This window comes from Pseudoselenomonas ruminantium, assembly GCF_900104055.1.
Taxonomy (GTDB): domain Bacteria; phylum Bacillota; class Negativicutes; order Selenomonadales; family Selenomonadaceae; genus Selenomonas_A; species Selenomonas_A ruminantium_C.
The window spans coordinates 55,427-112,365 of record NZ_FNJQ01000003.1 but is presented as its reverse complement, the minus strand read 5'-3'; the positions used below and the strand labels follow the sequence as shown (position 1 = coordinate 112,365).

At 47.8% G+C, this 56,939-nt stretch carries 61 protein-coding genes, 1 pseudogene and 1 CRISPR repeat array (1 of these 63 cut by a window edge); of the genes and pseudogenes, 45 read left to right on the top strand and 17 right to left on the bottom strand.

What is annotated here, in order from left to right; all coding sequences use genetic code 11:
• The 3 genes in view from pdxR to pdxS are tightly spaced (at most 23 nt apart) and all read right to left on the bottom strand, a layout consistent with a single transcriptional unit that may run on beyond the window.
• A protein-coding gene (gene pdxR, locus BLQ59_RS02355; RefSeq protein ID WP_256324580.1) for a MocR-like pyridoxine biosynthesis transcription factor PdxR crosses the window boundary here: on the bottom strand, positions 1-719 show its 5' portion. It extends 688 nt beyond the left edge of the window; the window shows 719 of its 1,407 coding nt (coding positions 1-719); it begins with the start codon at positions 717-719; the stop codon falls past the left edge of the window.
• A gap of 23 nt (positions 720-742) precedes the next feature.
• Entirely contained in the window at positions 743-1,324 is a 582-nt protein-coding gene (gene pdxT, locus BLQ59_RS02350) for a pyridoxal 5'-phosphate synthase glutaminase subunit PdxT (RefSeq protein ID WP_074571320.1), read from the bottom strand.
• Between the two features lie 13 nt (positions 1,325-1,337).
• Entirely contained in the window at positions 1,338-2,225 is an 888-nt protein-coding gene (gene pdxS / locus BLQ59_RS02345; RefSeq protein ID WP_074571319.1) for a pyridoxal 5'-phosphate synthase lyase subunit PdxS, read from the bottom strand.
• Between the two features lie 208 nt (positions 2,226-2,433).
• Between pdxS and BLQ59_RS02340 the strand changes: the two genes are divergently transcribed.
• Together BLQ59_RS02340 and BLQ59_RS02335 are read left to right on the top strand one after the other, a co-directional pair.
• Positions 2,434-3,192, top strand: coding sequence for a class I SAM-dependent methyltransferase (locus tag BLQ59_RS02340; protein ID WP_081342417.1), 759 nt, complete (start codon positions 2,434-2,436; stop codon positions 3,190-3,192).
• A gap of 40 nt (positions 3,193-3,232) precedes the next feature.
• Positions 3,233-3,406 (top strand): fructosamine kinase family protein, encoded by a 174-nt coding sequence (locus tag BLQ59_RS02335; protein WP_081342412.1) that lies wholly within the window; start codon positions 3,233-3,235, stop codon positions 3,404-3,406.
• A gap of 267 nt (positions 3,407-3,673) precedes the next feature.
• On the opposite strand, the gene BLQ59_RS02330 is transcribed toward BLQ59_RS02335, so the two are convergent.
• The 4 genes from BLQ59_RS02330 to cas2 all read right to left on the bottom strand — a co-directional run bounded on the left by BLQ59_RS02330 (position 3,674) and on the right by cas2 (position 7,944).
• Complete coding sequence (locus tag BLQ59_RS02330) at positions 3,674-4,321, bottom strand: hypothetical protein (protein ID WP_074571317.1); 648 nt, start codon at positions 4,319-4,321, stop codon at positions 3,674-3,676.
• Between the two features lie 621 nt (positions 4,322-4,942).
• Positions 4,943-5,767, bottom strand: a complete 825-nt coding sequence (locus tag BLQ59_RS02325; protein WP_074571316.1) for a viperin family antiviral radical SAM protein — start codon at positions 5,765-5,767, stop codon at positions 4,943-4,945.
• Positions 5,768-5,888: 121 nt separating this feature from the next.
• A complete protein-coding gene (cas1, locus tag BLQ59_RS02320) occupies positions 5,889-6,869 on the bottom strand; it encodes a CRISPR-associated endonuclease Cas1 (RefSeq protein ID WP_074571315.1) in 981 nt (326 codons plus the stop codon).
• Positions 6,870-6,974: 105 nt separating this feature from the next.
• A CRISPR array of direct repeats spans positions 6,975-7,369; the repeat unit is 37 nt; unit sequence GTTACGATACCGCAAGCGGTAGTAGGGTACTGTCGAC.
• Between the two features lie 299 nt (positions 7,370-7,668).
• A complete protein-coding gene (gene cas2 / locus BLQ59_RS02315; RefSeq protein ID WP_074571314.1) occupies positions 7,669-7,944 on the bottom strand; it encodes a CRISPR-associated endonuclease Cas2 in 276 nt (91 codons plus the stop codon).
• 247 nt (positions 7,945-8,191) lie between these two features.
• Here cas2 and BLQ59_RS02310 point away from each other — a divergent pair, with 247 nt between their 5' ends.
• The 28 genes from BLQ59_RS02310 to BLQ59_RS02180 all read left to right on the top strand — a co-directional run bounded on the left by BLQ59_RS02310 (position 8,192) and on the right by BLQ59_RS02180 (position 35,711).
• The gene (locus BLQ59_RS02310) at positions 8,192-9,829 is read left to right on the top strand and encodes a Cas10/Cmr2 second palm domain-containing protein (RefSeq protein ID WP_074571313.1); all 1,638 of its coding nucleotides are present in this window, start codon (positions 8,192-8,194) and stop codon (positions 9,827-9,829) included.
• Positions 9,813-10,667 carry an RAMP superfamily CRISPR-associated protein gene (locus BLQ59_RS02305; RefSeq protein WP_074571312.1) on the top strand — a complete coding sequence of 285 codons (855 nt, stop codon included), beginning with the start codon at positions 9,813-9,815 and terminating at the stop codon, positions 10,665-10,667. Before BLQ59_RS02310 ends, BLQ59_RS02305 begins: the two co-directional genes overlap by 17 nt.
• A 5-nt stretch (positions 10,668-10,672) precedes the next feature.
• Positions 10,673-12,274, top strand: a complete 1,602-nt coding sequence (locus tag BLQ59_RS02300; protein ID WP_218122853.1) for a hypothetical protein — start codon at positions 10,673-10,675, stop codon at positions 12,272-12,274.
• On the top strand, positions 12,264-13,655 hold the full coding sequence (locus BLQ59_RS02295; protein ID WP_074571310.1) for an RAMP superfamily CRISPR-associated protein: 1,392 nt from the start codon (positions 12,264-12,266) through the stop codon (positions 13,653-13,655). Before BLQ59_RS02300 ends, BLQ59_RS02295 begins: the two co-directional genes overlap by 11 nt.
• Positions 13,652-14,233, top strand: a complete 582-nt coding sequence (gene csx19 / locus BLQ59_RS02290; protein WP_074571309.1) for a type III-D CRISPR-associated protein Csx19 — start codon at positions 13,652-13,654, stop codon at positions 14,231-14,233. The genes BLQ59_RS02295 and csx19 overlap by 4 nt, the downstream gene beginning before the upstream one ends.
• Positions 14,234-14,355: 122 nt before the next feature.
• Entirely contained in the window at positions 14,356-15,924 is a 1,569-nt protein-coding gene (locus BLQ59_RS02285; protein ID WP_256324579.1) for a TIGR03986 family type III CRISPR-associated RAMP protein, read from the top strand.
• A 25-nt stretch (positions 15,925-15,949) separates the two neighbouring features.
• On the top strand, positions 15,950-17,755 hold the full coding sequence (locus BLQ59_RS02280) for a TM1812 family CRISPR-associated protein (protein ID WP_074571307.1): 1,806 nt from the start codon (positions 15,950-15,952) through the stop codon (positions 17,753-17,755).
• A 21-nt stretch (positions 17,756-17,776) separates the two neighbouring features.
• Positions 17,777-18,592, top strand: a complete 816-nt coding sequence (gene cas6 / locus BLQ59_RS02275; protein ID WP_074571306.1) for a CRISPR system precrRNA processing endoribonuclease RAMP protein Cas6 — start codon at positions 17,777-17,779, stop codon at positions 18,590-18,592.
• A gap of 216 nt (positions 18,593-18,808) precedes the next feature.
• Entirely contained in the window at positions 18,809-18,991 is a 183-nt protein-coding gene (locus tag BLQ59_RS02270; RefSeq protein ID WP_074571305.1) for a hypothetical protein, read from the top strand.
• 136 nt (positions 18,992-19,127) lie between these two features.
• Positions 19,128-19,313 carry a hypothetical protein gene (locus BLQ59_RS02265; protein ID WP_074571304.1) on the top strand — a complete coding sequence of 62 codons (186 nt, stop codon included), beginning with the start codon at positions 19,128-19,130 and terminating at the stop codon, positions 19,311-19,313.
• A 13-nt stretch (positions 19,314-19,326) separates the two neighbouring features.
• Positions 19,327-19,557 carry a hypothetical protein gene (locus tag BLQ59_RS02260; RefSeq protein WP_074571303.1) on the top strand — a complete coding sequence of 77 codons (231 nt, stop codon included), beginning with the start codon at positions 19,327-19,329 and terminating at the stop codon, positions 19,555-19,557.
• Positions 19,558-19,706: 149 nt separating this feature from the next.
• Complete coding sequence (locus tag BLQ59_RS02255) at positions 19,707-20,255, top strand: TM1812 family CRISPR-associated protein (protein WP_176756697.1); 549 nt, start codon at positions 19,707-19,709, stop codon at positions 20,253-20,255.
• A 17-nt stretch (positions 20,256-20,272) separates the two neighbouring features.
• A complete protein-coding gene (locus BLQ59_RS02250) occupies positions 20,273-21,325 on the top strand; it encodes a hypothetical protein (RefSeq protein ID WP_074571301.1) in 1,053 nt (350 codons plus the stop codon).
• Positions 21,326-21,536: 211 nt separating this feature from the next.
• Positions 21,537-22,538, top strand: coding sequence for a hypothetical protein (locus tag BLQ59_RS02245; RefSeq protein ID WP_074571300.1), 1,002 nt, complete (start codon positions 21,537-21,539; stop codon positions 22,536-22,538).
• Between the two features lie 62 nt (positions 22,539-22,600).
• Positions 22,601-22,798 (top strand): hypothetical protein, encoded by a 198-nt coding sequence (locus BLQ59_RS02240; protein WP_143005252.1) that lies wholly within the window; start codon positions 22,601-22,603, stop codon positions 22,796-22,798.
• A 94-nt stretch (positions 22,799-22,892) separates the two neighbouring features.
• Complete coding sequence (locus tag BLQ59_RS02235) at positions 22,893-23,618, top strand: YaaW family protein (protein WP_074571298.1); 726 nt, start codon at positions 22,893-22,895, stop codon at positions 23,616-23,618.
• Between the two features lie 77 nt (positions 23,619-23,695).
• Complete coding sequence (locus BLQ59_RS02230; RefSeq protein ID WP_074571297.1) at positions 23,696-25,177, top strand: PcfJ domain-containing protein; 1,482 nt, start codon at positions 23,696-23,698, stop codon at positions 25,175-25,177.
• Positions 25,178-25,194: 17 nt separating this feature from the next.
• Complete coding sequence (locus BLQ59_RS02225; protein ID WP_074571296.1) at positions 25,195-25,935, top strand: FtsZ/tubulin family protein; 741 nt, start codon at positions 25,195-25,197, stop codon at positions 25,933-25,935.
• Positions 25,936-25,946: 11 nt separating this feature from the next.
• Positions 25,947-26,087, top strand: a complete 141-nt coding sequence (locus tag BLQ59_RS15885; protein ID WP_176756696.1) for a hypothetical protein — start codon at positions 25,947-25,949, stop codon at positions 26,085-26,087.
• A 51-nt stretch (positions 26,088-26,138) separates the two neighbouring features.
• Positions 26,139-26,447 carry an SEL1-like repeat protein gene (locus BLQ59_RS02220; protein WP_074571295.1) on the top strand — a complete coding sequence of 103 codons (309 nt, stop codon included), beginning with the start codon at positions 26,139-26,141 and terminating at the stop codon, positions 26,445-26,447.
• A 115-nt stretch (positions 26,448-26,562) separates the two neighbouring features.
• Positions 26,563-27,084, top strand: a complete 522-nt coding sequence (locus BLQ59_RS02215) for an SEL1-like repeat protein (protein ID WP_074571294.1) — start codon at positions 26,563-26,565, stop codon at positions 27,082-27,084.
• Between the two features lie 413 nt (positions 27,085-27,497).
• Positions 27,498-29,543 (top strand): anaerobic carbon-monoxide dehydrogenase catalytic subunit, encoded by a 2,046-nt coding sequence (gene cooS / locus BLQ59_RS02210; RefSeq protein WP_081342408.1) that lies wholly within the window; start codon positions 27,498-27,500, stop codon positions 29,541-29,543.
• A 4-nt stretch (positions 29,544-29,547) separates the two neighbouring features.
• Positions 29,548-30,492 (top strand): ABC transporter substrate-binding protein, encoded by a 945-nt coding sequence (locus tag BLQ59_RS02205; protein WP_074571293.1) that lies wholly within the window; start codon positions 29,548-29,550, stop codon positions 30,490-30,492.
• A gap of 31 nt (positions 30,493-30,523) precedes the next feature.
• Complete coding sequence (locus BLQ59_RS02200; RefSeq protein WP_074571292.1) at positions 30,524-31,282, top strand: ABC transporter permease; 759 nt, start codon at positions 30,524-30,526, stop codon at positions 31,280-31,282.
• 1 nt (position 31,283) lies between these two features.
• The gene (locus BLQ59_RS02195; RefSeq protein WP_074571291.1) at positions 31,284-32,060 is read left to right on the top strand and encodes an ABC transporter ATP-binding protein; all 777 of its coding nucleotides are present in this window, start codon (positions 31,284-31,286) and stop codon (positions 32,058-32,060) included.
• A 113-nt stretch (positions 32,061-32,173) separates the two neighbouring features.
• Entirely contained in the window at positions 32,174-33,472 is a 1,299-nt protein-coding gene (locus BLQ59_RS02190; protein ID WP_256324578.1) for a YkvI family membrane protein, read from the top strand.
• Positions 33,473-33,592: 120 nt separating this feature from the next.
• Positions 33,593-34,186 carry a hypothetical protein gene (locus tag BLQ59_RS02185; protein WP_074571290.1) on the top strand — a complete coding sequence of 198 codons (594 nt, stop codon included), beginning with the start codon at positions 33,593-33,595 and terminating at the stop codon, positions 34,184-34,186.
• A gap of 229 nt (positions 34,187-34,415) precedes the next feature.
• A complete protein-coding gene (locus BLQ59_RS02180) occupies positions 34,416-35,711 on the top strand; it encodes an MFS transporter (protein ID WP_074571289.1) in 1,296 nt (431 codons plus the stop codon).
• 64 nt (positions 35,712-35,775) lie between these two features.
• On the opposite strand, the gene BLQ59_RS16300 is transcribed toward BLQ59_RS02180, so the two are convergent.
• A complete protein-coding gene (locus tag BLQ59_RS16300; protein ID WP_256324577.1) occupies positions 35,776-37,308 on the bottom strand; it encodes a sensor histidine kinase in 1,533 nt (510 codons plus the stop codon).
• Positions 37,305-37,997, bottom strand: coding sequence for a response regulator transcription factor (locus BLQ59_RS02170; RefSeq protein ID WP_074571288.1), 693 nt, complete (start codon positions 37,995-37,997; stop codon positions 37,305-37,307). The genes BLQ59_RS16300 and BLQ59_RS02170 overlap by 4 nt, the downstream gene beginning before the upstream one ends.
• 149 nt (positions 37,998-38,146) lie before the next feature.
• On the opposite strand from BLQ59_RS02170, the gene BLQ59_RS02165 reads away from it, so the two are divergent.
• Positions 38,147-38,359 carry a hypothetical protein gene (locus tag BLQ59_RS02165; RefSeq protein ID WP_074571287.1) on the top strand — a complete coding sequence of 71 codons (213 nt, stop codon included), beginning with the start codon at positions 38,147-38,149 and terminating at the stop codon, positions 38,357-38,359.
• A gap of 84 nt (positions 38,360-38,443) precedes the next feature.
• Here BLQ59_RS02165 and BLQ59_RS02160 read toward each other — a convergent pair whose 3' ends face one another.
• From BLQ59_RS02160 to BLQ59_RS02140, 5 genes are all read right to left on the bottom strand, one after another.
• Entirely contained in the window at positions 38,444-38,938 is a 495-nt protein-coding gene (locus BLQ59_RS02160; protein WP_074571286.1) for a nitroreductase family protein, read from the bottom strand.
• A 177-nt stretch (positions 38,939-39,115) separates the two neighbouring features.
• A complete protein-coding gene (locus BLQ59_RS02155) occupies positions 39,116-39,502 on the bottom strand; it encodes a methylglyoxal synthase (RefSeq protein ID WP_074571285.1) in 387 nt (128 codons plus the stop codon).
• 114 nt (positions 39,503-39,616) lie between these two features.
• Positions 39,617-40,012: a PaaI family thioesterase gene (locus tag BLQ59_RS02150; protein ID WP_074571284.1), complete on the bottom strand. Its 396-nt coding sequence runs from the start codon at positions 40,010-40,012 to the stop codon at positions 39,617-39,619.
• 41 nt (positions 40,013-40,053) lie between these two features.
• On the bottom strand, positions 40,054-41,406 hold the full coding sequence (locus tag BLQ59_RS02145) for an AMP-binding protein (RefSeq protein WP_074571283.1): 1,353 nt from the start codon (positions 41,404-41,406) through the stop codon (positions 40,054-40,056).
• Complete coding sequence (locus BLQ59_RS02140) at positions 41,403-42,551, bottom strand: acetyl-CoA C-acyltransferase (protein ID WP_074571282.1); 1,149 nt, start codon at positions 42,549-42,551, stop codon at positions 41,403-41,405. The genes BLQ59_RS02145 and BLQ59_RS02140 overlap by 4 nt, the downstream gene beginning before the upstream one ends.
• A gap of 255 nt (positions 42,552-42,806) precedes the next feature.
• Between BLQ59_RS02140 and BLQ59_RS02135 the strand changes: the two genes are divergently transcribed.
• Genes BLQ59_RS02135 through BLQ59_RS02125 form a run of 3 tightly spaced genes read left to right on the top strand, consistent with a single transcriptional unit; the run spans position 42,807 to position 44,687 of the window.
• Positions 42,807-43,283 (top strand): acyl-CoA thioesterase, encoded by a 477-nt coding sequence (locus tag BLQ59_RS02135; protein ID WP_074571281.1) that lies wholly within the window; start codon positions 42,807-42,809, stop codon positions 43,281-43,283.
• Between the two features lie 13 nt (positions 43,284-43,296).
• Positions 43,297-44,148, top strand: a complete 852-nt coding sequence (gene fliB, locus BLQ59_RS02130) for a flagellin lysine-N-methylase (RefSeq protein ID WP_081342407.1) — start codon at positions 43,297-43,299, stop codon at positions 44,146-44,148.
• Positions 44,149-44,183: 35 nt separating this feature from the next.
• A complete protein-coding gene (locus BLQ59_RS02125; protein WP_256324585.1) occupies positions 44,184-44,687 on the top strand; it encodes a phosphatase PAP2 family protein in 504 nt (167 codons plus the stop codon).
• Positions 44,688-44,736: 49 nt separating this feature from the next.
• Here the strand turns inward: BLQ59_RS02125 and BLQ59_RS02120 are convergent, their stop codons facing one another.
• On the bottom strand, positions 44,737-45,495 hold the full coding sequence (locus BLQ59_RS02120) for a DeoR/GlpR family DNA-binding transcription regulator (RefSeq protein ID WP_074571279.1): 759 nt from the start codon (positions 45,493-45,495) through the stop codon (positions 44,737-44,739).
• 233 nt (positions 45,496-45,728) lie between these two features.
• Between BLQ59_RS02120 and rhaB the strand changes: the two genes are divergently transcribed.
• From rhaB to BLQ59_RS02065, 11 genes and pseudogenes are all read left to right on the top strand, one after another.
• Positions 45,729-47,150: a rhamnulokinase gene (gene rhaB, locus BLQ59_RS02115; protein ID WP_074571278.1), complete on the top strand. Its 1,422-nt coding sequence runs from the start codon at positions 45,729-45,731 to the stop codon at positions 47,148-47,150.
• 16 nt (positions 47,151-47,166) lie between these two features.
• On the top strand, positions 47,167-48,426 hold the full coding sequence (locus BLQ59_RS02110) for an L-rhamnose isomerase (protein ID WP_074571277.1): 1,260 nt from the start codon (positions 47,167-47,169) through the stop codon (positions 48,424-48,426).
• Positions 48,427-48,443: 17 nt separating this feature from the next.
• The gene (gene rhaD / locus BLQ59_RS02105) at positions 48,444-49,262 is read left to right on the top strand and encodes a rhamnulose-1-phosphate aldolase (RefSeq protein ID WP_074571276.1); all 819 of its coding nucleotides are present in this window, start codon (positions 48,444-48,446) and stop codon (positions 49,260-49,262) included.
• Between the two features lie 106 nt (positions 49,263-49,368).
• Entirely contained in the window at positions 49,369-50,712 is a 1,344-nt protein-coding gene (locus tag BLQ59_RS02100; RefSeq protein WP_143005251.1) for an MFS transporter, read from the top strand.
• A 17-nt stretch (positions 50,713-50,729) separates the two neighbouring features.
• Positions 50,730-51,047, top strand: a complete 318-nt coding sequence (locus BLQ59_RS02095; protein ID WP_074571275.1) for an L-rhamnose mutarotase — start codon at positions 50,730-50,732, stop codon at positions 51,045-51,047.
• Positions 51,048-51,233: 186 nt separating this feature from the next.
• Positions 51,234-51,587: a hypothetical protein gene (locus BLQ59_RS02090; protein WP_074571356.1), complete on the top strand. Its 354-nt coding sequence runs from the start codon at positions 51,234-51,236 to the stop codon at positions 51,585-51,587.
• A 6-nt stretch (positions 51,588-51,593) separates the two neighbouring features.
• On the top strand, positions 51,594-52,286 hold the full coding sequence (locus BLQ59_RS02085) for an IS3 family transposase (protein WP_218122852.1): 693 nt from the start codon (positions 51,594-51,596) through the stop codon (positions 52,284-52,286).
• A gap of 256 nt (positions 52,287-52,542) precedes the next feature.
• Complete coding sequence (locus tag BLQ59_RS02080; protein ID WP_074571274.1) at positions 52,543-53,055, top strand: PcfJ domain-containing protein; 513 nt, start codon at positions 52,543-52,545, stop codon at positions 53,053-53,055.
• A 477-nt stretch (positions 53,056-53,532) separates the two neighbouring features.
• Positions 53,533-54,672 carry an HNH/ENDO VII family nuclease gene (locus BLQ59_RS02075; RefSeq protein WP_074571273.1) on the top strand — a complete coding sequence of 380 codons (1,140 nt, stop codon included), beginning with the start codon at positions 53,533-53,535 and terminating at the stop codon, positions 54,670-54,672.
• Between the two features lie 2 nt (positions 54,673-54,674).
• A complete protein-coding gene (locus tag BLQ59_RS02070; protein WP_176756695.1) occupies positions 54,675-55,079 on the top strand; it encodes an SMI1/KNR4 family protein in 405 nt (134 codons plus the stop codon).
• A 91-nt stretch (positions 55,080-55,170) separates the two neighbouring features.
• Positions 55,171-56,089 (top strand): annotated as a pseudogene (locus BLQ59_RS02065) (IS256 family transposase); the annotation flags it as partial.
• Between the two features lie 138 nt (positions 56,090-56,227).
• Here BLQ59_RS02065 and BLQ59_RS02055 read toward each other — a convergent pair.
• Both BLQ59_RS02055 and BLQ59_RS02050 read right to left on the bottom strand, forming a co-directional pair.
• Entirely contained in the window at positions 56,228-56,611 is a 384-nt protein-coding gene (locus BLQ59_RS02055) for a hypothetical protein (protein WP_074571270.1), read from the bottom strand.
• 2 nt (positions 56,612-56,613) lie between these two features.
• Complete coding sequence (locus BLQ59_RS02050; protein WP_074571269.1) at positions 56,614-56,859, bottom strand: hypothetical protein; 246 nt, start codon at positions 56,857-56,859, stop codon at positions 56,614-56,616.
• Positions 56,860-56,939 lie beyond the last annotated feature (80 nt).

Sequence of the window (56,939 nt, the reverse complement as noted above, 5' to 3'; positions counted from 1 at the left end):
ACGACGTCTGCTCCTTCGGCCCGCAAATCTGCCGGCCGGATTCCCTGCATATCCAAACCGATGGCAGCACAATCTGCCCCATTGGCCCGATAGATCATGCCGATACGTTCATAGCCGGGATCTTCGATACAGTACTTTTTTCTCCGCCCCAAAAGCTGGATCAGCAGCATATAGAGATATTCCGTCCCCGCCCCAATGACAATCTGTTCAGGTTCAACATTAAGTCCTCGAAAACTTTGCAGATGCCCGGCAATAGCTTGGCGTAGTTCCAGAATGCCCTGTCCTGGTGAACGTTCCATAATTTTCTCTGCCTGCTGCGAAAGGATCTGCCGTAGCAGCCTTGACCAAACGGTAAAGGGAAAATCAGCAGATCGCAGGCTGCTGGCCGTCAGATCGATGACATGCATATCCTCTGCCTGAAATCTCGATTTTGGCATATTCGCATGGGCCGCCTTTTTTCCTGCAGACATATTTCGGGGCGGTATCGCCACGACAAAATAGCCGCGGCGGGGCCGTGACTCACAATACCCCTCCGCGGTCAGTTGATTATAGGCTCCCTCCACGGTGATCACACTGATGCCCAAATTGCGCGCCAGAGTCCGCTTGGATGGCAGTTTTTCTCCCGGTGCCAGTTTTCCGGTCAGGATATCCTGCCGGATACAACGGTAAAGATGTTCGTATAGGGGTTCACCCTCCAGCTGTTCAAATGAATAGGTCAACAATAAGATACAGCTCCTTTCGTTCAGGCTGATGCTGCCATCTGTAAAAATAAGCGATGCACGCGTAAATCCTGCGTAAGTTCCGGATGAAATGACATGGCCAGCTGTTTGTGATAGCGTACCGCCGTAATCTGTCCCTGATACGTGGCTAGTACCTCCACATCCGGCTGCAGGATTTTCTCAATGTAGGGGGCACGGATGAAACGCATCGGAAATTTGCCTATGCCTGCCAAGGATATATCTGCGGCAAAGCTGCCCAGCTGCCGGCCGTAGGCATTGCGCTTGACGCGTACGGGCAGAGTGCTAAGGCCAGTTTCTTCGTCATTGCTGAGTTCCTGAGCTAAGAGAATCAGTCCGGCACAAGTTCCCATTACGGGCATATCTTCTCTTATCCGTTGCTGCAACGGGGCCAAAAGCCCCGTACTATACATTAGTTTGCGCTGGGTGGTGCTTTCTCCGCCGGGCAGGATGAGCCCTGCAATATCTGCCGTGAAATCCGCCGTCTGACGGATCTCACGATAATCTGCGCCCAGTCTGGCAAGCATCTGCTCGTGTTCCTGAAAAGCACCCTGCAGGGCCAGCACACCGATTGTCTTTTTTGCCATGGAAAAGTCCTCCTTATTTTCCGCGCTCGGCCATGAGCAGCTGGATCTCGTCCTCGTTGATGCCCACCATGGCTTCGCCGAGATTTTCCGAGAGTCTGGCAATCCGCTCTGCATCCTGATAGTTGGTCACGGCTTCGACAATGGCCGCTGCGCGTTTAGCCGGATTGCCGGATTTAAAGATGCCGGAACCCACAAAGACACCGTCAGCACCTAATTGCATCATTAACGCGGCATCTGCGGGGGTGGCCACGCCGCCGGCAGCGAAATTGACCACGGGCAAGCGGCCGTACTTATGGACATATTTCACCAGTGTATAGGGCACCTGATATGTCTTGGCTGCTTCAAAGAGTTCATCCTCCCGCAGTACGGTCAGCTCTTTCATCTGTTTGTTGATGGCCCGCATATGACGTACGGCCTGAATCACATCGCCGGTCCCCGGTTCGCCTTTTGTCCGGATCATGGAAGCGCCTTCATTGATGCGCCGCAGGGCCTCGCCCAAATCCCGGGCACCGCAGACAAAGGGCACGGCAAAGTCGCGCTTGTTGATATGGTAGACATCATCTGCCGGGGAAAGGACTTCGCTTTCATCGATGTAGTCAATTTCGATGGCCTGCAGGAGCTGAGCTTCCACAAAATGACCGATACGGCATTTTGCCATGACCGGAATGCTCACCGCCTGCTGGATGCCCTTGATCATAGCCGGATCGCTCATGCGGGCCACGCCACCGGCAGCCCGGATATCCGCCGGAATCCGCTCCAAGGCCATAACCGCGCAGGCTCCGGCCGCTTCTGCCACTCTCGCCTGCTCCGGCGTAGTCACATCCATGATTACGCCGCCCTTTAGCATCTGGGCCAACTCCTTGTTCAGTTCATAACGATTATTCTCTTTTAATTCAGCCATGTGAACTGCCTCCTTTGATTTCGCATGTTTCGGTTGACAGTTCCTATCATAGACTTTATCTGATTATATTAAAATATCCAATACAAGTAAATATTATAAGGTCAGATGGTGAAAAAATCTCCCAGCTGACCTTAGACTTTTGTATTCCGTGTTATAATAATCGATATGGATAGCAGCAAGAAAAAGCTAGGAAAAGATGGTGATTGGTTTGAATATTGACAGTATGGCCCGCTATTGGTCTCAGGATGCGGAAAACTATGGTAACATCATTGCGGATGAACTGGCCAGTTTCCGGGTGGAGGCCTGGCAGAAACTTTTGCGGGAAAAGTTACCTGCCGGTACGAAAAAGGTGTTGGATTTAGGCTGTGGCCCGGCCTTTTTCTCGATAATCTTAGCCAGGATGGGCTATGAGGTAACAGCCGTGGACTGTTCGGCGGGGATGTTGGAACAGGCGCGGGCGATGATTGAAGGGGCAGGCGTTGAAGTCAACCTGCAGCAGATGGACATCAACCATATGGACTTTCCTGAGGAAGCATTCGAGGCCATCGTGAGCCGCAATGTTACCTGGACACTGTTGAGCCCCTGGCAGGTATATGGCGAGTGCCTGCGCCTGCTGCGTCCTCAGGGGCGTCTGCTGCTGTTCGATGCTAATTGGAATATGCCATTATATGATGAAGCTATGGCAGAGCGGGCAGAATTGCGGAGACAGGAATGTCTGCGAAAATATGGCGATGCGCTGGAATGCGCAGCGGATATTACCGAACCATTCGATCCCTTGGAACTTCCGCTTAGCGGGACCAAGCGTCCTTACTGGGATGTGGAATTGCTGCGCAGCCTGGGCTTTGGGGAAGTGCATGCGGAATTTGACCTGACAGAACGGCTATGGGACGAGAAGGAACGCCTGTTATATGGCGAAACACCGCTGTTTGGTGTTTTTGCCATGAAGTTTTCCCGTTCACCAAGATAGATCTGTGTGGCAGCTATAGGAACTGACGTTTGTTTAAGAGGTGGATGGGGATATCATTGAGCCGACCTTTCCTTCGCTGTTCCATGGTGATCTGTGGAGTGGCAATGTCATGCCGGATGGCCAGGGAAGTCCGATGTTGATCGAGCCGGCGGTATATATGGGACATCATGAGGCCGATGCCATTCCTGTCTTATGGCGGTCAGAAGAATTTTAAGGTGATATGTATAAAGGTAAATGCTCTGAGTATTGTCTAAAAGTGATAACTTGCGAGTTAATGTAGAGAAAAGTTTATCCCAACCACCGTTTCTATAGCTAAGACTAGGGGACAGCGGTTGGGATAAATTTATGAAAACAAATAAAATTTTTGGCCAAATTATAGTTGTCGCAAAACATGATTTCGTAGGTATGAACTTTCAGTTTTGTTTTTGGCATTTTTGGGGAAAATACAGGTCATATTGACCTGTGACTCAGGGTGTAAGCATCATATCCGATGGACTGCAATAGGAGCTGCGATTATTTCAAGTTGTAGTACATCATCCAGCATATAGTGACTAAGGGCAAGTGTGATGATATCTGTTAGTATGAGATCGTCGTTATCCTTCTTGCCTATAAGCTTATCTAGGAAGGAAAGTACGGTAACGAAACCATCGGCAGGAATGCATTTTCTGGGCTTGGTATCCATTTTTATGGATGCTTCGCAGACAACGCGGGGATATTTTTTCTTTTTTTTGTACTTCTTAAATAAGGAACTTTCTTTTCGCGGGCGCTGTGGCTGAGTTCCTCCGGGAAAAGATGCAAAGTGACCTGGTGCATAGAAAAGGTGAACTTTTTGGTCGTTATAGGAAAAAAATAAGTCTTCTGAGGAAAGTCTGAATACAAAGTTGATATTAATAGTGAAAATTTTTCCTTTTGTATAACTGCATTTGCACGTGATGCCTAGGTCACTTTTATTGCTGAGAAGAAAATGGTCTTTGCCGGAGTAGGAATTGAAGAACATGGGCAGGGATTTGGCAATAATTTGCAGAGCTTCTGTCTGAGGAATGCTTTCTGACTGCATATAGGCAAGGGAATATGCGGTGAAAACAACATCGAAATGACAGCCCGCATATTGGAGTTCCTGATTATCCATGATAAGCTCCTTTCGTTACAATAGCATTATTATCCAGCTTTCACTATATATAACCAGGTGGATGATGTATATTTGGCATTCCTTATGAAAAAAATACAGACCCGGCTGGTCTGCATGATGAAAATATGAAATTGAAGTGTGTAAAAAATGTTGTAAACCAAGGTATAAGATTATACCGTAAGCGGTATTAGGGTACTGTCGAATAAAACAGTTCAGCCTACGGATTTACGTAGATCGTTACGATACCGCAAGCGGTATTTTTGCTTCTATCCCTTGTAAATCAAGGCTTACACGTGTCCACGGAAAAACTGAAAACCTCAACGGTAGAATGGGCCTCGCGGGCATGTGGGGGAGGTTTTCAGTTTTTATCAGTCAGTGGAACTGAACTATAGCCATCACTTCTGATTCAAATTATATCATAGCAATCTTAATGTTTGGGAATAATTTTGGCGGCAGCGTGAATAATATCTTTGGTCTCGATGGTTTCCTGGCAACATTTCAGCAATGAAACACATATTGCTGCTGCCGGTTCTTTCAGATGTCCGAAGGGATTGGCTGGTTTACCAAGTTTTATATTGGAGTAGCCAAGTCGTTAGGGAATAACAGCAATAATTAATGCTGTTAACCTGCATAGCGACTGGCGTAGGTAGCTTCGTCAAAGTGGTAACGATCGAATACGGTGCCGAAGTCTTCCGCAAGCAGGCTACCGACCACTTTGTATTCTTCGGTTTCGTCATCCAGTAACCGGCCCTGATTGTCCACCATGATATAGGATCTGGTCAGGTCGTTTTCGGGGACGATATCGTGGGATACTTCGGCATGTCGTTCAACGAAGCCATCGAAGTCAGCCTGGCTGACTAATAGCGGTGCATTGTTGAAGCCTTCGTGGATGAAAAGCTTCATTCGGAGCATTTTCCAGCGGGCGATGTCGAGTTCCTGGCCAATGATGGTGAGGTCTTCGTCCGCGTTGAGATTGGTGATGACCGTATTCAGTTTGATGCGGATGGTCGGATTGACGGAACGGGCAAGTGTTATCAGATGCGACAGCTTGTCGTAGGATAATACTTCCTGGGAGTTGTTGCAGGCGCCAAGTGCTATGAGCGTTTTGGGATTGATGCTGTCAACGGAGATTCCCAGGGTATCGAATTTTGCGAAGAGTTCCGGGGGCATGAGTTTGGGATTCAGCATCAGGGAACCATTGGTGATAATGGAGAGCTTGAAGCCCTGATCGTAGGCGTAGTTGACGATTGCTGCGAAGTCGCGGTGCAGAACCGGCTCACCGCCGGCGAAATTGATGGCATCTACGAGGCCGCTGGTTTTAAGGTTGTCAATGATATGTTTCCACTGGCCCAAGGTCAGGTCGTTGTGGTGGTCGAAGTGGGCGAAGCAGTATTTGCAAGCGTAGTTGCATTTCTGGGTGATGTGGAGGTTTACTTTGTAAGCCATGATGACGGCTCCTTTCTTTTATCGAGCGGTTGTTTGTCCTTCTAATAGATAAAACCGCGCTTAAGAAAGGTTTTTGGCATTTTTGGAAAAAAAATATAGGTCGGTTAGACCTGTGGGGAGATTACTGTTTTTTTTTATCGTGTTTAGTGGGATACAGGAGCTCCTGACGGAATGCTTCCACCCGTTTCTGTATCAGCTGGCGTGGCGATAGGCCATCGTATTCCTGATAAGTCTTTTCCATATAGTCTTCGTATTTTTGATACCAGGCATTGCGGGCTTCGTCGCTGAGAAGGCAGATATCTTCATCATCTTTGGCAAAATCCTGAGGTTTATATACCTGCAGCCGCAACAGATTCAGCACAAAGCGGTCAATCACCGGCTGACGGAACAGTTCCATAAGGTCGAAGACCAGGCTGTCCTTGCGATCATTGTTGCTGTGCAGAAAGCCTATGCGGGTGTCAAGTCCTTGGGCAATGACAGCTATGCGTACTTCACGTTCCAGAAAGGCATAGCCAAAGTTAAGCAGGGCGTTGGCCGGGTCAGTGGCCGGCCGGGTACGTCCCTTGAAATGCCATGTCCTGTTGTCGAGGAGTGCGCCGAAACCGGCAAAGTAATTTTGGGCACAGTTTCCCTCGATGCCACGCAGGCTGTCAGCAGAATCTGCCGTGTCCACTTTACTCCTTTCGGCCTTCAGCATCTTCAGCGCCTTAGTTAGTGCAGAATTTTGGCTTGAACGGGTGTAGCTCTTCAAAAGACGATATTGATTCCTTATCTTTTCGCTGACAACCGATTTTGCTAACTGCATGGACATATCATAATCTTCCAGGCAGGCAAATTGTTGCCTAATGACGGCAACAGAAGCATGTTCATTGGCTAACTGGCCTAGAAGCTGCCATTTCTTATTTAAGAAGAAAATGGGGATGTTATTTTCCAGACATGCAAAAACAGCCGGCGTAGAAATATTGGCCGCCGGTCCTACGACTATTGAAGTCAGCGAGCGGATGGGCATACGTCCAACCAGCCGGTTTTCTTTTTCAATTACAAGCCTGCCGCCATCTTTGCGGACAGTTGCTCCTTTGGATAGTAAATAAAGCACACCCATGGCATATCATCCTTAAGGTATGTAGAGTTTTGTTTCTTAGGGGATATCGTAAGCGCTAATAGGCTACTGTCGATTTGAAAGGAGATTGATCACTATGGCAAACGTGTTACGATACCGCAAGCAGTAGTAGGGGACTGTCGACGAACAATGGTGGTCCGTCATCTACTAAAGTAGAGACGTTACGATACCGCAAGCGGTAGTAGGGGACTGTCGACAGCAAATTTTAAAATTGTAGCACAAGCATCCACAGTTACGATACCGCAAGCGGTAGTAGGGTACTGTCGACAAGGAAACATACCAACTATGCTGAAGGAGAACCTGTTACGATACCGCAAGCGGTAGTAGGGTACTGTCGACGATGAGTGAATTCACTCAGGACGTCAAGAAGGAAGTTACGATACCGCAAGCGGTAGTAGGGTACTGTCGACCATGAGAAAGTACTACGAAGCAGATACCCTTGCAGGTTACGATACCGCAAGCGGTAGTAGGGTACTGTCGACGGCGATGCTCAGGAGCCTTGTGTGGCCTGGCCTCTCAACCCTATTTTTGAAAACCTTCGCCATTTTTGGTTAAAATCCTGCTTACTGTCAAAGTTTTTGTTTTGAAAATCCATAATTTTTGCCTCTCAGTTCTTGTATAATAAGCCTTCAGCGTGTCCACGGAAAAAACTGAAAACCTCGACGGTAGAATGGGGCTTGCGAACAGGTAGGGGAGGTTTTCAGTTTTTTGTTGATTCTTCTGTTGAGGAATATTATCCTGCCGGCATTATATCACGAATGGTTTGAGGATGCCATAGCGTTTACACGACAATAATAGGACGGTCTTCCTCTAGTGGTCGGCCGTGCATCAGAATATCTTTTTCGCAGGCTTTGCATACAGGAATAATCATCAGGAGTGGATTGGTGGCGCCGTCTGTTATCTGTTTCAGTTCCTGCCAGATATTCTTGATTTCTTTGTTATCACATTTACAGGAGAATACACTGAACTGAATGCGAAAAGCTCGGTCCTCTAGGTATTTGACTACATGGCTGCGGATTTTGTCTTCTTTGATATCATAGCAGATAATATACTTCACTTGTCTCGCCTCCTGAAGAATATTCTTCAAAGATTGAACTTATCCTTTGTTTTTGATAAAGATGGGGAATATTTTGTGAAATGGTTTGACTGATAGAGCTAGAGTGGGGATTACCTATACAATGGCAAAAGGTGGTCATATCAGGCACAGATGGCAGGATTTAGCTGAAAGAGGTCGAAGATTCTTAATTAAATATAGGACAGTAAATTTTGAAGATTTATTATAGTTGAGTGGTGGGAGGAAAGATATGGATTTTAAGGCGATACTTTTGGATACACGGTCAATCCAGCAATATATTTTCTCCGGGAATCAGCTTAAAACGAACATTGGTGCCTCCTATTTGGTGGAGAATCTTTTTGCTGATGCTTTGATTCGTGCAGTGGAAGAGGTATGTGGCGCAGGCTCTATCGATGAAGAAACCTGGCTTAAGGTGGCAGAACCGGATTGGGAGTCAATGTATACTGCATGTCGTGTGGGGTATATCGGCGGTGGTAATGCGCTTTTGCTGTTCCGTCCGGAGATAGAGACACAGAAGTTGCGGGATGTGGTCAGCACGTTTACGAAAATTGCTTTGGTGGAGTACCCTGGATTGAAAACCGGTGCAGCCATTGGCAATATCTCTCTGGATAAGAATGGGAATTTCTTGGGCAATGCAGATGGTAAGACAGGTCTGGATTTGTTGCACGAAGAATTGAAGAATGCACAGAATACTGTGTTTCCTGAGGTATCTCTGCCGTATACAGGACTGACTTTGTCCTGTGCAAGCAATGGTGAGACTGCAAATGTTTATGATAAAGAGGATAATCGGTTCTATTCCTGGGAGATAGAGACGAAAATTTTGGCTGACAGGAAAACTGCTGAACGGGAAGCACCAGCAGAGAAAGAGCTGTTGGACAAACTACGCAGCGTTGTTGCTGAAGAAGATAGGGATGACTATCTGAGAGGATGGGCGTTCCCTATGAAGTTTGACGAGCTGGGTCAGAAGGAGACAGAAGATTATCTGGCTGTTGTCCACATAGATGGCAATAATATGGGCAAGCAGTTCCGTGAATGCAGTACCCTTACGCAACGGAAAAACCTTTCCATCTCGATTCGCAAGAAAACTATCTGTGCGTTCAATGCCTTGGTGGATGATATCTTGTCATGCTATGATGATTGGCACTTCCTAAAGAAGATTGTGCGTCCAGATGGTGAAACTTTGCTGCCTGTTCGTCCTTTGATTTTGGGTGGCGATGATATGACTTTTGTCTGCCATGCGAAGCTTGCCCTGCAATTTACAGCTTTTGTTATGAGAGAACTGAAGGAAAATGGGATATGCAGCTGTGGAGGTATTGCTATTCTTCCTACTTCCTACCCATTCTTTAGAGGTTATGAGATGACCGAGCAGTTGTGCAGTGAGGCAAAGAAACGCATGCGTCAGGATGATGCTCCCTCCTGCTGGCTGGATTTTACTATTCTTCACGGGGAGCAAGCTCCTCAGCTGTCACAAATTCGTAAGCAGGAATATCATGATGTGTTGGGGCGCAATATGCACTTTGGCCCTTATCGGGTAGATGCTTCCGGGGATATGCCGGAAGCACTTGATAATCTGTTGCTGGCGATGCAGGAGGTACATTTTGGTCCGCACAAGATGCCCATGAGCAAGTTGAAAGAAATGCGCAGAGTCCTGGCCGCAGGCAGGCACGAGCAGGTTCAGTTCAAGCAGCAGCTTGATTATCTGATACGCAACAATCCGAACAGCAAAATGCGCCTCCCTGCTGTGGAAGCATGGAAAACCTACGAGAAGGAACTATGGGCAGAGAACCGTACACCATATTTGGATATGATTGAGATGCTGGATTTCTGTTTATTCAGGGAGGTGGAGAATAGTGGCAGGGAAGGATAAGAAAAAGGTAAGCAAAAAGGAACAGCGGGAGCAGGAAAAACAAAAACGCATAGTCAAGGCGCAAAATGCAGCCCAACATGCACATGAAAAGAAAAAGGAAAATTCTGTATCTGAACCATCGTTGAAGCGTAGCAACAAGGAGAAGGATAACGAAGCTAAAATGGGGAAAATTACCTATGATTCCTTTACCCTAAGGGTGCATACCCTGTCACCGTTGCATCTGGGCTCTGGTCAGGCTGATGTGAACGTGGATGCAGAGGTTGTCCATGATGAGGTGGGGCTGCCTTATTTCCCTGCCAAAAGACTGAAGGGGCTTTTGTATGAGAGCGCCCTGGAAGTGACCGAAATGAATACACCAATGGGAAACGGTGCAGAACTACGGCGGGAGCTGGAGGCTCTTTTCCACCACGGCAGTCAGGGGGAGGCCCGGCTTATCATACCGAACTTATATCTTGTTGGCTATGAAGAGATGAAGGATGATTGGCAGTATTTGCAGAGTGCCTATCCTGAGATTTTTACCGCTAATGATGTATTGGAACAGTATACATCTCTGCGCTATCAAACGAGATTGGACAGGATGACTGGTACGGCGGCAGATGGATCTCTCCATAATATGCGTGTAGTGGAAGCGGGGCTGAACTTTGAGGGGAGAATAGAGATTCTCGGCGGTACAGAGCGTCATTTCAAATTATTGGCGTTGGCTTTTAAGAATCTGACCCATGCGGGAGTTAAGCGAACTCGTGGCTTTGGATGTATTGACTGTCTTATGTTGCAAGGTGACAAAGATATACGTACTCCCTTGATAAGGGATGTGTTCAAGGAGGGAAAGAGTAAATGAGGCAGATGGCCATTAAAATCAAAACGGTTTCGCCGGTTATTCTTTCCACCAGGGGCAATACCGACGTTATGACCGCCACCTATGATTATTTCTCTGGTAATGTCCTGCGGGGAATACTGGCAGGACGCTATATCCAGAAGGCGGGCTTAGGAAAGAAAGCTCATGAGAATGCGGATTTTGTAGAGTTGTTTTTCCAAAAGCTTCGCTTTGTAGATGCCTATCCTGTAAACCAAACTACAGGATGCAGGAGCATGGTCATGCCGTTATCTTTGCAAAAAATCAAGGATGGAAACAGCATCATTGACCTGCTGCAGCAGGATTCAGAGGCAAACTACAAGCCTCTTAGGGGCTTTGGCTCCATTGAGCAGGGAAAAATTTACTCCACGGAAATACAGAAAAACATCACCCTGCATATGAGCCGTAGTGATAGTGGCAGCCAGGATGGCAAAGAACGTCTGGCCGGACGTTCCATCAAGGGTGGCATCTATAATTACGAATCAATAGCACCTGGCCAGTCCTTTGAAGGATATATCTTTGGCAATCAGGAAGCGCTGGAAAAGCTGATGAAGGTGCTACAGGAGAATGTATGGCTGGCTCATGTAGGTCGTTCCCAATACACGCAGTATGGCAGTTGCAGTATTGAGTTAGGCGAGATAGAGGATTTACCTGTGGCGCAGAAGGCAGAGGGCAGAAGTGTCTGCCTGCGCCTGGAAACGCCCCTGCTGCTTGCTGGTCTATCCAATGATGCCCAAGAAGGATTGAACGAATTCGCCAGGGCAATGAATGAGTGCTGCCAAAGAGAGGCGTTCCATATTCAGAGCGGGAAACGGAAGATATTTTCCAAGGCTGAAAAAGTTGACAGCTTTGTGGGCGTCTGGGGGATGAAGTGTCCAAGGCTGAATGCTTTGGCTGCAGGTACTATCTTCATTATTCAGAAGGAAGATGATTGGAACGATGAAGACTGGAAGCATCTGATCCGGCTCTGCTACGAGGGTATCGGACTCCGTACTGAGGAAGGATATGGGCAGGTTCGTGTATGGCAGTGCCCCAAGTTGAAATATGCCAAAACGCCAGACAAGGTAAGACCGGCACGACAGGCTGTCAAATCAAGTCAAGTAAGCAAGTATGCCCAGGAGATTGTGAAAAAGAAGATGCGGGAAGCTGTCAGACTTTTTGCCGCAGAAGATGTGGAACAGGCAAGAAAATATTTTCCACAGGATGCCAATCACCTCTTCGCACGTTTGGATAGTATGTTGGACGAAAAGAGTGCCTACTGCCGCAGTAATATGCAAAATAGCCTGGAGGCAGAAAAAGGTGGTGAGAGTACGCCCTTGACCCGGATGCTGCGCAAAGTAGAGGTCAGCGGGACAAGCCTGGGCGAACTGCTGGAAAATGCTCCCCTTGCGCAAATGCCTTACAATAATCAAAAGCATGATTGGCAAAGTGTGCTGTCACCGAAGATCCACGAGGTTCTGGCAGACATCGATGACAAGCTGTCTTTGGAAGAATTGAAAACGAATGACAAGCTCTTCTATGAATATTGGCATTGGTTCTTCCGCAATGGTCGTAAAGCCGAGAAGCTGGAAAGGTGGTGGGATGATGAATAAGGAAAGCATTCGTGGCAAGCTCTGCATAGAGGGAAATCTAGTGCTGAAGGCCCCGCTGCTGATAGGTATGGGAGGTCATGAGGAAGGCAATCAGATAGATATTCAGATTATGAAGGATAAGAATGGCGATGCCTTTATCCCCGGCACCTCTCTGGCAGGTGTGTTGCGCCAATATGTTGAGACGGAGAATCCCCGGGCAGCGGCACTGCTTTTCGGTACTGATTTGGAGCAGCCCTCCGCCTATGAAATGGAACTGCAAAGCTCCACCATCATCCATGACATCAAGCTCAGCGACGTTGCTCTTGTCCATCGTGATAGCGTCAATCTGGATGGACTGACGGGGACTGGTATCAAGCATGGCAAGTTCGATTATGAGGTCATCGATCAGGGAGCCCATGGCACCTTTATGGCAGAAATTATTCTGCGAAATATCCATGAAAATGACAGAGACTTGCTGGAAAGCACTCTTATGCGGTTGGGGCACCATCTAGCAGATGGGTTTCATTTGGGAGCGCGTACAGCCATTGGTTTTGGCAAGGTCGTTCTGGAGAATATAACTACAGATGTGTATGACTTCCAAAATGCAGATGATACGGCAGCCTATTTTATGGACAGGCCACCTAGGCAACACAAAACTTTCAAAAGAAATACTTCTGAACATGCCTATTCTGCAGACAGTTTTGTAGTAGATGCAGACTTTCTGCTGGAAGGGGGGCTTATGGTTCGTGACAGCGATAAGTCCCATCTGGTCGTCGGCGAGGAAGAGAATGGCAAAATTGATGCCATTATGATGCGCGACAGCGATGGGAACTGGTGTGTGCCTGGCTCCAGTATTAAGGGAGTGCTGCGTCATCGATGTGAGTACATACTCCAATCCCTGGGAAAGAATACGGATATGCTGGAATCCCTTATGGGGCCTGACCCACAGAAAATGCGGGAGCATCTTTCCAAAAAATCCCGCAGCCGCTTTTTGGTGGATGAAATCCGCTTGAGCGATGCTGTGCAGCCTTATCAGCAGACACGCATAAGAGTAGACCGCTTCACAGGCGGCACCATAGATTCAGCTCTGTTTACCTCGATGCCTGTCTGGCAAAAGGATATGGATAAGTGTGCCCTCGCCATGCACTGGGAAATCCATCATGCCCAGCCTTGGGAAATAGGTCTGGCATTGTTGCTGCTCAAGGATGCCTGGTTGGGAAGGATTGCCATTGGCAGCGGCAAAGCTATAGGTTATGGCAGACTGCGTGGTCTGGAGGCAAAACTATACTATAAAGGTAAGCCATTCTCACGCCTGTCTGGCTCAAGTATCCAGCCGGAAGAGGCTGGGAAGTTGCAGGAATTTGTCGATGCGTTCATAAATATGAAGGAGGCAGGGGCATGAATCGTGAAGCGCTTTTGAAGCCTACGGAGATCAAAGCCGGCAAGAGCCTCATAAAAGATATAGCCATTCCTGCTAGCATAGCTGCCTTGCAGGTAAAATTGCAGGAATTGGATTTTCAAACGGGATTCTTTGTCCTTTGGCAGATTGATGCCATTAGTTGGGGAAAATGGGAAAGCGGTCAGCTGCATTTTTCAAAGGCAGTCCCACGGGATGGATTGCTGCTGGAAGTGCGGGGGTTCAATGACAATGAAGAACTTCACCTGTTGAAGCAGGGAGGCAGCTTTCAAGGCCGTTACCGCAAAGATGGCGAAGGAGCGGAGTCTGAGTATATAGATTCTGCCTCCAGATTTTGGGGAAGGAAAACAGAGTCTCAGGAGTGTGCGGAAGGTTTCATGAGACTGGTTGACAGTGACCGCAAGCTGCAAATGCTGCTCCCGGTAGTAGATGAAGATGCAGAATACTATGCATTAGAAACCCGTAGTTATGTAGGAATAAATGAGAAGACTGCCCAGGCAGGGTATGTGGACTACAGGTTTAAGGCAATATTGCCGGTTTTCGTGAAAGGAGATGCAAGGTGATGCCCAGGCAAGCAACAGCCACATATAACTTCGTATCCCTGCCGCCAAAGGTATTGCCTGCGCCCTTTGACGGCGGGGCAGAATCTGATGAGGAGCGGCAAGAGAACTACCGCAGCCATGTATTGGCAAATGGGAAATTAAGCGGTTACATTTGCCTTTCCATCAAAACCATGACAAGCATTTTCGTGGGCAACGGTGGCAGTGAGTTTTTCAGTCCTAATGGAGTTCCTGTCATCCCGGGCAGCTCTATCCGCGGCATGGTAAAGAATATCTTTAAGATAGTGACCTGTGGTGCCATGCGCAGCGATAAGGAAGATTCCGACTTCAATGACAAGCATTTGTATTTCCGTGCAATGGCTGCAAAGAAGGGGGGAGACGTAAAAAAATGCTATCTCCGCCAGGCATATACATCTCGCGTAAAGAAAGAGAATGTGCAGGCAGGCTTTTTGATTCACAACAAGGTTGAAAACCAATATTACATGGTATATACCATCGTAAAGGAGATGAAAGGCAGGGCAGCAGAGGTTAATGCAAAATCTCCCAGCATATATTGGGAAAATAGCGGTGTGACTACTTATACGGGGCCTATGAAAGGGGGGCGGAATCCGAAAAGTCATTATACTATCCATGAACTGCCAAACTGGTCACAAAAAGTTTTGGTGGAGCAGGAGGTGGTTGAAGCTTATAAAACGGATGAGACGCGCAAAGGTGTAGATATATTTACATCTCCATATTGCAAGAGAAATGGTGAGGCTGTTGATTTTACAGGGGATTCCGAAATTGACTTCGTTGCTCCCTGCTTCTTCATGGAAGAGAATGGACATATAGGACATTTCGGTTATGGCAGGTTTTATCGCATACCTTATAGGCAGTCCATTGGCATGGCGGTGCCAAAAGGCTTGCAGACAGATACTATCGACTATACCGATGCTATTTTTGGCCGTAAGGAGCTATGGGGAAGCAGGCTTTCTTTTGAGAATGCTGTCTGCACCAGCGGCAGGGCTGCTCAGGAAAATCTTGCCTATGCTCGGATCCTCAGTAATCCTAAACCCACATCTTTCCAGCTTTATCTGAAGCAGGATGATCCCACGCAAATCATGCATTGGGATTCTAATGGTGCCCGCATACGCGGATATAAGATGTACTGGCATAAGAGAATGTCATGGAAAAACCAGGAGCAGAAAGATAGTACGATGTGCCCCCATCCTATACACCCGGTAAAGTCCGGTCAGGTATTCAAAAGCAGGATACGCTTTGAGCGACTCAGCAGGGATGAGTTGGGAGCGTTGTTGAAAGTTTTTGAGTTTGCTCAGAAAGATAAGGATATTTGCTTCAAAATTGGACAGGGGAAATCTATAGGCCTTGGTAGCATCCGTGTGGAAGCTATGTTGAAACTGGATGGGGATTCCTATTACAAGCAGCTTTTTGATGATAGCGGGCAGTGGCATACCGCTGAAACATCAGCAGATTTTTCCAAGTATGTGGCAGAATTTGAAGAAAAACTGAAGTCTGGCTTGTCCAAAGAGGATTATCACCGTTATCAGATTGCTCAAGGCGAACTTTCGCATATGTTGGACTGGAAGAACACCACGCGTCCTGATTGGGAAAATAAAACCACTGCCATGAGTATTAATGATCCGGAAAAGCCGTTCCAATATCGCTGGGTACTGCCGACAGCCAGGAAAGTATAGCTGCAAATAGCAGGGGGGACAATATATGTCGAATAAGCCTGTTTATAATATCATGCTGGCCTTCGTCAGCCTGGTGCAGCAAAGGAGCATAGATAAGCCGATACGCTACTGGGGAGTGGGGGGGAAGCCTTATAAGGCTATACAGACCAATGAATCTGCCATCATCGCGATACAGCGCGAGTTGGGAGACAATCCTTTAGATGCCGTATTTTTGGTGTCCAGTGAAAAGGTGGAGACTTATGATGCTCCAAAGACTGAGAAGTATGGGATGCTCACCCATATAAATTTCCTCAAGAAGCGGCTCATAGAGGCTGATGAGCGCTTGGCCGATAAACTGCACAGCATAGGATATTATGACGGCTTGGACAATATCGACGAATCCTTGCGAAATGTCACAAAGATTGCGGGGCAGATAATGGCCTATGCCCAGGAGCATCCCAATGCCAGGGTAAGGCTCTATGCTGATATGACAGGGGGATTCCGATATAACTCCGTGATAATGCTGACGATAATGCAACTTTTGCAGTATAACGGCATCGAGCTAGGCAAAGTTCTCTATTCTGACCCGGAAAGGCAGACTGTTTTTGATGCCACCTCGCTCTTGGGGCTGTTCAACCTGATTAACGGTGCAGATGAATTCGTCAAATTCGGTAGTGTGGAGGGCCTGCAGGAATACTTCAGGACAGCACCGAAAACAGAGGCACTCGGCAATTTGCTGAAAGCCATGCAACGTTTCTCTGATGCCATCAAGATGTGCAGGACAAGTCTCATTAAGGATGAGCTGAAGACACTGAACGTCTACTTGAAGGATTTCCAAGAAAATCATGGAGATACACTACAGGAAAATCTCTTTGCCAGTATCATTACCACTCTCCAAAATGAATACGGGCCGCTGATTCAGGGGGAAGCCACGGAATTTGATATTATCCGCTGGTGTACCAACAAGGGCTTTCTGCAACAGGCTATGACACTTTGTACAGAGTGGCTGCCGTCGTATTTGGTAAATAAAAAAATAGCTTACACGGATAGTCCCAGAGTTTTACTATACTGCGAGAAAGAAGGCAGGAAGCAGGGACGTTCATGGCAGCAGTATTTCATTGCTACTTATACAGACAGTAAATATTCGAAAAATGATGCTGATCATTTGACCTTAGCAGAATTCATAAAAGCAGATATTCTAGCATTTAATTCTGGAAACAAAGATACAGAAGACTTGAAAAGCTCTAAGTATCCTCAGGTGGTTTCGTTTTGCGATGCGTTGAAAAAGGCAGATTACGATTTCATTCTATTAAAAAGCAGAATGTTAACATTTGAGGACTTTGAAGAGAAATATGCGATGTTGGGGAAAGCCCTGCGGGCTATTCACCATGAAGGCCAACGTAATACAAAGAGAAAGAAGTCCATTCATGATTTTTGCTATGACATCGCTTTGGAAAACATTGTCAATAGAATAGCCGAACTGCAAGAGCAACAAATCTATGACTTGTTTGCAATCCCTAACGAGGAATATGGTGAAGGGAAAATGGCCGAAGATGTGCGCAATGAATTTTTGAGTGTTTTGGATGATAAATGGAACAAGCACTCCGCTCGCTATGAATCCCTATATAGCAAGTATTATCTCAAAAGTAACTATCATTATAAAGAAATGCTGGTATGTCTAAAGGAATATTTTAACATTCGTGTGGAGCGCAACCAAATCAATCATGCCAATACAGAAGATGTTACCTCTGTCGATGAGGTGCGCTCAATGATTTTTAATTCGCTAGAGCATTGGGAATGCTTAGTTACAGCAAGTTCAAATAAGGGCAGTAAATTGGCTGCCAAAAAATAAGATGGAGAATGGTTAATTGCAATGATTGGTGCTATAGTATATGAGCTGAGAGCTTTAAACACTGACAGCTTGCCATTGTATCATGGCCAGCAGATGCATGGCTTGTGTTTCAAAATATTAAAAGATTACTCGCCAGTAATGGCTGACTACATCCATAATCAAATGTTAATCAAGCCTTTTACCGCTGCAGAGTTGGCATTCTACGGAAAAATAAGCGCAACTAACAATCGGCTGTATATCAAGGAGGGACAGCTGCTAAGATGGCGTGTGACTGCATTGAGTGATGAGGTTTTGCAGGCATTTCTGAGTTTGCAGCCAGGTTATAAGATTTATTTAGGAAATCTGCAGCTGGATGTGGAACGTGTATATGCAGACCCGGAACTATGTGAGTATTCTGGAGTAGTAGAACCAACAGAAATGATGGCAGAGTGCTTCTCCTGCGCTCTGCCATCATCTATAACGATGGATTTTCAATCTGCTACTACCTTCAGGTCAGGCAAAAATGATTTTCCCTGGCCCTTGCCAGAGTATGTATTCGGCTCATTGGCAGATAAGTGGGCGGCGCTAAGGATGCCTGGGGATATATCGAGGACGTTAGTAGCTGAAGCGGCCTCCGCTATTCTTCCACTGTCCTGGCAGGGGAAAAGTTGTTGGATTAAGCTATCTCCCCAGCGCAGCGCCAGATGTTTTGTAGGCAGGTTCACCTATGGGGTGAATAATCTCTCGGATACATACAAGGGGATCTTGGCCGTACTTGCCGCTTATGCGGAATTTGCAGGGGTAGGTCGCTGGACATCCCATGGGTTGGGGCAGGTGCGCATTATAGATAAAAATTGATAACGGTATCCTATATACAGGCACAAGCCTGTATTTTTTTTACCTAAAATGCCAAAACGAAAGTACAGGAATGGTTATATATGATGAAAGGGTTAATAGAGCAAAAAGGAGCGTGCAGCGTGATGAACATAAATTTTTGAAGAAATGCCAAAACCCGTAGCTGGGAATGGTTATATTAAGTGAGAGGTTAAATAACTTATTAAGGAGGCGCTTGAAATGAAGAAGGAAATTATTGGCGGTGGCATCGGAGCTTTAGTAGGTCGAGCTATTGGCGGTATTGGAATCGCAGCTATGGGAGGAGCTGTAGGCATCCCCGCGGCTATTGTTACAATGGTAGCAGCAGTCGGTGGAGCTGCTATGGGAAATCAGGTTGTCAAGCTTTTTGATGATGAGAAGTAATACCGATGATTGATAGGAGATTGTATGAAGCTGGTCAGGAGGTTAGCAAAAAATTTTTGATAAAATGCCAAAAATCGTAACTAGGAATGGTTATATTAAGTGAAAGGTTAAATAACTTATTAAGGAGGCGCTTGAAATGAAGAAAGAAATTATTGGCGGTGGCATCGGAGTTTTAGTTGGACGGTCTATTGGAGGTATCGGAATCGCAGCTATGGGAGGAGCTGTAGGTATCCCGGCAGCAGCGGTTACAGTGGTAGCAGCAGTCGGTGGAGCTGCTATAGGGAATCAAGTTGGCAAACTTTTTGATGATGAGAAAAAGTAAGGAGGAATTCATCATGATGAAGAACAACATTGCAAGCAGTGAAAAGACAGTAGGAACTGGTATTGGTGGGGAGATGGGCGTTGGTACTATCATAGATTGTTCATCGCCAATATTTATTGTATCAGTCATTGCCCCGACTGTTGTCCCCATCATCATAGCTGCAGGTGGTGTAGTTGGCGCTGTGGGCAGATGGCTGGGCAGAGATTCTTTTGGACTCAAGCCTATTGCATTTGCGGGCAGGTAAAGACGATTGCTTTGTAGAATATATATGCCTAGAAGGATATTGATTACGAAATGGAGATGACTGAAATGCGAAAGGTGTTTTTTTCTACGGTTATGATGACCCCTGATGATCCAGAGAAAAGGGTACTCTACCAAAGTCGTGATTTTGACATGGGTAACAGAAATTATTTTGCACCCATCTCCTATTTGCTGGATGCCAACATAGATGAAAAGGATGATATACTAATCATCACCACCCTGACGCAGACCACTAATCCGGAAAAAAACTATAAAATCTTGAGAAAAGAAATGGAGGAAATTCTGGAAGACCATAAGGCAAAGGCTACTTTCGTAGAAATCTATGAACCTGACCACACGAAACAACGCGATGAGATGGATTCGCTGACCTTCAGTCGTCACTTCCAGGAGATTTCCGATTACTTCCAGGATGGTGACCGCATCTATGCTGATATGACCTTTGGTATGAAGTGCAATACCATCTGCAGTTTGATTGCCATGTCCTACGCAGCTAAGGCTGGAAAAGATGTTGACGTGGATTGCATGGTATATGCCCAGTATTATCGAGGAGATTCAAATACTTCGGCAACTTCTGATATTATCGATATAACCAGTCTGTTCTATATTAACACTCTGGTAAACAATACTAAGCCCGGCCAGAAAAAGAGCACGGATGAATTCCTGAGGTTTATGATTGGTTAAATAAGGCGGTGAGAGTGATGAACGCGAATCCTGAGATAGACACGCTGCTGCAGGAGGTCTTGGCGCTACAAAGCAGAGATGGCCTCAATCACCATGAAAAGAAGGATCTGCATGATAAGAAAATGTTATTGTTAGACAAAACATACAGGATGGTATTCTCTGAAAATGAAGATAGCGATGGTGAATTATACTGGAAAGCCTTTGAGGAAATAGTAAAGAAATATTGTGAAAAAAACAATCATGATTTTGTGGAGGATACGAGAAAACGCTACAAATTAAAATGTAAAGGATTAGAAGCTGAAAAATACGAAGAAGAAAACCCTGATGAAGCGGAAATTAGGAAAGTAGAAATTAGGGGGGCTTTGCGCAGTATTGCACTGAAGTATGGCATGGACTCCAAGGATATAACTGCGGCATTAAAATTTAACCTTTTGAACAGAGAACGTGTTCATCAATTTTTAGTATCAAATTGTGGATATTCTGATGAAGAATGGAAGGAATTTCAAAGTACTGTATTCGATAGAAGATATACAGGATCGATGAATGCGGAACTGAAAGATGGAGCCGTCAAAAATACATTTTTAATAGATGCGTCAAATAAGAAAGCAGAAGATGAAGGAAATGAGATGGCATATCTTTATGATGATGCAATAGATTATGTATTGGAGAATTCCAATAATTATACCGATAAGAGGGGGAAGAATCGTCAAAATGAAGCACAAGGGTATTGGGCTATACAATTTGTAAAAGGCGATGTAGGAAAGAAACGAGCGGAAGAAAAGAAGGATTATATTAATTTGGAATTCTATAGCACCAATAAGTATCTCTACAAGAAATATGAAAAAAAAATCGTTTTTTATGAATTGAACAAAGATAATGACATAGATAAAGATATTGCTGAAAAACTTATACTCCTCCGCAGAAGACTTGTCAAAAAGATACATAACATACTTATGCCTAGAATGTCTGATGAACTCAGTTTGCGTCCGGATACTTGGAGAAAAAATTATACTGAAATAAACAAATATATATGGCATTTGTTTAATAAATGGCATTTGGTTAAAGAATGAAAAATAGCATAATGAATATCTATAGTCGCTTGCATGTGCATGCGGCTATTTTTTTGTCGAAAAATGCCAAAAGCTATCCGTAGGAACGGTTATATATAGTGAAAGGCAATAGAATGTGAAACTTTTTTCGCAGGAAATGCCAAAAACTGTTCCCAGGAACGGTTAAATAAAGTGAGAGAATTTCAAGCGTATAAGAAAGGATGTGTCTATTATGGCAAAAAAGAATCATGTAAACGAAGCAGCGGCAGCCCTCCATCAGAACAGTGGTGCAATCAAGCGTGCGGTCAAGGGGATGCAGGCCTATGAGAGAATGGGGGATGGGCTCGCTAAATTGAACACCATGCGAGGAGGCACTAAAGGCTTCAAGGGGTTCGTAATGGAAGAACTGGAAGCTGGTCATGCCAGTGCCCTAGGCCGCCATACGGAGGTTATCAACAACAATGGTATCGCAGACCTTCGGTATATCAAGTCAAACGGCACTGAAGTATTGCAACAGGTGAAGTCCGGTTACAAGCCCAAGCAGATTGACTTTGGCGAATACGCTGGGCAGGAGGTCTTGCTGGACAAGGGCAACGCTCATCTCCAAACATTTAAGGAAGCCGGCAATAAAGTGGGCGTGAAAGTGCGCGAATGTCATGTGACAGATGGTGAAGCCAAGAAACTGGCAGATTTCATGCAGCGTGAGAGTAGAATCACCGGCAACTCCAATGCACCTGTGACATCTCACCTATACAGTGGTGCAAAACGTGTAAGCACAGCCCACAGTGTTGGGATGAAAGCTGCTAAATCTGGTGCTATTGCTGGAGCCGGGTTCAGCCTGGGCAGCAATATCGTGGAGGTGGTCAGAGGTAAAAAGACTGTGGGCGAAGCTGCTGGTGATGTAGTCGTGGATACTGCTAAGGCAGGAGTGGTAGGATACGGAGCTGGAGCAGTGGGGAGCGTCATTGCTAGTACGGCAGCAGGGGCTGCTGCTATCGAAACTGCTGGAGCGGCTGCTGCCGTCGTGACATCAGCGCCAGTCATAGGAACGGCTATCACCACAGGCGCAGCAGCCGTAGGCACCGCAGCAGCAACTATCTCTGCAGGAGCAGGCGCCGCCACTGCAGCTATAGGACTGACCGCAGCAGCTCCTATCGTAGCTGCCGCCGCACCCTTCGTAGCAGCAGGAGCCGCTATTGGCGTTATTGGCAGCTTCTTTTTTGGAGATGACTGAGTCAGTCCTGTATGCTGCCAACCGTTACGATGCTTGATGTTAAAAGAAAGGACGTGTCCATAATGAAAATGAATCAAGTAAGAGAAGTGGGTGCAGTTGAGACTGCCATTACTAACACGACGGCAGGTGCCATTCTGGCAGCAGCAGTATGTCCTGTTATCAAAGAGGATCCTAGTGTAGTTGTAGATGTCATCGCACCTGTTGTGACTGAAGTAGTTCTCCTTGGTGGGATACTTAGTTGGCTCATTGGAGACGGATAATAAAATTTTTAAGGCAAAATGCCAAAAATACTACTGAAGAGTGGTTTATATAGATAGAAGGTCAATCATTTGTTGAATTTAGGAGGAAAATATCATGACGTACCGTAACGACGAAGATCTGGAAATCCTGTCCATTGCTGAAAATGATGATTTGCAAGTTTTGGTAGATTATTTGACGAGAGATGAAGATGGTGATTTGCGGCTTACCGAAGAACTAACTTCTACCTCTGGTTATAAAAACAATCGTAATAATCCCAATGCGTATTGGCAGGATATTGCTGCTGAGTTGCAGTGCTTTGGCGGCAATACCTTTGTTAACTTTCTACGTGGTGGAGAAGGGGTGACATATCGAGAGGTACTGTGCGATGTGTGCGATTACCTTAATGTGAACTATAATTCCGATGCGAGCATATCGGTTATCGAGATGAACTTGCTTTGCAAAATCTTGATAAAAGCGTTGGATGAAATGGATGATGATCAGATGAAGGAGCTGATTGATAACCTAGATATAAAGGTGAATCATTTTACTAAACAGGCCGTGATAGCTGCTCTGCAGATGATGATTCTCAAAACCGGATTCTCGCCATACAAGATATCCGTAATTGTGGCCAATGCTGTGGCAAGAACCCTTTTGGGTAGAGGAATCAGTGTGGCTGGAAATGCGGCCTTGACGAAGGCAATTTCAGTTTTTGCTGGCCCAGTAGGCATAGCATTGAATGCCCTTTGGCTGGCTATAGATATTGCCGGACCTGCGTATCGCGTAACAGTTCCCGCTGTGATTCAAGTTGCATATATTCGTGCGAAGTATAACTCTTATTAAAAATGAATACCCCTGGCTATAGAAACTTAGAAAAAGTAGCTATAGCCAGGATTATATAAAGATACATGGGGGAGAAAATGGACAATAAGAAAAGGTGTTTTTATTACAATGCAATAGAAGACGATTGGCAGGAGAAAGATTGCACACAGGACGATTTAGAGCATCGTATGAAGGAGCTAAGAATAGATGACTGGCGATTTTCCTATGTCTATTTGCCATTGAGCTGGAGTGTAGAGTTGTTTTCCAATAGAACGGTAGAACTTGCTTTACATATCAAAAGGGTTACTTTAGAGGAAAATGCGATTACTGAGGTTACGGATAAGGAGTGGACGATTGAATGTGATATTGATCATGGCAATCTGCAGGGGTGGCCTGCATCCATTGTGGGCAATGATATAAGGAACTGGCGCAATGGCTATGTTTGTGGGGGGAGTATATTATTTCCGGAATTATTGGCGGCAAGGCACGTTGATATACCAGCCATGGTTACTGATGTGGCCATAGAATATTTGAGGGAAATAGCTGAAGACAAATACGGATTTCGTCCCAGTTATTTAGGTGATGATCATGGCTTAAAGCATTTAATTGCATTTTGTGAAAGCGCATTGGATCCAAATATATATATTCTGAAAGATGTTTTGGGACAGGCGGCTTATAAAGCAATAAAGGAGCAGGGACGCTTTGATAGTTATCGGGAATTGTGCAGATATTTGGATATAAAAAATCTGCCACCCAGTTTACGTAAAGCCTATGTGAGGAGCCCGGAAAGCATATTGGTATACATTTTTCTTCGTCAATGCGGATTTACGGATATCAATATCATTCGTCGTTTTTTCTATCGGGAAGAGATTTTTGGTTACCGATTACTGGATATGCGTTACAATGGCACCGTAGGTGTGTTGAATTTAAGAGGAACAGGAGCCTATGACCTGAATCGTTTTCAACGGTTTTGTCGTTGGTTGCTGCGTCATCGAGAGGAAAAAGCTATTGCTCCGCGTGTTCTTCGTTGGTGTAATGATAATTTCACCTATGCTGCATTAGATACGTTGAGAATATTTGTGGAAGCTGAACTGGATAATAACGAAGGACTGATAGACCAGACAGTGTATCGGCGATTGCTTAATGAAGGGCTTAGCCAGGAAGTCCACGATGCATTAGTAGATGAGCTGTTTATCGCACGCCCGGATATAGTAAACCGTTATAGGAACGCAGGGGAGAATTACAAACGTGAGAATAGAATGTATGAATATAATGAAAAAGAATTGGCCTTAGAAAATCATCTGGGGGAATATACATTCCATTTGCCTAAAAATACAAATGAATTACATAAATGGGGGAATTTATTCCATAACTGTGTTGCAAGTTATAATTCGGATGTTCTATCAAAATGGTCGTTAATCGTAGCGATGAAGAAACAGGAAAAATACGTTGCTTGTATTGAGGTGAAACAGGGCAGAATTACACAGGCGCTTGGTTATTGTAATCAAAGATTACCAGCAGATTATCGTGCAGTCATTGCAGAATGGGCAAAAGAAAATAAGATTTTCTATAGACACTAATTGAGGAGGAATTAAAAATGTTTGAGTTAAATGAAAATACTGATGAAAAAGGGTGTGATCTCAGAGTGGCTTTAATCGGTAAAACTGCTGAGATATGGAAACGGCAAAAATTTGCTGAAGAATTTAAGTTGCTGGAGGGAAATCCATTAGAACCTTCGACATGGAGGAGCATAGACATTTGCTTTTTGATCGGCGATGTTAGGGAGAAGGAAGATGTAAATAAGTTTAAGCAAGCGGTAGCGGCTAATAAGGATAAAAGTATATTATTGATAACAATATTGATTTCTGAAGAACAGATAGAATTACCAGCGCCATTGATGACCATAAATCCTGAAAAATATGCAGGAGAGTCTGAGATTTACAAAGGTATATACTATGCTATTAAATCTATATATGATATCGTTTGTATTCCAGGATTAGTAAATCTAGATTTGTGTGATGTTCAAACGGTATGTAAGGATAAAAAAAGCTTATTAATAGCTACGGGAGAAGCTGAAGGTGAAAAGGCAAGTATAATTGCTGCTATGGAGGCCGTAAACAAGCTGACTAAGCAGAATGAAAAAGCTCAAAGCGTAGGCACGTCTGTTCTGTTGAATGTTACTGGCAGTGAAGCTAATTTAAGTATGTATGAAATTCAAGAAGCTAGTGAAACAATCCTCGATTGGATGGAGAATAAGCAGGCCGCGATTATTTGGGGATCGTCTATTGATGAATCTTTGGATGATGTGATTCGGGTGTCTATTTTAATTGGGGAATAAAGGTGATTAGCATGAATTACAAGGACCATATTGAGGGCAAAGAAAGCAATAAAAGAATCCTATGGGATTATACACAGGCAGAAGGGGAAGATGCAAAAGAGGCTGTGAGAGCGCTAGGGAAGGTATTTATGGGAATCTTAGTGGATGGATAATGGTGGAGATGGCCATAATAGATAGCATGGCTTATTGATGAGGGCAGTGGTATGAATAAGAGTTGGTTATATAAAGGCAGAAGAGCCTATCGAATGAAGAATTATGATGCTGCGATGGATTATTATGAAAAAGCAATAGCTGAAGGTGATACACAAGCAATGTATTTGGCAACTCGTATGTATCAATCCGGTACTGGAATTCAGAAAAGTATTTATAAAGCTAGAGCGCTGTTTAAGCAGGCTGCGAATGAAGGGCATAAGAAGGCTGAAAACGCATTGGCGATGATAGCGAATACTTCATATATTCAACGATGCTTTTATGTAGAAGAGATTTGCAAGTTAAGAGGAAAATATAAATAAGCTATGGAAGAATTCCTTTTCATCGTTAATGGAACATCAAAACCAGATGATTATGCTGCTAGGTGCATGTATTGGATAGGTGTGATGTATAAGTTGGGGCAAGGTGTTCCTAGAGATGAAGCAATTGCGGAGGAATGCCGGTGATGTGGAGGCGATGTTCTTTTTGGCTGAAGCTTATGGAACAGGTCGTCTTTGCTTCTGTGATAAAGAAAGGGTGCGTGACTATTTTCAAATGGCCAAGGACGTATGGGCTGGTAAATTAGCAGAAGAATACAAGGCTTGGCTGGATAAGGCTGTACAGAATAGCGGTTTAGAAACAATAGGCCGTCTTGGGCATGAGTATATAGATGGCAATTTTGCTGAGTCGGCGAAAAAGAACCATAGCATTAAACTGGACAAAGAAATTAAATGGCTTAACAAGGCAATAGAAGCCGGTGATGGTTGGGCGTTTTTTATCAAAGAGAATATTTGTTTCTATGGATACGGACGTTGGGGAAAAAGGGAAAATGAGGCGTATAATAACTATCAAAAGGCTGCAAAGTCTAAAGATTCAATATATGCACTTGAATATGGAGAATGGTGTTTAAGAAATGGAGATTTACATGAAAAAGTTACAATCGCATTAGGAGAAGTTTGAAAAGTGTTAAATGGTTTCTTTGTCAAGAGCACATTTTAAAATTTTAGAACGAAGAATGAAAATCTTCTTACAGATATCCTAAAAATATTATGTGCCGCCATATTCACGACTAATGTCGGAATTATGGCGGTACATTGTATTTACATCGTAAAGGCTGGAATCATTCAGTCTAAAGATGAGTGGGAAATATTCAACCAGCTGGTCTTATATTATGGTGTTTTGTCATGGTCTATTGCTTATGATAGGGCATGCAGTTTCTTGTTATATAAATTGCCTATTGACATACTGGATAAAAGTGTATACAATACAACTATGTTTTTGTAAAAAAATAAAACAGATTGTTACTTTTTGAAAATACAAAAATATATTTGTTGTGTATTGGTGGATATATAAAGTGAAAGCAGGGGAGAGCAATGTTGTCTGAGGAAAATAAGCAGGAACATCATCACGAGTATGACCATGTACATGAACATGCGGATTGGCATTATCATGAGCACGATGCCAGCCATCCGCACGAGCATGGCGGTGTAAATGATTATATGCAGGCGGTGGCTGAGTATCGCAAGACATTTGCCACGAAACAGGATGTGCTGGAGCAGACGCCAGATCCAGCCGTGAAAGAACTCTTGCATCGTTTGGCTGAAATGGGACAGGAAACGGTATTTGACCGCTTCGATGCGCAGAAACCGCAGTGTTCCTTTGGTCTGTGTGGTGTCTGTTGCAAGATCTGCAATATGGGCCCTTGCAAGATTACGAAAAAAAGTCCGCGAGGTGTATGCGGGGCTGATGCGGATTTGATTGTGGCCCGCAATCTCCTGCGCAGTGCTGCCGCTGGTGTGGCCCAGCATGGTGCGCATGCCCGGGAAATCCTGTTGACCATGAAGTTTGTGGCCGAGGGCAAACTGAAGCTGCCGATTTTAGGCGAGAAGAAACTGCGTAATGTCTGCCAGGCCTTTGGCATTGAAACCAGAGGACAGAGTGCCAAGCGGCTGGTGGGGAAACTGGCCGATGTGCTGCTCGAGGATTTGTCCCGTCCGCTGCCGGATGATTATCGGACCATTCGGTCCCTGGCTCCGGCAGAGAGGCAGGAGGTATGGGATAAGCTGGGGATTATTCCCATCAGCGCCTATCAGGAAGTCTTTGATGCCTATCACCGTACCGGCGTAGGGACGGATGGGGATTATCAAAGCATCCTCAAGGCATTCCTGCGCTGTGGGCTGGCCTTCTGCTTTACAGGGGTTGTAGCCTCCAATATCGGTACGGATGTGCTCTTTGGTACCGGTCACCGGGCTACGTCGAAGGTCAATGTGGGGGCGCTTAAAAAAGGCTATGTCAATATCGCCGTTCATGGGCATCTGCCCACGTTGGTCAGTGAGATTGTCCGGGTGGGGCATCTGCCGGAAATGGTAAAACTGGCGCAGGAAAAAGGTGCCAAGGGCATTCAGTTCTATGGAATATGCTGTTCCTGTCTGGCGGCGATGTATCGTTATGAAGGGGTAATTCCGCTGTCCAATGCCGTGGGTGCTGAACTTATCTTAGGCACGGGTGCTTTGGATTTGTGGGTGGCTGATGTGCAGGATGTCTATCCGGCCATTATGGATGTGGCCCGCTGCTTCAAAACGACAGTTGTGACCACCAGCGATTCGGCGCGGCTGCCTGGGGCCGAGCATTATGCCTATGATTACCGCCATAGCAACATTGGGGATACGGAAAAACTGGCCCGAAAGATTGTGGAACGGGCGATTGAAAGTTTTGCCGCTCGCCGTGATGTAGCCGTGTCGATTCCGCAGTATGAGGTGACGGCAGATATTGGCTTTACGGCGGAGAATGTGGCGGAACAGTTTGGGGACTTCCAGCTTCTGTATGAGGCGCTGCGCGATGGGCGCATCCTGGGAATCGTCAATATGGTGGGCTGCAGCAATCCCCGGGTGGTATACGAAAAGGCCACGTTGGACGTGGCCGATGTACTGCTGGAAAACAATGTGCTGATCCTCACCAATGGCTGTGCGTCTTTCCCGCTTCTGAAGCTGGGTTATTGCAGCAAGGAAGGCGCAGCAAGATGTGGGGAAGGCCTGCGGGGCTTTGTGCAGGAATATGATGTACCGCCGGTATGGCATGTAGGCGAATGCATTGATAACACCCGTTCCTCGGGCATTTTTGCCGGGGTTGCAGGAAAAGCCGGACAGGCCCTCAAGGACATGCCCTATGCTTTTGCCAGTCCGGAATGGTCGAATGAGAAAGGGCTGGATGCGTCCCTGGCTTTCCGCCTGTTCGGCATTGACTCTTATCACTGCGTAGAACCGCCGGTACAGGGTTCCACGGCTGTGGAAAAATTCCTCAAGGAGGATACGAAGGAGCTTCTGGGGGCGGTGATGACAGTCAATGTCAATGGCCGGGAGCTTGGAGAAAAGATTGTGGCCGATATGAAGCTGGCGCGGAAGAAGTTGGGATGGAGGTGAGCCGATGAAGAAAGCAGTCTGGATCTTATTGCTGATCGTGTTAGCGGCGGCAGGGCTTTACAGCATGCTGCCCGCGGGGCAGCAAGGTGCGGCAGAGGGGAAGCGCACGGTGCGCATTGCCTATCTGCCCATTACCCATGCCCTGCCCTTGTTTGCGGAAAAGGAATTATTGACCGATGATGATGTGCAGATTGAACTCATCAAGTACGGTTCCTGGCCGGAACTCATGGATGCCTTGAATACTGGCAAGGTGGATGGAGCGTCCGTGCTGATTGAACTAGCGGTAAAGGCCAGGGAGCAGGGCATCGATGTGCGGGCCGCGGCGCTCGGGCATAAGGATGGCAATGTGATCATCGGCGGCAATGATATTGAGAAAGTGGAGGATCTGCGGGGAAAGATCTTTGCCATTCCCCATAAGCAGTCCACCCATAATCTGCTCCTGCAGCAGATGCTGGCAGAACATGGCATGAGCATACAGGACTTGACGGTGGTAGAACTTTCGCCGCCAGAAATGCCGGCCGGCCTTGCTCAGGGACAGATTGCCGGTTACTGTGTGGCCGAACCCTTCGGGGCTAAGGCCATTGCGCTGGGAAAAGGTCATATCCTGGCCAAGGCAGAGGAATTGTGGCCGGACAGCCTGTGCTGTGCGCTGGTTTTCAACGGCGATTTTGTGGACAAGCATCATGAACTGGCGCAGCAGGCAACGGCCAAATACCTGGCAGCCGGGGAACACCTGACGAATCACAGGGAAGACCAGCCCCGGATTGCTCAGCTTTATCTGAAGGCCAAGGCAAAAGTGGTGGAAATGTCCCTGCAGTTCATCCGTTATGATGACCTGCGGATTACGCCGGAAGCCTATGGGGAACTGGTAAGACGCATGACGGCGGCTGGCCTGATCGAAAAGATACCGGCTTATGAGGAATTTGTAGACAGTTCACTGCTGCCTTGAGCTTTGGGGCAGGGATGAAAGGCGGGATTTTATGCAAAAAGTAAGATATATCGGTGGCTCCTTGGTTATCCTGTTGGCGTTTTGGCAAATCGTGGCTTCGCTGGGGGGCTGGAATGAAGCATTGTTTCCTTCTCCCTGGGGAACCTTGCGAGGCTTAGGCGAACTCATCGCCAGCGGCGTGTTGGCCACAGATATCGGCGCCAGCCTGGGGCGGTTTGCGCTGGGATACAGCAGTGCCGTGGTGCTGGCCATGGCATTGGGGCTGGTCTTGGGCTGGTATAAGGGAATCTGGAATTATCTCAATCCGTTAGCGCAGGTCCTGCGGCCCGTGTCACCCGTGGCCTGGCTGCCCTTTATCGTCTTGTTTTTCGGCATTGGCGAAATGCCCGCCCTGGTCATCATCTTCATCGCGGCGTTTTTCCCGGTGCTCCTGGCCACGGTGGCGGCAGTGCAGGGCATGGACGCGGTTTATCTGAAGGTAGCCCGTAACTTTGGCATTGGCCAGCCGCAGATTTTGGGCAAGATCGTCTTCCCAGCGGTATTTCCCCGGATTGCTACGGGGTTGCATCTGGCACTGGGGACGGCCTGGGTGTTCCTGGTAGCCGGGGAAATGGCTGGCGCGCAGTCCGGGCTGGGCTTTTTGATCATCGATGCCCGCAATAACCTGCGGGCTGACTGGCTGATGGCAGCCATCCTGACCATCGGCGTTTTAGGGCTGGCTTTGGATGGGATAGTAAGCTATCTGGAAAGCCATATTTACCGCCGTTGGGGCCTGGCAAGGAGGAACTGATATGAGTTACATAAAAGTAGAGGATGTATCCCGGCACTTCGTGCGGGCAGATGGCACGAGCTTTCAGGCTCTCGACCATGTGAATCTGGAGGTCAGGCAGGGCGAATTCATCTGCCTGCTGGGGCCTTCCGGCTGTGGCAAAAGTACCTTGCTCAACATATTGGCTGGTTTTGAAGGCACCAGTGAAGGGGATGTCTATATTGACGGGCAGGAAGTGAAAAAGCCCAGCCCCAAGTATGTGACAATCTTCCAGAATTACGGCCTGCTTCCCTGGCGCACGGTGCTCAAAAATGTGGAACTCGGCCTGGAGGAGCAGGACGTTCCGCGGGACGAACGGGAGAAGATTGCCCGGCATTATCTGGAAGTCGTCGGTCTGCAGGATTTTGCGGACAGCCATCCGGCAGAGCTCTCCGGCGGCATGCAGCAACGCGTGGCCATTGCCCGGGCATTGGCGGTTGATCCGGAAATCATCTTTATGGACGAGCCTTTTGCCGCCTTGGATGCCCTGACACGGATGAAACTGCAGGATGAGGTTTCGGCCATCTGCCGGGAGCAGCACAAGACTATTATCTTTGTCACCCACGATATCGATGAAGCGGTGGTACTGGCTGACCGCATCGTGGTGATGACGCCGAATCCCGGCCATATCAAGACCGTGATTCCCGTGGACCTGCATGGGCGCCGCGACAGGACCAGCCCGGACTTTTGGGATATCCGGGAAAAGATCTTTGAGTGCTTCTCGCTGAAGCCGGAGGATAAGACGGAATATTACATTTGAGGTTTTTCAGAATAACCTTCTCCATCCATACGAACGATCGAATTTTACAATCTATGCATTTTATGATATAATGTGTATGTAAAATAATTTATTTTGTTATAGGAGGCGGTTATTTGAAGAAATTCAACATCAGCCGGGAGGCTGTTTCTCTGGCTATGGCCTATGTGGGAGTACTGGTAGGAGCCGGGCTTTCCTCAGGTCAGGATTTGCTGCAGTATTTTTTGAGCTTTGGCAGGATGGGGCTTTTAGGCGTTGCCTTGCTGGGCGTTTTGAATATCATTTTTGGACGGATCATCGTGACGCTGGGTTCTCACTATCAATCCAGCAATCATCAGGAAGTGCTGGAACAGATTGCCCATCCGGTTATCAACCGCATTATTGATGTCACCCTGATCCTTTCGTGTTTCGTGGTGGGCTTTGTCATGGTTGCCGGGGCTGGTGCCAATCTGCAGCAGCAGTTCGGCCTGCCCTCTTGGCTGGGGGCGCTTATCTGCTCGCTGCTCGTGATCGTCATTGCCTTCCTGGATTTTGACCGGATCACCAAAGTGCTGGGCATCTTTACGCCGCTGGTGGTCATCATGATCCTGGCTGCTGCAGGCTGCACCTTCTGGAATGGCTCTTTTGATCTGGACGTCCTTGATGCCGCTGCGGCTTCCATAAAGCCGGTCATGCCCAATGTCGGGCTCTCCGTGCTCAACTATTTCGCGCTCTGCGCCATGAACGGCGTATCCATGGCCTTTGTCCTGGGCGGTTCGGTTCTGCGCATCACGGATGCGGAAAAGGGTGGTGCGCTGGGCGGTGCCATCATCAGCGTAATCGTAGGCAGTGCGGCCCTGACGCTTTTTGCCAACCTTGACCTGGTCAAAGACGCAGAAATTCCCATGCTGGTTATCGTTAACCACATCAGCCCGCTCTTTGCGTTGGCTTACGCATTGGTGATCTTCGCCTTGATTTTCAACACGGCCTTCAGCCTTTACTACGCCACGGCCAAACGCTTCGCCGGCAACGATGAGAAGAAACTGCGCCGCCTGCTGATCGGCATCGTGGCGCTGGGCTATGTATGCAGTTTCGGCGGCTTTACCACGCTGGTATCCTACCTGTACCCCATCCTGGGCTTTATGGGCATCTTGCTGCTGGTGGTGCTTACGGTGGCCTGGTTCAAGGAACGCGAAAATATCATCCAGGAGAAAATGCTGCGCCGCAAGATGATAAGGCTGCTGTTCCGCAAATATGATGATGATTATGAGTTCACCAACAAGACCAGACTGGCGTTTCATAAACTGGGGAAAATGTCCGCTGCGGACACGGAAAGCCTCAAAGCAAGCATAAAGGCCTATGCAAAGGCCATCGCCCAAAAGCATGATAACCTGCGGGCCTATGCTGAGAAACATTTATCTCTGGACGGCTTTTGATATTGGCGTACATGATAGAATGTTACAAGCTCCTGTAAAAGGCGCTTGTAACATTTTTTACAGACTTTTCCCTGTTATTTCGCTATATTGGTTACATTAATGTGAGTGGGAGGTAACAGGATGAGTGCTTTTTTAGGACCAATCCATTATTGGATGTACGATAAGATCAGGATGCAGGAGGAGCTTTTGCGGCGCTTTGCCGTTCAAGCTGAGCGTGCCGGCTGGCTGGATTCTGCCTTGGACTTTGTGGATGACGAGAAACAGCCGCTGGATGCGATCATTGATGAGGCCAATATCCATGGCTGGCTCAGCAGCCGCATCGAAAGCGTGGAAAAACGCTATGCGGAGTTGACGGTCAAGATCCTGACCGGTCATGAGGAGCGGTTGGAGGAATTGAAGGCCATCGCCTATGGGCTAGGGGAAGAACAGGCCGCAGCGCCGGATGCTTCTGCCGAACAGTGCTATAAGCGTATCGAGGATTGCACTTTGAGCGGTATGCCATGCGATGGTGTCAATATCGTTACGGACAAATGCGAGGACCATTTTAGCTGGGAACAGCGCTTTGATGTGCATGGGGCTTACTGGACACAGGCCGGCGGCCGGGCAGAAGACTATTATGCACTGCGCAGCCAACTGATTGCCGGGATCCTGTCGCAGACAAAATTCACCTTGGCGATTCCCCGTCCGAATGAATATGTCCTTTGCGAAGGCTAGTGATTCCATTACAGACGTAAGAAAAAAGGGACTGCTGCACGTAATATTTACGTGCAGCAGTCTATTTTGTTGTTCTTGAAAAAAGATAATGATATTTCCCCTTGACAGAATTTCTGTATACAGTATAATAAGTCACATGATGTTTACATATTTACAGTATGTTTTCACCAACAGTCAGTCTATTGTCTTTTTAAAAAAGACAATAGTGTATAGAAAGTGGGGAATCTTTATGAATCTGGAAAACGCCATAAGCAGTGCCAATGCGCCTGCCAGTACAAACTATCGCTGGAAAGTCGCCAGCTTAATCTTTCTAGTCAGTTTTGTCGCCTACATGGATCGCGTAAACCTTTCCGTCGCCACACCGGTCATCATGCAGGAATTCGGTTTCACCAAGATCGATATGGGACTTATCCAAACCTGTTTCTTCGGTGGGTATGCGCTGATGCAAGTTCCTGGAGGCATTTTGGCAGATCGCTTCGGTCTTCGCAAAACCGGTACATTTGCCATTCTCTGGTGGTCAATCTTTACCGCGCTGACTGCTTTTGCGCATGGAAAACTCAGCTTTGCTGCCGTTCGTCTGGCCTTCGGCCTTGGCGAGGGACCGGTATTCCCTTCACTCGGCGCAGCCTGCTATAAGTGGTTCAACCATGCCGAAAAAGGCAAAGCCAGTTCCTCTATCCTCGGCGGCACCTTTTTCGGTCCGGTCGTCGGCCCGCTGCTGACTGTTGCTCTGATGGGGTGGCTCGGCTGGCAGGGCGTCTTTATAATCTTTGGTCTTCTCGGCATCGTCGTTGCCTATGCCTGGCATCACTACACCCGGGATACTCCGGAAGATTGTCCTTATGTAAGCGAAGAAGAAATCAACTACATCAACGAAGCGCGCAGCGGCCAAACGGAAAAAGCAGTAGCTCCGTGGAAGGAGCTTCTGGTAAACCATCGGTTCTGGGCTGTCGGCCTTCAGTTCCTCGTCGTCGATTACATCATGTATGTTTTTCTTTCCTGGCTGCCCATGTTTCTCACCGAAGTATATGGCCTAAGCCTCAAATCCATGGGCTTCTGGACCTCCGTCCCCTGGATTGCCTTAACCTTTATGGTCTTCTTCGCCGGCTGGTTTTCTGACCGCCTGGCTGCGGGCAAGAACAGTGAACGCCAGTACACAATGCGCACGGCTACAGCTATCTTTGGCATCGCTGTCACTTCCGTAGGTCTTTACGCAGCATCCCATATGGCTTCCGTCGAAGCTGCTATCTTCTGGATGACGCTGGCTCTCGGCTCCCTCGGTTTTTGTATGAGCGCTACTTGGTCATCGGTCATGTCGCTGGGCGGCCGCTTCAGCGGCTCTGTCTCCGGATGGATCAATCTCTGGGGCAATATTGGCGGCGTCCTCGCCCCGATTGTTACGGCATTCCTCGTCGAGACATACGGCTGGAACAACGCATTTTCTATCACAGCTCTATTCGGTCTTATCGTAGTCGCCTGCTGGCTGGTCATCAAGCCGGGCAAGCAGCTTATTGCCGATAACTGACACTGTCATCATGGACACATGAAAAAGAGGCTGTTGCACGTAATATTTTCGTGCAGCAGCCTCTTTATTCTGCGCGGATGATGAACTTGCTGCCCTGGCCGAGCTCGCTTTCACAGGTCAGCTGCAGGCCGTGGTGCTGGGCGATTTCTTGGGCGATGGCCAGGCCCAGGCCTGTGCCCTGCCTGTTTTCCCGTCCCTGGCGGCTATGGAACCTGTCAAAGATATGGGGAAGTTCTTCCGGCGGGATGCCGCAGCCTTGGTCGGTCACGCTGACCTGCCAGCCCGTTGGCAAGAGCTGCTGCTCAACGGTTATGGCGGTTTTTTCCGGGGAGAATTTCACGGCGTTATCCAGCAGAATGACCAACAGCTGCCGCAGGCGGCCATAGTCGCCCTCAATGAGCATGGGCGCAGAGAAATCCGCGGCGATCTCGATCTGTTTGGCTGCGGCGATGATCTGTACCTGCCGTATGGCATCCTGAAAGGCCTCGGTGACATTCAGTTTTTCTATATGCAGGGTGAATCCGGGATTTTGCAGCCGGGTGAGTTCCAGCAAATCCCCGACCAGCCGTTCCAAGGTGGTCAGACTGCTCATGGCCTGTTTTTGGCAGCGGCTTTTTTGCTCCGGCGTGGAGGTCAGGTCCTGCCAGAGAAGCTCGAGTGTTCCCCGCAAGACGGTCAGCGGCGTGCGCAGTTCATGGGAAATGGCGGTCAGGAAATCCTGTCTTTCGGTGCGGGATTGTTCGAGTTCTGCGCCCAGTGTATCGAGGTCAGCCGCCAGCTGGCCAATCTCGTCCTGCTGGCGGATGCCCGTGCGGGCTGTCAGGTCACCACTGGCAAAGGCGCGGGCCGTCTGCTGCATTCGGAGCAAAGGACGGGTAAAATGTCTGGCCAGTATCAGGGCCAGCGCCGCCGTCAGCAGCAGGGCGAGCAGCAGGGATAGCCCTAAGAGCCGTATGCCCTGCCATTGGGCCTCTTCCATATTTTTCAGGGGATGATGCAATAGCACAGCGCCGCTGATCTGACCGTTCTGGTAGATCGGTGCGGCCACGGTTATGGCCGGGGTTCCCAGCAGCGGGGAAAAGGCCCGGCTTTGGGCAGCTTCGCCCTGCAGCACGTCGGCGATGAGTTCCTCGGCTTCCGGCGGCAGGTCGGTCAGGATGTCTTCCTTTTCGGCACCATAGGAGCGGATCATACGGCTGCCTGCCGATACCAGCCAGACATCGCCTTCGCCCAGCTCATTGAGCTGCTGGAAGAAAGCCGCTGCATTATCGTTTGGTTCGCTGTATTGGCGGCGGCACCAGCCTTGATGCATCATCATGCGTCCATGATGACCATGTCTTCTGCCGGGGACCATCTCTGTCGGTTGGCTGCCGGCAGCGGTGTAGCGCTCGTCCTCAGCTTGCAGGATCTTCGTGGCCTCTTCCATGGCGGGAATCGCTGCCGCCAGCGCCATGGCGCGTTTTTGCATCTCTTCCTGATGCACTTCCTGGCTGTGTCGGGCAAACAGCAGGGAAAAGACAATGCCGATTGCAAGCGAGAACAATAGCAGCACTGCCGAGAAATACAGCAGCATTTTCTTGAGCAGGGATTGTTTCATGATTGGCCGTCCTCATTTTCCCAGCGATAGCCCCGGCCCCAGACGGTGGCAATGCTGCCGCCCTGAACTCCGGCTTTGTCCAGCTTGGCCCGCAGGCGGCGGATATGAGTGTCCACGGTGCGGGTGTCGCCACTGTAGTCATAGCCCCAGAGCAGATCCAGCAGGTGTTCCCGGGAAAAGATCTGCTGCGGATGCGTCAGGAATAAATGGAGCAGGTCATATTCCTTGTGGGTGAGGGAAAGAGGGGAACCGTCCACTTGCGCCTGCCCCTGCTTTTCGTGCAGGCGCAGATTGCCGCAGGCAATCAGGTCTTTATCGGAGGCATCCTTCTGCCAGCGACGCAGCACGGCTTTTACCCGCGCCATCACCTCGGCGGTGGAAAAGGGCTTGACCACATAATCGTCGGCCCCCAGATCCAGCCCCATGATGCGGTCATAATCGTCTCCCCGGGCCGTGATCATGATGATGGGCACTGCCGATTCCTGACGGATCTTGCGGCACAGGGTAAAGCCGTCCATCTTGGGCAGCATCACATCCAGCAGGATCAGGTCGATATCTTCATGCGCAAATTTCTGCCAGGCATCTTCGCCGTCAACGGCCAGTACCGTTTCAAAACCTGCCGCTGTGGCGGCGATTTCCAATATATCCCGGATAGCCGCATTGTCATCTGCAATCAATAGCCGTGTCATGTACATCCCTCCTCGTGATTGCCTACAGTTTAGCAGAAAATATCCCCCGGAGCAAAAAAATAATTTTTTTTCCCAGCGTAACATTTTTGTCACAAATGCCTGTCATAATAAGATCATCAACAAAACAGATTTACTAGGAGGTTTTCACAATGAAAAAGATATTTGCATCCCTTGCTGCAGGCATGATTATCGCCAGCGTAGTACCCGCCATGGCAGCAGAAACGGGCAATGGTGTGGACAGCAGCCGTCCCGGCTACTGCTGGCAGGCAGCTGATCAGTCTGACGATGGCTATTATTGCGGCCGTCATCACCGTGGGGGACATGGCGGTGGCTGCTGGGGCAATCAGCAGGACGGCAAATAAGTGTCAGGCATAAGCAATACAAAGAAGCAGCCGCTTGCTGACAGCAGGCGGCCGTTTTTTGATGGGAGAAAAGGAATATAGGACTTATTTCACGAAATGGATGCGAGTTTCGTCGTAGCGGTCCTGCTGCGGCTTCTTCTGGGCAGGATAGCCGAAGGGGATGATGGTGAAGGCATGCAGGTTGGCTGGCAGATCCAGTACCTTTTCCACCGCGGCCATCTGCTCTGTAAAGGGCGCGATGCCAATCATGACGCCGCCTAAGCCTTGGTTTTCCATTTCCAGCCAGATGTTTTCCGTAGCGATGGCGCAGTCGATCTGGGCGTATTCCGGCATTTTCAGGTCATCACGATAGCAGATGACAATGGCGGCCGGGGCGCTGGCAAGGGGCGCCGTGTAAGGGCTGCCAGCCCGCAGTTCCTGCAGTTTTTCCGAATTGGTCACCACATAGAATTCCCATGGCTGCTGATTCATAGCGGAAGGCGCCGCCATAGCCGCTTTCAGCAGTGCGGTGATTTTTTTGGCTTCCACAGGCTGCTCTGTAAACTGGCGTATACTGGTGCGGGTAAAAATAGGATTCATAAAAATCGTCCTTTCCGTGAAATGATACGAACTGTTGTTAGATACAATTCTAACAGGCAAAACTTAAATGGACAAGTACACATTTACGGTATCCTTTCAGAATCTATCATACGTGCTCCTGTTGATTGGGAGGAGAAAAAATAACCGCTGTCTCAAAACGAGTCAGCGGTTTTCTTTTTAGGAATTGCTTTCCAGTTTCTTAGCGGCGTATTCCAGCAGGATATGTCCGCTCTTGCGGTTGGTGGCCAGCGGGATGTTGTGGACATCGCAGAGGCGCAGCAGGGCGTTGATATCCGGTTCGTGGGGCTGGGAAGTCAGCGGATCGCGCAGGAAGATGACGTATTGTACCTTCTCCGTTGCGACCAGGGCACCAATCTGCTGGTCACCGCCCAAGGGGCCGGACATCATGGTTTCCACGTTGAGCCCCAGCTTTTCGTTAAGCAGGGTGCCGGTGGTGCGGGTGGCCACCAGATGGAATTTGGACAACAGTTCCTTATGATGGGAGGCAAAATCCAGCATGTCCTCCTTTTTCTTGTCATGAGCAATCAAAGCTATCGTTTGCATTAAAGCATCTCCACCTTTCATTTTATCTGTTGTAATTATTCTGCATTTATGTCATTTTTCCTGCTGGCAGGAGATGCAAATTACATTTTCCAAGAGCCGTGTTGTCTGCTTGGGTTATGGATGAACGATGGCCATTTTTCCCGTTGCTTCTGTCGTTATGGTTCCATCCGTCAGGGAGATGGTGGCCTTCATGGTGACGAAAGCGCCCTTGCGGGAGTCTTCCCAGCATCTGATGGTCAGTTCCTCGCCTATGGGAGCGGGCTTTCGGTAGCGGACATCGAGACGGGCAGTGACGGCTTTCTGGCAGACGGCCTTGTTGAGGTAGCCGGCCATGGCCTCATCCATCATGGTGGTCAGGATGCCGCCATGCACGATGCCATCGTAGCCCTGATAATCTGTGGACAATTTTTTTACCGCCACATATTGACCATCCTGCAGCGTGAAGTTGAGTTTCAGGCCGATGGGATTGGCTTTGCCACAGGCGAAGCAGTGTGTATCATTGGTTGCCATATCTATAACCTACCTTGCTTATTTTGATATGGTCAATTTTATCACTTCTGCTGGCATTGGGCAATCAATTGGCGGCGGTCAACCTTGCCCCGGTCATTGAGCGGCAGTTGTGTCAGGAAGGTGATCTTCTCCGGTATTTCCACCGGCTTCAGGTTTTGGCGGATTGCCCGGCGTATGGTGCTTTCGGCAATCGCCGTGTCCTTCACCAAGAAGGCGGCGATATTATTGCCGCGCAGGGCATCCGGACAGGGGATGACGGCAGCCTGCTCGATGCCGGTTATCTCCTGCAGTTCGTTTTCCAGATGCTGGATGCTGATCTTTACGCCGCCTTTATTGATCCAGGCCTCGCGCCGCCCGGTGAAAATCAGCTCGCCTTTTTCATTGAGCCAGCCGGTATCCCTGACGGTAAAAGGTTTGGCCAGCCCGCTGACATGATAGGGCGTATCCACATAGATGATGCCATCCCGGACGCTCAGGCCAATGCCCGGAAAAGGTCGTCCCAGGTTGCGGCTGTCCCGTTTTTCTCCCTTGCAGATGGTGTAGGTGATATAGTTGAGCTCGCTGGCGCCATAATAGATGATGAGTTCTGCCTGGGGGAAAGCCGCTTTTACGTTCTGGATATGACAATGGCTCATCATCTGGGAGCCGGTGAAGATCGTTCTGACCAATGGCCAGCTGCCCTTGGTGCTGGCTGTGAGGAGTTGCAGCTTGGTGGGCAGCAGATAGATCACATCGGCGCGATTTCGTTCCAGCAGGATTTCCCATTGGCGGCAGTGGAACGTCCGGCTGGTGATCAGGCTCCCCCCTGCGTAAAGCACGCCCAGCACGGCATTGAGATTGCCCGTAAAGCTGAGATTGCCGTGGAAAAACAATCGCGAATCCTGCCGGATATGGAAAATCTCGTTCTGTACGGGAAAAAAGCCTGCCCAGCTTGCGTAAGTCCGATACATCACCTTGGGCACGCCTGTGGAACCGGAACTCAACACGCCCAGGATATCCTCGGCTGTATGCACCGGACTGTCCTGTTTCGTCGCGTATATTGACCAGTCAAATTGACCGGTCAGATCTTGATGGACTTTAAGTATTCCCTGCAGCTGATTTTCCTGCAGGATAGCGGCCTTTTCCTGTGGCGTCAGGCCGTGATGCAGCAGGATAGGGCGGATCTTTACGGCCTGCAGGGCCAGGAAGGCCGCCATCTGCGTGGCCGCTCCGCTGGCCTCTACCAGGACACTGCCCTGGTAGAGGCTTGGGAGCAGGCCGGCAGCAAGATCCTGGCTTAGTTTGCTTACCCGCGCCAGCATATCTCCATAGCTCCAGTTTTCTTCATCCACGGTCAGCAGCGTTTTCTCCGGCTGCACATTTCCCCATTTTTTCAGTAGTTCGTAATAATTCATGAAATCCACTCCAATGCAATTGCTTCCCCCATGCCACCGGCCCCTGCTATGGCGAGGATTCCCCGGCCGCCGCCGGCAGCCTGCAGGGATTTCAGCAGGTGCGCCAGCAGGATGCCGCCTGATGCACCGTAGGGATGGCCATAGGCCAGTGCCCCGCCGAAGCGGTTATAGCGGTCAAGGCAGTCCGGGTGCTGGCGGGCAAACAGCACGTCAATCACGGCAAAGGCTTCGTTGAATTCAATGGCCTGCAGCTGCTCATAGTTCCAGCCCAGGCGATTGAGCAGTTTGTCGGCAGTGGCCATGGCGCCCCGGGGGCTTTCGGCCGGATTGCCGCCCAAAGCGGCGGTCCCCACGATCTTGGCCAGCGGCTTCAGCCTGTGTTGCCGGACATAGTTTTTGCCTGCTAGTACGGCAAAAGCGGCGCCGTCATTGATCAGGCAGGCATTACCGGCGGTAAGGGAAGTGCCTTCGCCCAGCAGCAGGGGCAGGCGCCTTAGGAGTTTTTCACTCATCCGCGGCCGGATGCCGTCATCCTTTGTCTGCCCCTGGATTGGGACGATGATGTCCTGCAGGCTGCCCTGGGCTGCTGCTTGGGCTGCACGTTTATGGGAACGCAGCGCCCATTCGTCCAATTCCTGCCGGGTGATGCCCTCCTGCCGGGCTGTTTGTTCGGCTCCCCGCAGCATGGTATCCGGTGCCAGGTCCTCCGGGGCAAACTGTGCGGTATAGTAGCGGCCGTCCTGCGCGGGTGTCAGGTGATAGCGTTCATCTGCAGGTGCATAAATGCGCAGCGGCTGCAGGGAGGAACTTTCCATGCCGCCGGCCAGATAGAGGTCACCCTGGCCGCTGGCAATCTTGGCATACGCCAGGGACAAGGCAGCCGCCGCGGAGGCACACTGCATATCGACGGTACAGGCAGGCACGGAGGCAGGCAGTCCTGCCATTAGGCCCATCAGGCGGGTGAGATTGCCGCCGGTGCCTACGGCATTGCCCCCGAAGATGCCATCGATCTGCTGCAGCTGAAATTTCGCTGCTAAGGCTTTGATCACTTCCGCGCCCAAAACTTCCGGCCTAATGGTGCGGAACAGGCCGTTTTTTCCCACAATCGGTGTGCGCATAGCGCCTAATACATATACTTCTTCCATTTTTGAACCCCTTGTTTTTCCAAAAACACCTCTCATTATAAACGTCTGTCAACTTAACGTCAACTTTTACAAATAGGCAAGTTTACTATAGCAATATGGTTTCCGGTTGGGCGCATTTTGCTGTGAACGGCGATTGGCGGCGGCCATGGGCATAATGTTTGCTGCCTGTCACAAATGTTCTTGTTTTCCGGTGGATTTATGTTATAATTAGCAACAATATCGAGTAAAATTATTTATCAGCGTAATGGAGGATTTATGTCGACTAAGATTTATTTGAGTGAAGTGATGATGCCCAGCCAGACGAATCCCAGTGGTAATGTTCATGGCGGCGAACTGATGAAGATGATGGATTCCACGGCGTATGCCGCAGCTCGCAAGTATAGCCGTTCCAATGTGGTAACGGCCCGCGTGGATGAGCTGGAATTCCATACCCCGATATTGATTGGTGATTTGGTGACCTGTACCGCCGAGGTCATCTATGTAGGCCATACTTCCATGGAAGTGGCGGTCAATGTGGAAGTGGAGGTGCTGGAAGCCGAACAGGGACCGCAGCATGCCCTGTCCGCTTATTTCACGATGGTGGCCTTGGACCGCAATGGCCGTCCCATGGCCGTGCCGCCGTTGGAACTGGAAACAGAAGAAGAGAAGGCAGCCTTTGAAGCCGCCAGAAAACGCCATGAGCTTTATCATCAGCGGAAAAAACAACGCGAAGAAGCGAAAAAAGGCAAATAAAGAAGGTAAGCATTTGAGTTTGACTACAATATATCCTGAGTTTTACAAGGATTTCTGCTGCAAGGCCGATAGATGTCAGCATACTTGCTGCGCGGGTTGGGAAATCGATATCGATGCCGCAACAGCAGCAAGATATCGAGAGCTCTCCGGGCCGCTCGGCGAGGCCATCCGGCAGGATATCGTCGAGGTCGATGGAATCTGGCAGTTCCGCCTTCGTGCGGATGACCGCTGTCCGTTCCTGCGTGAGGACGGTCTTTGTGAACTGATCCGTGAGGCGGATGAGTCCATACTATGCGATATCTGCACGAACCACCCGCGGTTTTTTGTGACCTTGGGCGATTATGAGCTGGCTGGTGTCGGGCTTAGCTGTGAAAAAAGCTGTGAGCTGCTGCTGGCGGAGGAAACGTGGCTGCATTTTCGGACGGAGTCCGGAGAGAGGCTCTCGTTCCAAGAGGTGCTGCAGCGTTTAGCTTTGCCGGTCAGTGATGAGGACCTGGGCTATCAGACAGGGCTTACCGCGGATGATGCCGCCTTTGTGCTGGATTGCATGCAAAAGACGGAGCCCATCGATGAGGCCTGGACGGCACAGCTGGCAAAGCTGCGTGCGGGACGGCTGGCAGGCGATGCAGACGTACCGCAGTGTTTTGACCGCATCTATCAGTACATCCTTTATCGTGCATTGGAGCATGTGACACAGTATGACTGGGGGACGGTGCTGTCCTATGCACAGCTGAATACCGATTTTATCTATTTGCAGTATCGGTTGACCGGTCAACTTGACGAGTCAATCCGCCGCTGGTCCGAGCAGATCGAGTACAGCACCGAGAATGTCAGGATCCTATTGGAATCACTGGCAGGATTATGATGCGATTATGGGAGGTTTCTAGGGCTTTGGACCAGATGATTTTGCTTTTTATACAGGATAATATACGCTGCGACTGGCTGACGGGGATTATCTGTGAGGTAACGACCATGGGGAACAAGGGGCTTATCTGGCTGGTTTTGCTGCTGTTCCTGCTTATCTATCCGAAAACCCGTAAGCTCGGCATGGTGGCGGGGATATCCTTCCTGATCTGCGTTGGCGTTGCGGAAACCATCAAGAATCTGGTGATGCGTCCCCGGCCGTTCCTGAGTATGGCAGAATTGGTGCCGCTCGTTAAGCCGCCGCATTCCTATTCTTTTCCTTCTGTCCATACGGTCTCGTCCTTTTCCGTGGCCTGGATTCTCCTTTGGTCACAAGAGGGAAAAGCAGTTCGTTATACCGTGTTCGCCTTTGCCCTGCTGATGGCTTTTTCCCGCCTGTATGTGGGCGTTCATTATCCCTCGGATGTGCTGACGGGCATCCTGCTGGCATTTCTAGGCAGCTATGCAGTCTGGCGCTGGCAGGGACATAAAACGAAATAAGCATAAAAGAACCCCTGTCGGGCAGATTTCCTGCCTGACAGGGGTTCTATCAGTATATGAGTTCAACCTGTTTTTGGGTTAGGGTTTCCAGCCACGAGTCTTCGGGGCGTTTATCCGTTACCAGCGTATCGATGGCGGATAGCTCGCAGGTCTTGACAAAGGCGGTTTTATCGAATTTTGAGCTGTCGATGAGCAGCAGGGATTTCTTGGCCTGTGCCAGCATAATCTGTTTGACCACGGATTCTTCCTCGTTGGATTCCATGACACCGAGCTGCTTGTGGATGCCTTTGCAGCTGATCAGGGCGATATCGGCATAATACCGTTCGAGCGCCGTGCAGGTGGCAGAGCCGGTGAGGGCCATGGAGTTAGCCCGCAGGGAGCCGCCGGTAGAGATGATGCGGAAGGGCGCGGTGGAAAAATCGTAGGCCAGACGTATGCTGTTGGTGATAATGGTGATGTCCTTGTGTTTCTGAAGATGATGCAGGAGGGCCAGGCAGGTGGTGCTGGAGTCCACCATGATGGTATCGCCGTCGCTGATCAGGTCCTGCGCCTTCTGCGCGATATATTCTTTGGTCTCGCTGTTGATGGTGCTGCGTTTAAGGAAGGATAAATCTTCACTGGCTTTCTGTTCGTTGAGAACCGCGCCGCCATAGCTGCGGCGCAGGAGGTTGTCTCCTTCGAGCTTTTCCAGATCCCGCCGCACGGTTTCTTCGGTTACCTGGAACAGCTGGCTGAGCTCGGACACATAGACCTTCTTATCCTGTTTTATCTTATCCATGATCAACTGCCGTCGTTCAATACCTAACATGATTATCACCCCGGATTGCTTTATTTATAACTACATTATACTGAAACAAAGATAAAAAAGCAAGAAAACAAAGATAAAAACAGAAAAACACATAAAAATATCTGCTTTTGCTATTGATTTTTCTGTTATTGTGTTGTATTATAAGCCTGTAAGCAAAAATAAGCCAAAACAAAACAGAAGAAACAACATTGACGGTTGTAAGTGGTAATGTTTTGTATAGGGGAGTTGGTAATGTGGCACAGCGGAAATATTATCTGGCCATTGACATTGGTGCTTCCAGCGGCCGGCATATCCTGGGCTGGCTGGAGAACGGCAAGATCCGCATTGAGGAAATCTACCGCTTTGAAAATAAGCTCATAAAACGTGACGGTCATCTTTGCTGGGATATCGAGCATCTTTTTAGAGAAGTGACAGCGGGACTTAAAGAATGTAAGAAGTTAAACCGTATTCCGGCAAGTCTGGCCATCGATACCTGGGGCGTTGATTTTGTCCTGCTCGATAAAGAGGGGAATCTGTTAGGGGATACGGTGGCTTATCGCGACAGCCGAACCCGCGGGATGGATGAGGAAGTCTACCGCGTTATCGGGGAGAGCGAGTTATACAGCCGCAACGGCATCCAGAAGCAGCTCTTTAATTCCATCTATCAGCTGATGGCCATAAAAAAGAGCCAACCGGAACTCTTGGAGCAGGCGGAGCATTTCCTGATGATTCCGGAGTATCTGAATTACCTGTTGACCGGTCAGATGGTCAACGAGTATACCAATGCCACGACCAGCCAGCTCGTCAACGCAGAAAGCCAGGACTGGGATTATGAGCTGTTAGAAAAGCTAGGGATTCCTGCGAAGATCTTTGGCAAGCTGCATATGCCTAAAGATGTGGTCGGGATGCTTTCGGCAAAGATGGCCACAGAAGTTGGTTTCCAGACGGAAGTCATCCTGCCAGCTACCCATGATACCGGCTCTGCCGTGATGGCGGTGCCCACGACATCCGATGATGCGATTTTCCTGAGCTCCGGCACCTGGTCGCTGATGGGCATAGAACGGCTGATTCCGGATTGTACGGAAAAGAGCCGGGAACATAACTTCACCAACGAAGGCGGCTATCATTACCGCTACCGCTATCTGAAAAACATCATGGGCATGTGGATGATGCAGTCCCTGCGGCGGGAGTTCCGGCATAAATACACCTTCGAGGAGCTTTACCAGCTGGCCTATATTGGCAGGTACTTCACGTCGGTGGTCAATGTGAATGATGAATCCTTTTTGGCACCGGACAGCATGACGGAAGCGATCAAGGAGTACTGCCGGAGAACCGGCCAGGAAGTGCCGGAAACGGAAGGCGAACTGCTCTACTGTGTGTATATGAGCCTGGCCCGCTGTTATGCGCAGACCGTGGCGGAAATCGAAGCGGTTACGGGCAGGAAATATACGCGGATCCATGTAGTTGGTGGCGGCTGTCAGGATAAATTCCTGAATGCACTGCTGGCTGCGGAAACGGGCAAAGAGGTGTTCGCCGGGCCTGTGGAGGCTACGGCGCTGGGGAATATGATGGCGCAGATGCTCAAAGACAAATGCTTCGCTGATTTGAATGAAGCGCGGCAAGTGGTTGCTAAGTCCTTTGATGTGAAGGCCGTTGAAGGAAAGTTCGTATTGTGATGTTGGGGGTATTGTGATGTCTCGTTTTGAGGAAGCTGTGAAAAAATATGCTGCTTTGGGGATTGATGTGGAGAAGGTGCTGGCGAAGCTGAAGGAGGTCAGCATTTCCCTGCATTGCTGGCAGGGGGATGATGTGCGCGGGTTTGATACGGACCCGAATAAACCGTTGACCGGCGGGATTCAGACTACGGGGAATTACCCGGGTCGGGCGCGGAATCCGCAGGAGTTGATGGCGGATATCGACAAGGTCATCAGCCTCGTGCCGGGCAAGCCTAAGATGAATCTGCATGCCAATTATGCCATCTTTGAAGAGGGCGAGTGGGTGGATCGGGATAAGCTGGAGCCGAAACATTTTGCCAAGTGGGTGGAATTCTGCAAGGAGAGGGGGCTGGGCTGTGACTTTAACCCGACCTTTTTCTCCCATCCTAAATGCGACCCGCTGACCTTGTCTTCGCCCAATGAGGAAACTCGCAAATTCTGGATTGACCATGGTAAAGCCTCCATCCGCATCAGTTCCTATTTGGCGGAGGAACTTGGTCAGCCCTGCGTGATGAATATCTGGACCGGTGACGGTTTCAAGGATATTCCCGGTGATCGTCTTGGCCCCCGCAAGCGCTACAAGGAAAGCATTGATGCGATTCTCGTTGAGCCCTTTGATTTCCAAAAGGTGAAACCCTGCGTGGAAAGCAAGGTCTTTGGCATCGGCGTGGAATCCTATACGGCGGGCAGCGGGGAATTTGCCCTGACCTATGCGGCCATGAACAAGGATAAGTGCATTCCGCTGATGGATAACGGCCATTATCATCCCACGGAAGTGGTCAGCGACAAGATTCCGGCCCTGCTGACCTTCTTCGATGAAATCGCCCTGCATGTAACCCGTCCGGTGCGCTGGGACAGCGACCATGTGGTGCTCTTTGACGATGAGACGCGTGAAATCGCCCGGGAAATTGTGCGCTGCGATGGCCTCGATGGCAAGGTCAAGATGGCCCTGGATTACTTCGATGCCTCCATTAACCGTGTGGCAGCCTGGACGGTGGGTTACCGCAATTTCCAGAAGGCCCTGCTCTATGCGATGCTGCAACCGGTGGAGGAACTCAAGGCTTTGCAGGATAAGGGGAACTTCAGCAAATTGATGGTTCTGCGGGAGGAACTGAAACTTCTGCCCATGGCCGATGTCTGGGCAGAGTTCTGCAGCCGCAATGATGCACCCCAGGATGGCGAGTGGTTCCGTCAGGTGGAAGAATATGAACGAAACGTGCAGGCAAAGCGCGTGTGAATAGGGAGTTGTTTTTCATGGATATCAAAGACGCAAAATTTATGGAGGGCTTTATCCGTCTGACCGCGGATGCATTCAGAAAAGGCTGGCATGAACGCAATGGGGGAAACCTCACCTATCGCATCCCCGCAGAGGAGATTGCTGAAGTTAAGAACTCGCTGCATCAGGTGGATGAGTGGCTGCCTATCGGCAATAGCGTGCCGGAATTGGCCGGGGAATATTTCCTGGTCACGGGCAGCGGCAAGTATATGCGCAATGTAGAGCTGTGCCCAGAGAAGAATATCGCGGTCATTCTTGTGGACGACAAGGGCGAAAACTATGGCATCGTCTGGGGCCTGACCGATGGCGGCCGTCCCACCAGCGAACTGCCCACCCATCTGGGCAATCACGAACTGAAGAAAAGACTTACCGCAGGCAGGAACCGGGTGATTTACCATGCCCATCCCACCAATCTGATTGCCCTGACCTTCGTCCTGCCCTTAAATGACAAGGAGTTTACTCGGGAGCTCTGGGAAATGGCGACGGAAGACCCCGTTATCTTCCCCGAAGGGCTGGGCGTAGTCCCCTGGATGGTACCTGGTGGCAAGGCCATTGCCGATGCCTCCACGAAACTCATGGAAAAATATCGTGTCGTCGTCTGGGCCCATCATGGACTCTTTGTCTGCGGCGATGATTTCGACGAGGCCTTCGGCCTGATGGATACGGTGGAAAAAGCTGCCGAAATCTGCGTCAAAGTCCGCTCCATGGGGGGCAAGAAACAAACCATCACCAGGGAGAACTTCCTAGATTTGGCCAAGGAATTCCATATTGACCTGAATGAGGCGCTTTTGGATTAAGGTTGTCGTGGCGGAAGCAATGCTTCTGCCATAACAATAGATGAAATTATCTTAATTTTTAAAGGTTTGCTAATTGCATAGCAAACGGCGAAAGGAAGGGTAAGAAGTGTTTGACGTAAAACTCGATTACAACATGTCTGCCTGGAAAAAGACCTTGATTGCCGGTCTTATCAGCTACATTGATGCCGGATCCATTGTGGCCGGGGCTTCGGGGCTGACCATGTGGCAGGATTATCTGGGCATGAGCAGTGTGCAGATGGGGCTTTTGGCCGCACTCTCCTCCAATACCGGCGGTGCAGCTATCGGTGCACTGATTGGCGGCAAAATCTGCGATAAGTATGGCCGCAAATTCGTTTATAACTGGGCACTGCTCATCTACATGATCGGTGTGGCCATCATCTGTCTGGCTACCAACTACCCCATGTTCCTCTTAGGCTATGTCATTGTCGGCTTAATGGTCGGCGCGGATGTGGTCGCTTCCTGGACCTTTATCGCCGAAGAAGCGCCTTCAAGGAATCGGGCGAAACACTGCGGCTCGGCGCAGATTGCGTGGATGCTTGGCCCTGTGGTAGTGTTTGCCGCTTCCATTCCCATGAACGAGATGTTTGGGCTGCTGGGCAACCGTCTGATTTTCGCCCACCTCATTGTAGTAGCCGCCTGGATTTGGTATCAGCGCCTTAAGATGCCGGAATCCACGGAATGGGCCGCAGCCAAGAAGCAGGAAGAAGAGATGGCGGCCAAGGGCATCAAGCAGAAAAAAGTCCGCTATGCTGATATCCTGCGTGGCACGAGCTTCAAGACCGTCGCTCTCTGTGTCTGCGTATACGCCTTCTGGAATCTGGCCGCCAGCACCAATGGTTTCTTCATGCCTTATGTCTATGAGCATGTAGGCAACCTCAGCAACTCCATGGCCCTCGGCATGACGGCGCTGAACTTTGCCGTCTGCATCGTGACGACGATCATCTTTATGTACACGGCGGATAAATTCAACCGCCGCAAGGTATATGCCATCTTCTCCGGGCTGGGTGTTATCAGCTGGTTCGTCTGGGCGCTGCCCGGTGAAATGCTCCAGACCTGGATGCTCTTCTTCTTCACCATCGTATGGGGCTTCTCCATGCAGCAGCAGTTCTATCAGCTTTGGAGCTCCGAACTCTTCCCCGTGCGCTATCGCGCCACGGCACAGGGCTTTACCTTCTTTGTCACAAGATTTTCTGCCGCAATCTGGGGCTTTGCCGTTCCCCTGATCATGGAGGCCTTGGGCTTCCAGATTGCCGCCGTGCTGATGATTGGTTTCTGCGTAGTCAGCTGGCTGGCCGGTACCATCTGGGGTGGCGATGACCGGGGCAAGACGCTCGACGAAATCACCCGCGACCGCTATGGCGATGAAATCGACGAAAATGGCTGGCTGGTAGAGCCGGAAGCCGCTGACCATGTTATGGCGCACAAATAAAGAAAGGTGGCAGTTTCATGGAACGCTTTGCCTGGAAAGCAACCGTCAAGGACGGGATGCTGGCCGAATACAAAAAACGCCACGATAATCTCTGGCCGGAACTGAAGCAGGTGCTCAAAGACGCTGGTATAAGCAATTACACCATTTGGAACACGGGGAACGAACTCTTCGGTTACTTTGAATGTGACAAAGGCGTAAGCTATGCCGAACAGTATCAGGCCCAAAGTGCCGTGGTGGACAAATGGAATGAATACATGCAGGATGTCATGGTGATGGAAATGGACCCGGAAACCGGCGCCCAGCCAAAGATGCAGCAAGTATTCTTCCTGGAATGAAGTGGTTTTTGAACTGAATATAGGTATGAACAGCAGCTGTCTTCGGATGGCTGCTGTTTTTCGGTGCTGGACTGCAGGAAAAGCAAGCAGGCGCAACGAACTACTACCTAAAACTATGAGACGAATTATATGGGGGAGGCGTTCAGTGTGAAAAACTTCAAAATCGCAGTTTACATAGTCGTATTGATGATAGGAATTACAGCGGCAATCTACGGAAAACAGGCCGAAGCCGCAGACGTATGGGTAGCTCACTGGGATGCTGAAGGTATCGATGTCTATGTTATGGATGATACGCTCTCATACGGCACAAGTTCGACCGGACGCTGGTTCTCGATATCTACCAAAATGGTAAAAAATGGCCGGTTAAAGGAAGTCATCACATGGAATTACAGTAAATTCCAGACTGACATGTGGCGCTATCAGACCAATACCATGGATCAAAGCCATGATACCGTCGTTTCGCCGAGCGATAAGGTATTTGCTTATGGCATGAATAAGATTGGCTGGCCTTATAAGATTCGTGAATATTGGGTATATTAGGGCGTATTGAAAAAGGTAGAGTCAATAAGAAAAGGATTGCCTCACGATTGCCAAGCTCTTTCTTATGAAATTATAGGAGGCCTTTCTGCCTACCACTATATCATGCATAAATTCAAGATATACGGAGGATTTCCAGACTTCAGTGACAGTCTGCAGAACATCTTGGATGAACAATTTAATCCGGAACGGCCTAATGCGGTTTGGTGTTCAGACATCACTTATGTATGGACAATTGACGGATTTGTATACTTGACCAGCATTATGGACTTGTACTCTCGCAAAATCATCGCATGGACGCTTTCTGACAGCTTAGAAGTAAGCTGCGTAACGGAAACAATTCAAAAATCGAAATTACGCCGCAACCTCGATTTACCACTGATTATCCACTCAGACCGAGGCAGCCAATACGTAGCTAAAGAATATAAGAAGGCCACCGCACGAATGCAGCGGAGCTATTCCAAGAAAGCTTATCCATGGGATAATGCCTGTATCGAGTCATTTCACGCATTGATAAAGCGTGAATGGTTGAACCGCTTTAGAATCAGGGATTTTAATCATGCTCACAGCCTAATTTTTGAGTATATTGAAGCATTTTATAATACAAAGCGGATTCACAGCCATTGTGGATATCTTTCGCCAGATGACTTTGAAAAACTTTACCAGGCGAGCGTTGCTAGAGAATCACGATTGGTAAGTTGAAAATAATTAAAATTTCTCATTTTATGTTGTACTAAATCTTGACATAGGACCAATATTTGCCTATAAACTACTAGATATGAAATATGATTGTTGCTCACGAAGGTTTAGGGTAAGAAGCGCTGGGAGACAAGATTTGCCTAATTTTCAAATTTATTGTCGTTGGCTTTTGCGCTATCGTTCGGAGAAGGCTATTGCTACACGCGTATTAAGATGGTGCAATGAAGGATTTACAAATGTGGCTAGTGATACTTTGAGAATGTTTGTAGCAGTACATATAGATGAGAATGAAGATTTTGTTAATCCTATATTGCAGCGTCAAATTCTTAACGAAGGACTAACACAAGAAATACATGATGCTATGGTGGAAGAACTATTTATTAATCGGCCAGATATTGTAGACCGATTTAATATGGGGGTGGATGTAAAATACGAAAATGTTTCCTATGAATATAGGGCAAAAGATAGATTATTGGAAACCATCGAGGAAAATTATTCTTTTATATTGCCTAAAGGAACAAAAGATTTAAGAAAATGGGGTAATATTTTTCATAACTGCGTTGCTAGCTATAATTCAGCAATTATAAGAAAAGAATCATTAATAATTGCAATGAAAAAACAAGATAAGTATATTGCGTGCATCGAGATAAGGCAGGGTAGAATCACACAAGCGCTAGGACATTGCAATCAAAAGCTAGATATAAGATATCGAAATATAATTAAGGAATGGGCTAATACGCATAAAATAATTTATAGTTATATCGTCCGATAATGAAATAGATTGAATGTATTATATCGAGTGAATTTATCGGGAAATATACAAAACAACGCTCCCGCCAAGTCAGATAGTTATTTTAATAGTGGCTCAATCATTGGATAAAGGCTTTCCTCACCATTTAACGATTTTTTATTCACATTATCCTTCATGTAAGCAGAAATATTTAATAATAGGGCACAAGCTTTTACGCTTTGGAGGTGGCTTGTGCCCTTATTTCTTGTAATGTTATGGGGGGAATCTCTGTAATAAATTTACAGAGGTGATGAGTAGCACATTCTCAACATTGTGGAATAAATCTTGAGTAAAAGTCTCGAAAAAGTACTATATAGCAGGAAACTTAATACTACACATAGAAATTATCATGTAAGGATACTTATTAGATAAAATTAACCGATAATTATTCTATATGATAATTTGCTTAAAAATACATTTGATTTATCATGATTAGATATTTTACAAGGATGTGATTTTATGGAAATCATATTTGCAATAATAGGAGAAATTATCTCTTGTATAATTTGGGATGAATTATTTGATGCAGGCATAGAAATTATTAAAGTAATAACAGGACCATTAATTGGCGGATTAGGGTTAATTTTTATTATTGCTGCTTATTACAGATATAAACAGAGAAATATGTGGATATATAGGTGGGGAATTTGTGATTTTTCATATAATGAAGTATTCAAAGTACTTGCAATAGGCATAGTATTTTTAGGAATTTGCATATTGGGATTAGGTGGTGTTATAATTGATATTATAATTACCATCATCGCAATATTAATTATAATATTTATATTTAGCATAATATGGACAGCGTTATGTAATGAATCTATTGTAAAAAGAATCTTAATATCTACAGGCTTAACTGTGTTCTTAATTGCAATATCGCCTGTTTTAATGTTTATCCCATTCTTAAACATTGAGGGCAGTATGATATCCAACGTAGGTAAGACAGTCAGCAGATTGGAACGCAAAGTAATTTCTAACGCAGGAAAGATTTTTTCTAAAGGTGAAAAAAAAGCTCTTGTCAAAACAGAAGAGACTTTAACAAAGGATATTGGCAAAAGCGCCGAAAAAGTAGAGGATAAGATTATAAATAGGGGAGGAAGTAAAGGGGAATTAAAGGGCGAAGGGAAAAAAACAGGTTCAAATGATATTAAATCGCCCCCTAAAAATGGCTTATCAAAAGAAGCAAAATCCTCTATGATTGCCTCAACTGGCTGGTCATCGAAAATAGTAAATAGTATAGGTTCTGAATTGGAATATAAAATTTACCAAGGGGCAAAATTACGAGAACAGATTGTAAACAGTAAAGAATGCTTAGTAAAAAAAATTAATTGGAATAAAGTTGATCAATTTGGTCGAACTAATCGCGAAAGAGGGAAGATAGGATTGGCACCATTAGATGATAATGGAACGCCTCTTGAATTACATCATATTGGTCAAAAGGACGATAGCCCTTTGGCAGAATTATCAATAAAAGAACATCGTGGTAAGGGAAATGATATTATTTTACACGATAAGACAAAGGAAACGGAAATAGATAGAATAAAATTTGCAAATGAGAGAATTAAACATTGGGAAACAAGAGCAATGGAGGGAAAATGAATATGAAGGGTTTAATAAATAAGATAGAGTCCATAGAAAACCTTTGTCAAATAGGTGGCTGTTTAGAAGATGATATTTTCCAGGCACAGAACAAATTAAATCTTTTATTTTCACCAGAATATAAGCTATATATGTTAAAATATGGAGCAATAAGTTTTAAAGGAACAGAATGGACTGGTTTAGGAAAGCACTTACATGGATATCTTAACGTAGTCAATATAACCCTAACTATGCGAGAACTAGACATTGATTTTCCATTAGATTGTTATGTGATAGAGAATTTGGGTATAGACAAAGGAATGGTAATATCTAACTTTTATGGAAAAGTTTATCTCTACAATATGGGCGAAAAATATAATCTATATGATAATTTAGAAGAATATCTTGCTGAGTGTATGCTTAGATGAGAGTATGAAAAAATCTCTGTAAATGAATTTTCCTCGAAAACATAAGGTCTTCTATGATAAACTATAATCAAATCATAGGAGGCCTTTTATCATGGCAAGACAGAAAAAAGAGATTCACAAAGTAGAAATGACCGATGGCAAGCGTGCCATCATCCAGCAGTTGTTCCAAGAGTACAACATCGAGAGCGCTACTGATATCCAAGACGCCCTGAAAGACTTGCTGGGCGGCACCATCAAGCAAATGATGGAAACGGAAATGGATGAGCATCTAGGCTACAGCAAGTCTGAGCGCTCCGATAGTGAGAATGCCCGCAACGGGTATAAAACCAAGAGCCTCAATAGCAGCTATGGCAGCTTTCAGATTGATGTCCCACAGGATCGTCAGTCATCCTTCCAGCCTCAGGTCGTCAAGAAGCGGCAGAAGGATATTTCCGCCATTGACGAGAAAATTATCTCTATGTATGCCAAAGGCATGACCACCAGACAGATCTCTGAAACTTTGGAAGACATTTACGGCTTCGAGGCTTCAGAAGGGTTCATATCCGATGTTACCGATAAAATTCTGCCTCAGATTGAGGAATGGCAGAGCAGGCCGCTTTCCAGTATCTACCCCATAATTTTCATTGATGCCATCCATTTTTCTGTAAGACATGACAATATGATTACCAAATTGGCTGCCTATGTCGTGATGGGAATAAATGAAGATGGCCGCAAGGAAGTCCTTACGATTGAAGTGGGCGAAAATGAGAGCAGCAAATACTGGCTGGGCGTCCTGAACAGCCTCAAGAACCGTGGTGTAAGGGGATATCCTTATTCTTTGCTCTGATGGGCTTACCGGCCTGAAAGAGGCCATTTCTGCAGCATTTCCGAAAACAGAGCACCAGCGCTGCATTGTCCACATGGTGCGCAATACGCTGAAATACGTCGCCAACAAAGACATGAAAAATTTTGCCAAAGATCTCCGCACCATCTATACCGCCCCTGATGAGAAGGCCGCCGTCAAGCAGCTGTCTTCGGAGAGTCCACTGAAAAATTTACCATTTTAGCTTTGAATTTAAATAATTTATCCACAGAAATAATCGGCGTAGAATGAGAACTGTTATCATTCTACGCCGATTTTCGTATATCAAATGCAATTTTACGCCCTCTTACACATCCATGACTGGCATATCGGATAACGTGACCTTATCATAGGCACCGTTTTTCTTGTCTTCTGGATGAGGCTCCAGGCCGATGATGGTTATATCTTGCCTGTCTGGCCCATATACCCAATACATACGCATGGCGCGACTGGTATTGTTTTCCAGATATGACTGCCATACCTTGACACCGTATCTTTTGGTGAGTGGTTCGATATCATGTGTATGCAGACTGGGATAGGATGGATCTTGGGACAGAAGCCGCATGGCTTTTCCCCATTTTGTGTAGAGGGTCAGTTCTTTTTTGGATATGGTGCCAGCAGCGTTCTTTTGAGATAGGTCCATCCATAGCTCCAGCATTTCCGGGATTCCCATACGAATAGCAAAATTCATGGTCAGAACCCCGTTAAATCAATTGGCGCAGAAACCTTGCCAGCTTTGTAGTTGCGGATGGATTCATCCATCATGGCAAGAGATTTTTTAGAGATTTCTTTTGGAACTACCAGTTCACGTGGTTCAAGGACAATGCAACCGTTATCATATTCCCTTACTTGGTAATATGCATATCTGGCTCCGCGAAGCGTTAAGCGATGCTTGGCATCAAGATGAGCAGTATAGTCTACGACTACAGATGCGTCCATGACGATTCCTCCTTTGATGTGGGATTTCCCACTTGTTTTTTATTTAATTTTAAGGCAAACTGAGCATTTTTGCAAGAAAA

Excerpts from the sequence above, each read along its gene's own strand:
- pdxT (WP_074571320.1), bottom strand. The coding sequence starts at position 1,324 with ATGGCAAAAAAGACAATCGGTGTGCTGGCCCTGCAGGGTGCTTTTCAG.
- pdxS (WP_074571319.1), bottom strand. The coding sequence starts at position 2,225 with ATGGCTGAATTAAAAGAGAATAATCGTTATGAACTGAACAAGGAGTTG.
- BLQ59_RS02330 (WP_074571317.1), bottom strand. The coding sequence starts at position 4,321 with ATGGATAATCAGGAACTCCAATATGCGGGCTGTCATTTCGATGTTGTT.
- BLQ59_RS02325 (WP_074571316.1), bottom strand. The coding sequence starts at position 5,767 with ATGGCTTACAAAGTAAACCTCCACATCACCCAGAAATGCAACTACGCT.
- cas1 (WP_074571315.1), bottom strand. The coding sequence starts at position 6,869 with ATGGGTGTGCTTTATTTACTATCCAAAGGAGCAACTGTCCGCAAAGAT.
- BLQ59_RS02310 (WP_074571313.1), top strand. The coding sequence starts at position 8,192 with ATGGATTTTAAGGCGATACTTTTGGATACACGGTCAATCCAGCAATAT.
- BLQ59_RS02300 (WP_218122853.1), top strand. The coding sequence starts at position 10,673 with ATGGCCATTAAAATCAAAACGGTTTCGCCGGTTATTCTTTCCACCAGG.
- BLQ59_RS02295 (WP_074571310.1), top strand. The coding sequence starts at position 12,264 with ATGATGAATAAGGAAAGCATTCGTGGCAAGCTCTGCATAGAGGGAAAT.
- csx19 (WP_074571309.1), top strand. The coding sequence starts at position 13,652 with ATGAATCGTGAAGCGCTTTTGAAGCCTACGGAGATCAAAGCCGGCAAG.
- BLQ59_RS02280 (WP_074571307.1), top strand. The coding sequence starts at position 15,950 with ATGTCGAATAAGCCTGTTTATAATATCATGCTGGCCTTCGTCAGCCTG.
- cas6 (WP_074571306.1), top strand. The coding sequence starts at position 17,777 with ATGATTGGTGCTATAGTATATGAGCTGAGAGCTTTAAACACTGACAGC.
- BLQ59_RS02270 (WP_074571305.1), top strand. The coding sequence starts at position 18,809 with ATGAAGAAGGAAATTATTGGCGGTGGCATCGGAGCTTTAGTAGGTCGA.
- BLQ59_RS02265 (WP_074571304.1), top strand. The coding sequence starts at position 19,128 with ATGAAGAAAGAAATTATTGGCGGTGGCATCGGAGTTTTAGTTGGACGG.
- BLQ59_RS02260 (WP_074571303.1), top strand. The coding sequence starts at position 19,327 with ATGATGAAGAACAACATTGCAAGCAGTGAAAAGACAGTAGGAACTGGT.
- BLQ59_RS02255 (WP_176756697.1), top strand. The coding sequence starts at position 19,707 with ATGGGTAACAGAAATTATTTTGCACCCATCTCCTATTTGCTGGATGCC.
- BLQ59_RS02250 (WP_074571301.1), top strand. The coding sequence starts at position 20,273 with ATGAACGCGAATCCTGAGATAGACACGCTGCTGCAGGAGGTCTTGGCG.
- BLQ59_RS02245 (WP_074571300.1), top strand. The coding sequence starts at position 21,537 with ATGGCAAAAAAGAATCATGTAAACGAAGCAGCGGCAGCCCTCCATCAG.
- BLQ59_RS02240 (WP_143005252.1), top strand. The coding sequence starts at position 22,601 with ATGAAAATGAATCAAGTAAGAGAAGTGGGTGCAGTTGAGACTGCCATT.
- BLQ59_RS02235 (WP_074571298.1), top strand. The coding sequence starts at position 22,893 with ATGACGTACCGTAACGACGAAGATCTGGAAATCCTGTCCATTGCTGAA.
- BLQ59_RS02230 (WP_074571297.1), top strand. The coding sequence starts at position 23,696 with ATGGACAATAAGAAAAGGTGTTTTTATTACAATGCAATAGAAGACGAT.
- BLQ59_RS02225 (WP_074571296.1), top strand. The coding sequence starts at position 25,195 with ATGTTTGAGTTAAATGAAAATACTGATGAAAAAGGGTGTGATCTCAGA.
- BLQ59_RS15885 (WP_176756696.1), top strand. The coding sequence starts at position 25,947 with ATGAATTACAAGGACCATATTGAGGGCAAAGAAAGCAATAAAAGAATC.
- BLQ59_RS02220 (WP_074571295.1), top strand. The coding sequence starts at position 26,139 with ATGAATAAGAGTTGGTTATATAAAGGCAGAAGAGCCTATCGAATGAAG.
- BLQ59_RS02215 (WP_074571294.1), top strand. The coding sequence starts at position 26,563 with ATGAAGCAATTGCGGAGGAATGCCGGTGATGTGGAGGCGATGTTCTTT.
- cooS (WP_081342408.1), top strand. The coding sequence starts at position 27,498 with ATGTTGTCTGAGGAAAATAAGCAGGAACATCATCACGAGTATGACCAT.
- BLQ59_RS02205 (WP_074571293.1), top strand. The coding sequence starts at position 29,548 with ATGAAGAAAGCAGTCTGGATCTTATTGCTGATCGTGTTAGCGGCGGCA.
- BLQ59_RS02200 (WP_074571292.1), top strand. The coding sequence starts at position 30,524 with ATGCAAAAAGTAAGATATATCGGTGGCTCCTTGGTTATCCTGTTGGCG.
- BLQ59_RS02195 (WP_074571291.1), top strand. The coding sequence starts at position 31,284 with ATGAGTTACATAAAAGTAGAGGATGTATCCCGGCACTTCGTGCGGGCA.
- BLQ59_RS02185 (WP_074571290.1), top strand. The coding sequence starts at position 33,593 with ATGAGTGCTTTTTTAGGACCAATCCATTATTGGATGTACGATAAGATC.
- BLQ59_RS02180 (WP_074571289.1), top strand. The coding sequence starts at position 34,416 with ATGAATCTGGAAAACGCCATAAGCAGTGCCAATGCGCCTGCCAGTACA.
- BLQ59_RS16300 (WP_256324577.1), bottom strand. The coding sequence starts at position 37,308 with ATGAAACAATCCCTGCTCAAGAAAATGCTGCTGTATTTCTCGGCAGTG.
- BLQ59_RS02170 (WP_074571288.1), bottom strand. The coding sequence starts at position 37,997 with ATGACACGGCTATTGATTGCAGATGACAATGCGGCTATCCGGGATATA.
- BLQ59_RS02165 (WP_074571287.1), top strand. The coding sequence starts at position 38,147 with ATGAAAAAGATATTTGCATCCCTTGCTGCAGGCATGATTATCGCCAGC.
- BLQ59_RS02160 (WP_074571286.1), bottom strand. The coding sequence starts at position 38,938 with ATGAATCCTATTTTTACCCGCACCAGTATACGCCAGTTTACAGAGCAG.
- BLQ59_RS02155 (WP_074571285.1), bottom strand. The coding sequence starts at position 39,502 with ATGCAAACGATAGCTTTGATTGCTCATGACAAGAAAAAGGAGGACATG.
- BLQ59_RS02150 (WP_074571284.1), bottom strand. The coding sequence starts at position 40,012 with ATGGCAACCAATGATACACACTGCTTCGCCTGTGGCAAAGCCAATCCC.
- BLQ59_RS02145 (WP_074571283.1), bottom strand. The coding sequence starts at position 41,406 with ATGAATTATTACGAACTACTGAAAAAATGGGGAAATGTGCAGCCGGAG.
- BLQ59_RS02140 (WP_074571282.1), bottom strand. The coding sequence starts at position 42,551 with ATGGAAGAAGTATATGTATTAGGCGCTATGCGCACACCGATTGTGGGA.
- BLQ59_RS02135 (WP_074571281.1), top strand. The coding sequence starts at position 42,807 with ATGTCGACTAAGATTTATTTGAGTGAAGTGATGATGCCCAGCCAGACG.
- BLQ59_RS02125 (WP_256324585.1), top strand. The coding sequence starts at position 44,184 with ATGATTTTGCTTTTTATACAGGATAATATACGCTGCGACTGGCTGACG.
- BLQ59_RS02120 (WP_074571279.1), bottom strand. The coding sequence starts at position 45,495 with ATGTTAGGTATTGAACGACGGCAGTTGATCATGGATAAGATAAAACAG.
- BLQ59_RS02110 (WP_074571277.1), top strand. The coding sequence starts at position 47,167 with ATGTCTCGTTTTGAGGAAGCTGTGAAAAAATATGCTGCTTTGGGGATT.
- rhaD (WP_074571276.1), top strand. The coding sequence starts at position 48,444 with ATGGATATCAAAGACGCAAAATTTATGGAGGGCTTTATCCGTCTGACC.
- BLQ59_RS02095 (WP_074571275.1), top strand. The coding sequence starts at position 50,730 with ATGGAACGCTTTGCCTGGAAAGCAACCGTCAAGGACGGGATGCTGGCC.
- BLQ59_RS02090 (WP_074571356.1), top strand. The coding sequence starts at position 51,234 with ATGATAGGAATTACAGCGGCAATCTACGGAAAACAGGCCGAAGCCGCA.
- BLQ59_RS02080 (WP_074571274.1), top strand. The coding sequence starts at position 52,543 with ATGTTTGTAGCAGTACATATAGATGAGAATGAAGATTTTGTTAATCCT.
- BLQ59_RS02075 (WP_074571273.1), top strand. The coding sequence starts at position 53,533 with ATGGAAATCATATTTGCAATAATAGGAGAAATTATCTCTTGTATAATT.
- BLQ59_RS02070 (WP_176756695.1), top strand. The coding sequence starts at position 54,675 with ATGAAGGGTTTAATAAATAAGATAGAGTCCATAGAAAACCTTTGTCAA.
- BLQ59_RS02055 (WP_074571270.1), bottom strand. The coding sequence starts at position 56,611 with ATGAATTTTGCTATTCGTATGGGAATCCCGGAAATGCTGGAGCTATGG.
- BLQ59_RS02050 (WP_074571269.1), bottom strand. The coding sequence starts at position 56,859 with ATGGACGCATCTGTAGTCGTAGACTATACTGCTCATCTTGATGCCAAG.